Here is a 57,149-nt window from a genome sequence, read left to right on the forward strand (position 1 = left end):
TGGAATTGGTAGACACGCTAGCTTCAGGTGCTAGTGCCTTCACGGGCGTGGGAGTTCGAGTCTCCCCATCTGCACCATCCCCCCTTTAAGTTTTCTTTACAGCTTACTCAGCTTACTCACTAGTCAGTTTTTACCCAGAAAAGCCCCAACAGGGTCTGTCAGGGCTGTCGCTTCTATTGTTGATCAATACCGGGTTAACCGGAGATCAGCAGGTACACCTGCATCAGCGCGGGCAATATTGCCACTATCAGTCCTCCCAGCACCATCGCGATTGAGGGCACCAGTCCAATTACTTCATAATCCTGATCTTCGTGTGCATGGCTCATCGTCGTATCCTCGTCAGCTTATGCGTTGGCAGTTCTGAACACTGCCTCTGATCAGTACAAGGCAAGCACAATGCCATACCGTCAAAACGTCTTTGAAACAAATGGTTACGCGGTTTGCAGCCGACCTGAACAGGTATTCGGGCCAAGTGTGACTGACGTGAATGTCATACGATGGTGTAGGTTTGCGTCAAAAATGACAGCAGGGCTGAAATAAAAAAGGTGGCCGCAGCCACCTTGGTATTTCGCGCAGGGCCGTCTCAGCGGCGTACGATAAAATCGGTGTCGATCAATTCAGCATCACCTTCAATGACCTTGGCATAGGTGGTTTTGGCACCGACCCGCACTACTTTCACGACAGCGATCTTCTCTTCAAGTCGACCCAGTGACTCACGGGTGTAGGGGTCAAACATCTCCTCGCCCAGAAAATAGACATCCAGCCGGTCGCCTTTCTTCAGCGTCTTGCCGCCCTGGTTCAGTACGACCGTTTTGCCTTTCACGGCTACCACGCGCATTGGATAGATGTTGGCCAGTGCTTTCTGAGCCAGCTGTTCGGCCAGAGCCGAAGTGATACCGGATTGTGAAGAGCCATATTTTTTCAGCATCTGACGGATATCCCCGTCACCGAGTTTCAGGTTGATTGAGTCGGACCACTTGACCTGCCGTGTTGCGGCCAGAATGATCTTATAATCAAGCTGCGCGCTGCCGCTGTAACTGACAAGGGTTTCTCCGGTCAGCTGAAGGGTTTTCACATGGCGCGTGCTGCGCATACTGCGGATATTGCCGACCACAATGTAGTCTGCCCCCATTACATTGCCGGTCTTGGCTTTTTCGGCCAGTGCCGCATCATCGCTGAGCCATAATGCTTTTTCGGCCTGAAATTCGGCACCAAACTCACGGTCCAACACATTCATGCGGCGTGACTGGGTAAACTGGTCGAGTATGCGGTTGCGCAGTTCCGACTCTACCCGTTCGGCGGGGGTGACATCGCCCAGCAATGAAAAGCTGCGCTTATCGCTGTGAAACGGCATGACCGCCAATGTTCGGCGGCTGTCTGCAGGCAAGCCGGGCTTTTCATACTTCAACACGTGCACGCTCACATCGGCGCGATAGCTGCCATCCGATTCCTGATCAACGGAGTGTACGTCGTAACGTGAGACCAGCCCCTTGGTTTTCAGGCTGAGGTCACCGCGCTGGGCAACTTCAAAGGAGGTTGCAAAGCTGTCGCCCTCGTCGGTGCTGACACTGGTTCGCCCGGAAAGCGTTCGCATGACCTCGCGGCTGTCGATACTGACCCCGGTTGCCTGCCTCAGACCTTGCACCAGTGCATCGCTGATCGCCTGATTACGGTTGTTGCCGTAGCCCACCGCATCCACGACCTGTTCAGTAGCGTAACTGAAGCAGGTCCAGGTCAGGGCGGTCAGCGCCAGTAGAGTTTTCAGTACTGATCGCATGATTCCATCCTCAGAAGTCGTCAGCGGACATCAGGTCTCGGCTCTGACGGGTTTCGGCGGTTCCGGTGGAGGCTTTGCGGGTCTGAGCCTGCTCGTTTCGCTTGGGCTTGAAGTTGCGCATATCACGAGCGTTCTGTTCCGAAACCGGGTGCCAGACATACACTACGCCGTTGATTTCATTACCGTGCTGGGGGTGCTTTGCAGTCCAGCGCAGCAACTGGCGTGTGCCTGGCAGGTCAGAGATACTGCCACGGGCCGAGATCTCGTTATTGATCGCCTTGACCATCTCGGTGCGTGTCTCCTCCGACTCCATGACGCCATCCTGTTCTGCGCGTACGACACCGTCCGTGACATTCATGCTGCTCTTGCGGGTGGTGGATTCTGCGTTACCCACGGCGTTCAGCAGGTAGGCGAAGTTGGCGTAGGCATCGGCCTTGGCATGCATGAAGGCACCCTTGCGTGCATTCATTTGGCGATTGAAATCCGATCCGTTGTACCCGGTGCCTGCCTGACCAAAAGACACCAGCACCGGGTATCCATTCTTGTCATACATCTTGCGAATGCCGAACTCGTGGATCAGAGCTGACTTATTGCTGCTGAAACGCTCGCGGAGGGATGGGCCGCCGGCTTTTCTGGGGTTGGGAGCGAGGTCGCCCTTGCTCTGTTTCATGTCATACACAAACTGACGCATTTTGTCGGATGCTACGACAACGACAGCGATGGCATGCCGCCCCTGAGCGTCGTTGGCTTCAAAGGTTTTGACTGGCATCAGGCCCGTCAGGCTGGCGCGTGCACGAGTCGACACCTGCTCACTGATGGAGTTCTCAAACAGGCGCGCCCTTTTTTCAGGCGGGGCAGCGTTGAACTCATCGGGGTTGATGCCAAGCTCGTTGAGCTGCTCATCCAGCTTGCCACCGGCCAGAGCGATTGCCTTGTTGAGTACCTCCTCCAGCTTGCTGGAGCTCTGCAGCTCCTCCGGTGAAAAGCTTGGCATCTGGCTTTTGTCGTCAAAGAACTTGCTCAGTGTTTCAGCGCGGGTACTGATGCCCTCAAACTCGATAAACTGAGCCTGGGCGTTCATCAGTGCTTCCTTGTAAGCCATCAGGCGGTGATCGGCCCAGTCGTTTGCTTCCGGAGTGACTTTTACGAAGGCGATACCTTCAGCCATGAAAATATCACCGTTATCGGCGCGCTCTGCCAATGCCGCACCGGCACCATATTTCCAGGCATCGATCTGTTCTATCAGCTTCATGCCGGGGTCGACAGGTGCTGGTTCGGCGGCCTCTGCAACCGCTTCGTCGACAGGCGTTGCCTGAGATGTCTGTACTGAGGTTGAACTATCAGCGGCTGAAGCGCCTTGAGCATGTGCTTGCAGGGCCAGTCCACTGATCGCGAGTGCGAGTGCCGCCTGCTTAAACAGGTTGTTCATAGTCTGTATTCCTTTACCTTACCAGGAGGTTCCCTTGGCGCTGCCAAGCTTTCGGATCGGCGTTTCGCCTTCCCAAACGGCCAGCCCGTTGGCCAGATCCGTCAGGGTGAGCTGGAAGTAGTATTCGACCAGTTGCTTGTCGGAGTCGACCCGGTTGTTACGCTGGATAATCTTGCCGGACAGGCTCATGTTGGGGGCCGTCAGGCGCTGGCGTACCAGTGAAGAGCGATCGATCTTGCGTGACTGACTCAGCTCGGCGTAGGCCTGGGTCATTTTGTCTTCAGCACCATTGAGGCCGATGGCAGTCGTGGTGAGAACCTTGCCACTGCGGAGCAGGTCAACGCGGATCTTTTTCACCAACTGGTCGGTATCGATGCGTTGCATGGTGTCATTCAATACGGTGGAAACTACCATGACATGCTTTTTACCGTCATTGCGATCGACAGCGCCCGAGGCCAACATGGACTGAACTGCATCAGACGCAGCCTGGGCAAAGTCGCTGCCACTCAGGCCCATCGTTACGGGCTCATCAGCGGCACCCGGGGTCAGCAGCTGAGTTTTGGGGGTACAGCCGGCCGCGATGCCAAAGGCAGCAGTCAGGGCCAGTGCCTTGATCAGTGTCTTGGAGGTACTCATCCATCGATTCCTTGTGTTGTGCTTGCGGTGGGGGATTGAAGATCAAAAAGCTGAATCCGGTAGCTGACAGCATTCGGGCCGGGTGCAACGCGGTCCAGTGTGACGGGCTCGTTGGGACGCAGTACTTGTCGTTCCCAACGTGCGGCAAGCCCTTTGAGTTCGAAGCCCTGGGCGTCAAACCAGCTGAAGCGGTATCGCAGAATCTGCTCGGTCCGGCTGCGGTTATACAGGCGGACCCCTGCTCTCAGGAGGTCACTGGAAGCAACCCCTTGCTGAACACCTTCTATCTGCAGATAGCCTTGTGCTTTGGGGCCTATCAGGAGTTGTGGATAAAGTTCATCCTGCTGTGGCCGGGTTTGGCAGCCAAGCAGCGTCAGCACGGTGGCCATAGCCACGGCGGCGGTTTTGTACATGATGCGACTCCCTGCAAATATCAGGCATCAAACCCTGTTACCTGGTAAACCGGTGTACTGCCGGGGGTGGTGGCCCGTACGTGAATGACCGTAAAGCGGGTATCGGGCAAGGCAATCTTCAGTGGCGTATCCAGCCCGGGAGCCTTTAACTCGATACTGCCGCTCGCGGGCTTGCGCACACGGGCGACCTGTACTTCCTTGGGCAGGCTACTCCAGCTGCGCATATCCGCACGCGTGGTAGCTGCCTGATACACACCCGCCAGCAGGCTTCCGGCCAGTCCCATTTCCTTCTTCGCCTGGTACTGGATAAAAGCCTTGGTCAGTGTGCTGGCGATGGCTTCGGTCACCTTCAGCGGAAACTCTTTTTTGAATTCGGTTTGAATAACCCTGTCCATGCTGGCCAGCAGCTGGGTTTTGCCGAGCGCTTTTCCGTTTGCCCGCAGCTCAAGGTGGGGATAGGCACGATTGCGGCTTTTCAGTTTGGGCAGTGCGATCTGTGAGTATTCAACCTGATCATTCAGTAGAAAGAGGGGCAGCGGAATCAGGGTTTCTTCCACGGCAGGTGCTTCGCCGTTTTCGAAAATGACCCATACGGCAGGGTTGAGCTTGTGTTTTCGCCAGGAACCGGTGCGCAGCTTGTTGATCACCATGTGGTCTGTTGCTACTGCCTTGTTACTGGGCACCATCCCTTTCACACGGCGCAAGGATTCACGTGCCTTGCCATAATCACTGCTATCTACACTGGCCAGCATGAAATAGAGCCCGTGCAGATAGTCGGTATAGGGGTTTACAAAATCCGGGTATGCGCGCCACTGGTCGAGCTCCGGGTAGGCTTCTTCAATCACCTCGCGTGAGGCCTGCTCGCTCTTGTTGAATTGCAGCTGGGAGGTCTGGGCCTTTTCTGCTTCGGCCTGGCTGCGTGTTTCGGCCAGTTTTTCTTTCTGAGCTTCGATCCGAGCCTTAAAGGTTTCTTCAGCACGCCGCTGGCGGTCCGCTGCACGGTTGAACTCGATGCGGGCATTCTGCATATCCTGCAGAAAGATGTTGTTCAGCGCCTTGTAGGTGTTAACCATGACACCGTCATACACGGTGGGGCTGTAACGGTTGAGGTTGTTGTTGACCAGAGCCGCTGTCACTTTTTCCAGCCCTTTGCGTCCCAGGTTTTCGGTATCTTCCTGCTTCATCATGCTTTCGGCATGATCAAACACGCGTGTACTGAGGTCCAACTCACCGGCCGCGCTTAACGCGGAACCAGCCTGAAGTGACCAGAGCAGGTCCTCGCTGCTGCCGTCCGGTTTGATATCACCGGCCTTTAGGGCAAAGTCGGCGGCTGCCTGATAGTTACCCTGCGCGATGTGCTGGTTAAAGTTATTCAGATTTTGCTGATTGGACAGTGTTTGGCAGCCGGCAAGCAGCCCAAGGCCAAACACCAGTGACAGTGTTTGGACACCGGTGCGGAGGTTTCTCATTGTGACTCCTTGTTTCCCTGAAACCTTTTTTGCGCGTTCATGCGCTTTGGTGGTCAATCTAGCAGCAAGTTGTGAGACTTGGAATAGATAAAGAGTCGCAGCTTTGCCACAGATCACAACCACTGACGGTGTGGATAGTTAGAACGGGAAAAGATATGCACAGCTTGTTCCTGCCGGTAGGACCAGACCGCTCGTCAGGATTAAATCGCCATGGATGGTGAAAAGTTGTGAATAATCTGAATATCCACGCCCAGTGGATAGAGAATGATCAAGTATTGAAAGGCCGATAATCACGGCGCTTACGGCAAGGTATTACGAAGTTTTCCCAAGGTTGCGCACATACCTGTGCCATGATGTTGGGGATTGTTTCAACAGGGCTTTATGCACAGCCTTTATGATCTTTATAGAGCGTCTGAAAAAGTATTCACAGAGGGTCGCGTTGCCCCCTGTGGGCAAGCTGAAGTCAGGCCCGGGCCTGGTCGGGCGTCAGGTAATCGAGCGCCTCACCTGCCGGCATGGGGCGGGCATAGAAGTAGCCCTGCACTCGGTCACATTGATTCTGAGCCAGGAAGTTGATCTGTGCTTCGGTTTCGGTGCCTTCCGCCAGCACTTCCAGCCCCAGGCTTTTGGCCAGTGCAATGACCGCCTTCACAATGGAGGCGTCTTCCTGGTCACCCGGGAGGTCGCGTACGAAGGACTGATCGATCTTCAGTTTGGTGATGGGCAGGCGTTTCAGATAGGAGAGTGACGAGTAGCCTGTGCCGAAGTCGTCCAGCGCAATGCGAATGCCTGCTTCATGCAGCTTCGATAATACCTGTATGGCCTGCTCGGGCTTGGACATGAGCTGGGTTTCGGTCACTTCCACTTCCAGCCACTGATGCCTGAAACCGGTATCCGCAATCATGTGATCCAGGACCTGCAGCAGGTGGGGGTTCTGAAAATGCCGCACGTTCAGGTTGACGGACAGAATACCGGGCTGCAGGCCCTGCTTGCGCCAATGGACAAAGTGCTTCATGGCCTTGCGCATGATCTGCAGGTCGAGCGTTTCGATCAGACCGCTGTTCTCGGCCAGCGGGATAAAGCGCCCCGGCGAGATGAGTCCGTCTTCCGGGGTTATCCAGCGCGCGAGGGCCTCGAAACCCTCGATCTCTCCAGTACTGGTGTTGATCTGGGGCTGGAAAAAGGGCTCAAGCTCATCGGCCTGCAAGGCCTGACGTAACCGAGACTCAAGTGTCAGCCGTTCATGTGCATTCTGTGTCAGGCTGCTGTTGAACAGTCTGAAGCCGTTTCGGCCTTCGTGCTTGGCCTGGTTCATCGCCGCATCCGCCTGCATCAGCAGGTCGGCAGCGGTCGTGCCGTAATCGGGGTAGAGGCTGATCCCGATGCTGCTGTTGATATACAGCGGGTGGCCATCAATCTCCAGTGGGCGACTGATCGACTGCAGCACGCGACGGGCCAGGAAGCTGGCTTCGTCAGGATCTTTAAGACCTTCGAGGATGATGGTGAACTCATCGCCCCCCAGTCGTGCCAGAGTGTCATCGGTGCGGATCAGTTGCGACAGGCGTGCCGTAATGCTGGTCAGCACACGGTCGCCCGTATTGTGCCCCAGCGAGTCATTAATGTTCTTGAAATGGTCCAGGTCGATCACCAGCAGGGCCAGTTTGTAATCATGCCGCTGAGCACGGGCGATGCCGCTTTCAAGGCGATCATTAAAGAGCGTGCGGTTGGCCAGGCCCGTGAGAGCGTCATGGTGGGCCATATGGTTAACGGTGTCTTTTTGCAGTTGCAGGTCACGCTGAGACAGCCGTATGGAGGTGATCATGCTGTTCATGCTGTGGGCCAGCTTGCGCAGCTCGCTCGGCCCTCGCTCCGGCACGGCATCTGTCGGAATACCCATACGGTCAGTTCGGTCAATGGCCTGCATGATGTGTTCCAGCGGATTGATCACGAACCGTCGTGTCAGTATCAGCAGCAATACAGCCATCAGCACACAGATCATCAGAGTGCTGAGCAGAGAGCGCCGAATAGTGTCCTGAAGTTCGGCCTGCAGCCGTTCATCCGAGGTATAGAGGCGGATGCTGCCGATGGTTTCGCCCTGAGTGCTGATGATATCGGCCTCGTGCACATCCATACAGTTGCCAAGATGCGAGCGGCTCTCCGGATTCTCGGCATCATACTCGTCGATGTTGCCGGACGGGGTGCGGATGTAGCCGGTGGTATAGGATCTGCCGAGGATCGTCCCCAGATTGAAGTCGTCTACCAACAGGGCGCAGTGCTTGTGCAGGGTGATTTCGTTAGCCAGTATTTTTTCATACTCGTTAACGGCGTAGGACTCCATCAGGCCCTGGATGTTGTTGTTGAGGGATTTCAAACCGCGTTCTGCATCCTGGCTGATGTCGCGTTGAATACCCTCTTTGGCTTCGTAAAAAAGGTAGGTGGCACTGAGAGACACGGTGACAACAATCGCGGGCAGTACCAGACTGATCAGAACGATATAAAGTGAAGGTGCCGACCGCTTCATGGCATAACCTCTTGTCCCAGAACATTACGTTGAATCAGCGGCAGGCTCTGTTCCAGGTTCTGGTTGGAAATGACCAGCACGGGCAGACGACTTTCCTTGGGTACAGGCTTGCCCTGAAGGTGCTGAATCAGGTTCTGGGCCGCTTTTTCGCCCATCAGGAAGGGCTGCTGCATGGCAGAACTGATCAGCTTGCCATTGGCTATCAGGTCTATGAATTCGGGTTCGGCATCAAACGCGACCAGTAGAATCTGGTCCTGCAGACCGGCATCGCGGATCGCATCCAGTGCAGCCTGGTATTCATCGGAGGTTTGTAGCCAAAGCGCACGCAGGTTGGGCTCCGCATCAAAGAGCTCGCGGCAAAAGGTGTAGGTTTCGGTATAGGAAAAGTCGACCAGCTGGCGCATGCCTCCGGCCTGTATACCGGCTTTCTCAAGTGCCTGAACAAAGCCGGCTGTGCGGGCCCGACCGTTCTGTCGGCTTTGCGGGATGGCAACGATACCGACTTGTCCGTCTTCCCAGTTGCGCGCCTTGAGCGCCTGAGCCAGCACTTTGCCCAGTGCGTGAGCGCCCTGGAAATTGTCCGATGCGATAAAGCTGACATATCGGTCGGAGTCAGCGCCGATATCCGATACCACAACGGGCAGATCGGCTGCTGAGGCCAGCTTGATCAGAGTGGCGCCAGCGGAGGAGGTGGTCGGTGAGATCACCAGGCCATCCGTTTCCTGCTGAATGATCCTGGACAGCTGCTCCAGCTCCTGGCGGGCGCTGTTATTGGCACTGTATACCTGGACTGCGTAGCCATGCATGGAGGCCTGGTGCTTGATGCCTCGGGCCATGATGTCCCAGAAAGGGATGGCGCTGTCGGGGTTGATATAGGCGATTGTGCCTTTGATGTCGGGGGGCTCAGGTGATTCGGCCAGTAAAAGACGCGGCCAACCCAGGCAGGCAAGCAGGATGAATATCGGCAACAGCCGACTGGCGTGTGCAAGGCGTTTGATCACAAGCGCCCTCCCTGGTTGGTCGTTTGGTCAGGGGAAGCCCCTGAAACCGTTTTTTCTGCAAGGATATCTCAAATTAAGCGGATACTGAAATACGGGCAACGGGCCCGTTCGTTCGTGGATCAGGCCGTTTCAAAGACAACGTGAACACTGGTTCCCCGATCGAAATACTCCAGACTGGTACACAGGGACGAAACCAGTGTGATGCCCCGACCCATCAGCCGCGACTCGTCATCTCCCTGCGCCTGCCTTTGCATGACTTCGTTCACGTTAAATCCCGGTCCGCTGTCGATAATGCGAATGTCCAGTCGGCGGCGCCCTTGAGACATGCGCGTGAGCTGCAGGCTGACCTGAATGCTGCCCGTGTTGAGGTTGCTCAGGCGTTTTTCCCGCTGCTGAAAATATTCCATGAAGCCTTCGGCTGAATGTTTCAGGCTGGATTTCAGTCCCAGTACACCATGATCAAGCGCGTTCACGTACAGCTCTGTCAAAATGGTGAAGACGGGATCCCAGCAGCTGTCACGGCCCTCGGTCTCCAGTAGGTGGCTCATCGCCTGAGCAACAGGGTTGTTATTAGCCAGATCCGGCCCCTTCAGCTCCAGGCTCCAGCGCCAGGCGCCGGACAGGACCTCGGCATTGGAGGGGGCTTGGGGGCTGAAAGTTGCGGGTGAACTCGTTTCCGCCGGCCCGGCATGAAACTCGATCATGGAGATATCGTCGGACTGGGTTCGTCCCTGCGTGAACTGCTCAAGCGAATGTTTCAGGCATTCGATCAGTCCGGTTTCAGGGGTGTTGCAAAAGCAGTCCAGCAGACGCTGGTCGCCAAACAGCTCTTCACCTTCTCCACGGGCTTCGATGACCCCGTCACTGTACATCAGCAGTCGGTCACCCTCAGACAGCGTGGTATTGAAGGCCGTCAGTCCCAGGCTATTGAGAATCCCCAGTGGAGGGTTTTCAGAAGGAATCGGCTCGATACGTCCATCCCGACGCTGCAGCAGCACGTCGGGTAGACCCAGATTCCAGATAGTGGCGATCCGGCCATCGGCTGAGACCGATACCATGGCCAGTGCCAGAAACATGTTGACCGGCAGCAGCCTGCGCAGCTTCAGGTTGATCTGCTCCAGAATCTGCCGGGAGTCATAGCCCTTGTTGACCATGGCGCGGAAGGTCTCGGACAGCGGCAGTGCGCCCACTGCCGTGGTCAGGCCGTGGCCGGTAAAGTCACCCAAAAGAAAGAACAGCTCGCCATCCAGACGGCGGGCACTGAGCACCACATCGCCGCTGAAGGTCGCGGCGGGCTGTTTGTACAAATGAAGGCGGTGATCCTTTACATTGGCCTGCTCGACGGCACGACTGAACAGCTGCTCGGCCAACTGTTCTTCCTGCTCTCTGGCGGCCATCAGCTGCATTGTCTTGTGGTGCATGCGGGCGAAGCGCAACATGGAGTTGATCTTGCCCTTCATCAGCGAAAGAGAGAACGGGCGGCGGATAAATGAGTCCCAGCCGACTCCGAGGCTCTCTTCGATCAGATTGTCTTCACTGGATGACGTGGCCAGAATCACGGGAATGAAGTGCTCACCTGCGGCGGCTTTCACACGCCGTGTCAGCTCGATGCCATCCATGTCCTGCATACAGAGATCCGTAATCACCAGGCCCGGGCGGTGGGTCAGAAAGAGCTCCAGCGCTTCCTCGCCGCCGCTGGCTGTAATGGGTGACAGACCCATCTGCTGGGCCAGACGTGCCAGCAGTGTGCGGTTGGCATCGAAGTCATCCACAATCAGCACATGCGACAATGAATAGGTTTCCCGGTGTGTCTCCGTGGCTAACATGGTTACTTCTCGACCGGCAGCAGCTTATGGAAATTGGCGATGGTCAGGATCTTGTCGACCGCAGCGGAAGGGGATACCAGCACCACCCGGCTGCCCTGTTTATCCGCGTGCTCCTTGAGCAGCAGAATCATGCCCAGAGCCGAGCTGTCCATGTAGCTGGTACGGCTCATATCGAGGCGATAGGTGTGGCCGCCCGTCTCCAGGTCGCGATAGCTGTCGCGAAACGGCTGGTGCAGTGAGAAGTCGAACTGGCCTTCCAGCATGAGGGTGACGGTTTTGCGTTCGGTGTCGATTTTGCGCGTGATGCCCATGTGCAGTGTCCTGTATCAGAATAACTCGATATCCCCTTCATCCATGCTGCTCTGGGAGACGGCACGGCGGGAATCGTTGTCACGAGAACGTTGTTGCAGCCCACGACAGGCTGCGCTGAATGCCTGCAACGCTTCAGGTTCAAGTGTGCGGGAGTGGCTCAATTGGCGGGCCTGATCGGCCAGTTCCGTCAGGGCACCGGTGTTATGCTGCAACGATTGCAGTACCTGAGTACACATATCCTCGAACTGCAGCGAACGGACGGCATCCTCGATGGCACTGGCCAGGGTCTGACCGATATCCGACATTTCATTCATGCCGTCATTCAACTGCAGGTTGACCTCCGCCATTCGTTGCATCATCGATGTCATGCGTTCCTTGGTGCCGATCGTGCCGCTCATGTCGTTGGACGCCATGCCGGAAACAGAGCTGCGCAGCTTGTCGATTGTGGTCTTGGCGCCCTGAATATGACTGCGGATCTGTTGGTTAAGCTCGGATGAGTTGCGTGAAAGATTACGTACTTCATCGGCGACAACCGCGAACCCGCGCCCGGCCTCGCCCGCGCGGGCAGCTTCGATGCTGGCGTTCAGAGCAAGCAAATTGGTTTGTTCGGCGATCCCCTCAACACTCTCGATCAGGGTGAAAATGCCTTCCAGCTGCTCCATCATGTCATCGATACGGTGCACGATCTCCAGGCTGTTGCGGCTGACATCCACCATCACGGAAACAAACTGGTCCAGCGTACGCTCGGCATCCTGCATAAAGGCCTGTACCGAGTGATGCTCCCCGTGCTCGTCTGTTTCAGAATCCTGTGAACGAGACAGTACATCTCCGACCAGCGTGACCTGTCGCGTTGACAGGTCGTTCAGGTTCATGAAGCTGCCGCTGAGGGTCTGTACGGCATCCTGAATCAGGGTTTCCAGTCGGCTGCGCTCCGTTTCCAGCTGCGTGGCTTCCTGGCGCAGGGTTTGTTCGATATCGGCAATCATGCCCTGCAGCTCTTCCTGCTGTGCAGAGCCCGCAGGCGCTTCCTCGCTGGATTCGGCTGGTGGTCGCCAGAACAGTAACGACACCGCCACGGCGGCCATCAATCCCAGTGAAGACCAGCGAACCCAGTCACTCCAGTTCATCCATTCCGCCAGGGCAGTGACCAGCAACAGCAGAAGCAGAAGACTGGCCTTGAGGTGTATCGGTTTCATTGAGCGCTCCCGAGGTAGCAGTGTTCAAGCAGTGCTGATGCAATGCGGTTCAGTGGTAAGACCCTGTCGGCGCCGCCGCGTTTGACGACGGCGCCGGGCATGCCCCAGACAAGGCTGCTGGCCTGGTCCTGAGCAATCGTCAGCAGGCCTCTGTCGTGGCACCCTGTCATGGCCTGGGCGCCGTCTTCACCCATTCCGGTCAACATGACCAGCGCACTGCGCCGGGTATCCAGCTCTGCCAGGGCATTGAACATGACCTCGACCGAGGGTTTGTGACGGTTCACGGGCGCTCCGTCATCCACCTGGGCGCGAAACTCTCCCGCCATCCTGATTGGCAGCAGGTGACGCCCGCCGGGGGTGATGTAGACATGGCCTGGCAGCAGAGGCTCGCCCTGCTGGGCTTCCTTGACCTGCAACTGGCAACAGCCGTCCAGCCGTTTGGCAAAACGGGCGCTGAATCCGGCCGGAATATGCTGGGTAACGATAATGGGCGGCAGCTTGGCCGGCAGTACCTGCAGCAGGTCACGCAGCGCTTCGGTGCCGCCGGTGGATGCCCCGATTGCGATCAGGTTCTGGCTGAAATCGAAAGCGGGGTTGCCGGCCGGGACCCGCGGTGTGACGCTCGTAGACGCCGGTCGCTGTCGAGCCCGCGTGGCCAGTTGGCGGGTCAGGCCAGCGGCCGTGACCACTTTCTGCCGTAACACCTGGGTAAAGTGTTCCAGCGTGCGGTCAGAGCTCTCGCTGCCGGGTTTGGCAATGAAATCAACGGCACCGGCTTCAAGTGCATCCAGTGTGACCTCTGCACCCTCGTGTGTGAGTGACGACAGCATGACCACCGGCAGGGGGTGGAGTCGCATCAGGTTGCGCAGGAAGGTGACGCCATCCATGCGCGGCATCTCCACGTCCAGTGTCAGGACGTCAGGCCTGAGAGACTTGATCAGCTCGCGGGCCTCGTAGGGGTCTGCTGCCGTGCCCACGACCTCAATGCCCGCCTGTCGGTCAAGCAGCTCGGTGACCACTTCGCGTACCACCAGTGAGTCGTCCACGATCAGTACGCGTATCGGGCGTGTATCCAGCATCGTCATCAAAACAGCTCCACATCCTGGTGAGCCGACTGCTCGCGTGTTTGCGCGCGATAGGCCTTCTCTTCACTGATTACACTGGCAACCTTGTCCATCCGCTTGATCAGCATGCGTCCCTGGTCGGGAAGGTAGATCAGGCGCCGGGCCTGTTCCCCGCCCACATCCTCCGCGAAGATCCGAAAGCCTTCCTGGGCCAGGTAGTCGTGTATGAACTGAACGTTGAGGTCTCCCACGCGATAGCCGCTGTTGAACATGTTGGCACCGCCGGCCAGCTTGATCTCGAGCGTGTCGCGCCGGCAGCCGAGCTTCAGCAGGCTGTTGATCAGCTGCTCCATGGCAAAGGCTCCATAGCTGGCGCTGCTGAGACGTTCACTGTTTTCGCCCTCTTCCGGCAGCATGAAGTGATTGATGCCGCCAATACCCAGCTCCGGGTCCCGGATGCAGGCCGAGATGCAGGACCCCAGCACGGTCGTAATGGCCATGCTGGGCGGTGCCACATAGAACTCGCCGGGCTTCACCTTGACCATGAAGCGCTGCCACCGCTCCTGCCAGACCGGCACGAAGTGCTCAAAGCCGACAAAGGGGCGAGGGGCATGGACAGTTATCATCAGACCACCTTCCGGTAGATGGTGTTGCCACTCAGGCGCAGCCGGTGTGTCAGCCGGTAGGGGGATTCAGAGTGCCCAACGATCAGAATACCCTGCTCATCCAGCACGTCAGCAAACCGCTCCAGCAGGATGGCCTGTGACGTGTTGTTGAAATAGATCATCACGTTACGGCAGAAAATCAGGTCCACAGGTCCCTTCACCGGCAGAGGTTCCATCAGGTTGATCTGACGAAACTGAACCAGTGCCTGAACACCGGGCTTGATCCTCACCCGACCGGTATTATGACCGGTCCCGCGCAGAAAGTGCCGACTGAGCTGCGCCTTATCCAGCTTGGAAATGCGCTCCAGGCTGTATACACCGGCTTGGGCTGTTTGCAGCACACGTGAGTCGATATCTGACGCCAGAATACGGATATCCCACTCTGGCAGCTCCGGACCCAGAGCGTCTATCAGGGTCATGGCGATGGAGTAGGGTTCCTCTCCCATCGAGCAGCCGGCCGACCAGATCCGTAACCGACGCTGGCCCCGGGCACGGCACTGATTCAGGTACTCACCGCCGAGGAAATCAAAGTGGTGCTGCTCGCGGAAGAACGCGGTCAGGTTGGTGGTCATGGCGTTGATAAATTCGCCAAACTCTACGGGATCACTCTCCACACGCCGTGCGTAGGCTTCAAAGTCCTTCAGCGAGAGGGCGCGCAAACGCCCGACCAGCCGGTTATACACCATGTCCTTCTTGTGCTCGGCCAGCTCGATTCCGGCATGCTGGTGCAGTGCGCGTCTGACCCACTCGAAATCCTTGCGGGTGTAGGGAAACTCGCGGCTGCGTCCCTGGCCGGCCAGAGCCGCGGCCAGGGAGTCGGATGAAGGATCGGAGGCGGTATGCACGCGGTTGCCCTCTAGAACTCTTCCCAGTCGTCCTGGCTGCTGCCTGCCGTCATGACACCCAGCTTGCGCTGCTGGGCTTCAGGTGCCTGCGTCTGTGCTGCCAGATCACGAATGCGGCTGACGGGGGCATGGTCTGATGCCTCGGTCTGGGCCTGAGCGGTGCTGTTGACGCGGAAGGCGTTCACCAGACGCTGCAGTTGGCTGGCCTGCTCCTCCATGGAGGCTGAGGCCGCCGCCACTTCTTCCACCAGTGCCGCATTCTGCTGAGTGCCCGCATCCATGCTGGACACGGCCGTGTTGACCTGGTCGATACCCTGCGCCTGCTCGATGCCGGCTTTGGCGATCTGGCCAATGATGTCGGAGACCTGATTGATGGAATCCATAATCCGTTTCAGGGCTTCGCCGGACTCATCAACGTAGCGGGCCCCTTCATCCACCTTGCTGACACTGTCACTGATCAGCTCCTTGATCTCCTTGGCTGCACCGGCGCTGCGTTGTGCCAGATTGCGCACTTCTGAGGCCACGACCGCGAAGCCACGTCCCTGCTCCCCGGCACGTGCCGCTTCCACGGCCGCATTCAGGGCCAGCAGGTTGGTCTGGAAGGCAATTTCGTCGATGACGCCGATAATCTCGGAGATCTTGTTGGAGCTGGTGCTGATCGCGCCCATGGACGCCACCACTCTGGTGGAGATATCCCCCCCCTGTTCGGCCAGCGTACGGGCTTCTTCTGCCAAACGGCTGGCCTGCTGGGCGTTATCGGCGTTCTGTTTCACCGTGCTGGTCATCTGTTCCATGCTGGCCGCGGTTTCTTCCAGGCTGGCAGCCTGAGACTCTGTCCGCTCGCTCAGCGTGGTGTTGCCGGTGGCGATTTCGGAGGCACCCACGGCAATGCTGGAGCCCGCACGACGGATTTCGGTGACCATGTTCTCCAGCCGGCCCAGAGAGCGGGTCAGGGAGTTGTTCAGCTCGGCAAATTCGCCCTTGTAATCACCCTGCATCTGCTGGGTCAGGTCGCCCTCGGACAGGGCCGAAAGCACGCGCTTGATGTCGCGAAGGGGTTCAACCACCGTATCCAGCAGCGCATTCACACCATTGGCAACGGTGCGGGTGAAACCGGCATAGCCTTCGGTATCCAGACGCTTGTCCAGCTGGCCTTCCGTTGCGTTGTGAATCAGCTGTTCGATCTCGTGCTCGGCACGCAGCTGCTCGGTAATATCCTGCCACTCGACGACGGTGCCCAGACGGTTGTTGTTGTCATCCACCACCGGGTTGGCAACCAGGTCAAAGCTGCGGCCACCCACGCGGATACGGCTCTTGAAGCTGTCTTCAAGGGAGGCCAGCAGGCGGCGCTGGTGCTCGGGGTTTTTGTGGAACACATCGATGTTGGCACCCATCAGCTGCTCCGCATTGAACTCCGGCAGCTCCTGACGCAGGTCGTCCTGAGCGTTGCGCATCATGTCCAGTACCGAGTCGTTCAGGTAGATGATCTCACCCTCGTTGGATGCCACCATGACGTTGGAGGAGACGTTATCCAGCGCCACCTTGATGCGCTGGGCACGGCGCTGGCGCAGGCGTGCATCATTCACGTCAAACCCGAGCTTGATCGCCAGGCTTTTGGTCATGCGCAGCAGTTCACCGCCCTCGCCCGGCAGGTCAAAGGGAATGTCCTGGTAGTAATCGCCTTCGGCCACTCGGCGCATGCGATCAATGGACTCCTGCATTGGCTTCAGTGCCAGCTCTTTCAGCGTCCTGCTGTTGCCCAACATCAGCATCAGCATGCCCAGTGCGGGCCCCAGGGCCACCAGAGCCGGATTCACCGGTGCAAACCAGAGGGCCAGCGCCACCAGTGTCGCGGCGACTATGGCCAGCGTGGTGGTGCGGGTCATGGCGGCTTCGAGGTTGCGCTCCGGGATAGAGCTGACTGGCGGCAGGCTGCGCTCGTTCTTGTTGAGCTTGCGGTAGAGTGCCTCGGCTGCATCGATTTCGTCCTGTTCCGGGCGCACGCGCACGGACATGTACTCCACTACCTCGCCGTCACGGTAGATCGGGGTGACGTTGGCACGTACCCAGTAGTAGTCACCGTTCTTGCAGCGGTTCTTCACCAGACGTGACCAGGGGCGGCCGGCGTCCAGGTGATCCCAGAGATCCTTGAAGGCCGCCGGCGGCATGTCGGGATGCCGCACGATGTTGTGATTGGCGCCCAGCAATTCCTGGCGGCTGAAGCCACTGACTTCGACAAAGGCAGGGTTGGTGTAGGTAATAATGCCCTTGAGGTCGGTGATGGTGACCAACTCCTGACCATCCCTGAGTTTGACTTCGTTGTCTGTCACCGGCAGGTTCTTTTTCATGGTCGTCTACTCTTTGTCGTTTATTCGTCTTCAGGCGTCAGCTGTTCCAGAGCCAGTTCATCCGCACTCAGCAGATGGTCCAGATCCAGCATGACGATCATGCGTTCGTTCAGTGTTGCCAGCCCGGCGATGAAGTCCGGTCGAATCGAGGTCTCCAGCCGTGGTGCGGGACGGATCTCCTCCGGCTGGATGTGGTAGGTCTCGGCAACGGCATCCACCACCAGCCCGATAATGCGCTCTTCATCCTCCTGCAACGCCTTGACGACCACGACAACGGTTGTGGGGCCGTAGGGGCGTGGCTCAAAGCCGAACCGCTCACGCAGGTCGATCACCGGGACGATGGCGCCGCGCAGATTGAGAACGCCCTTGATGTACTCGGGGCTGGCCGGCAGCCGGGTCACCGGTGTCCAGCCACGCACTTCCTGCACACGCAGGATATCCACCGCGTACTCTTCATCGTCCAGCATAAAGCTCAGGTACTGCTCACCGCTGAGCAGCTGCTCGCCAGTGTTCTGTTCGTATGCCATCTCAGGCCTGTACCTCGTGTTGTTCATTTCTCTGTCGCGCAATCAGGGCGGCATCAGGGTCGACATTGCGGTTGATCAGCCCGGCGATATCCAGAATCAGGGCAACGCTGCCGTCACCCAGGATGGTGGCTCCGGAGAGGCCCGGTACGCGGCGGTAATTCTTCTCCAGACTCTTGATAACGGTCTGTTGCTGGCCCATGAGCTCATCGACGACCAGACCTGCCTTCTGCCCACCGCTCTCGACTACGACCACAATGCCGCCGGGCTCAAGCACCTGCTCCGAGGTGAGTCCGAAGCTGCTGGCCAGCTTGATCAGGGGCAGGTATTCATCCCGGAAGTGCAGCAGACAGCGGTTGCCTGCCAGTGATACCAGCATTTCAGGCGTGGTCTGCAGGGTTTCCACAATGCTGATCAACGGAATCACATACGGATCCTGGTTGAGGCGGACCAGCTGGCCATCCATGATCGCCAGTGTCAGGGGCAGACGGATGGTGAAACAGGAGCCGGTGCCGGGGCTGGACAGGACGTCGATATGGCCCCCCAGTGATTCGATATTGCGCCTGACCACATCCATGCCGACGCCACGGCCGGACAGGTCGCTGACCTGCTCGGCGGTGGAGAAGCCCGGCATGAAGATCAGCTCGTCAATGGCCTGATCCGTTAATTGGGCGGCAGGCTCGACCAGGCCGCGCTCCATCGCCTTGGCCAGAATGCGTTCCCGGTTCAAGCCGCGACCGTCATCACGAATCTCGATCAGGATATTGCCGCCCTGCTGGCAGGCGCTGAGCCAGATATTGCCACTGGCGGACTTGCCGGCAGCTTCACGCTCTTCAGGTGGTTCCAGCCCATGATCAAGACCGTTGCGGACCAGATGTACCAGTGGGTCGCCGATCTTCTCCAGTACGGTCTTGTCCAACTCGGTATGAGCCCCTTCAAGGTGCAGTTCAACCTGCTTGCCCAGCTGTTGGCTGACATCGTGTACCAGGCGTGGAAAGCGGTTGAATACCGAGCTGATGGGCAGCATGCGGATGCGCATCACGTCTTCCTGCAGTTCGCGGGTGTTGCGCTCCAGCTGCAGCAGTCCTTCCTGCAGTGCTTCGACAGCAGGGTGTTCAAGCTCGGCCAGTGCCTGGCTGACTTCCAGCAGCATGGCCTGAGTGATGACCAGTTCGCCCACGCGGTCGACCAGTGAGTCCACCTTACCGGTGTCCACACGGATGGAGGACTCGCGTACGGCCGAACGTGCCCGGTTTTGCGGCCCTTCCGGCTGAGCCGGTCCGGTGTCCGTGGTGGCAGGCTTCGATTCGGGGTCGGGGGCGGGTATGGCTTCGGAAGTGGCGGCTTCATCACTGTTATCGCCGGCAGCAGATGCCGTCCCCTGACGTTCAATGGTCAACACCACGTCATCCTCAACCCACTCGAACACTTCGCGGATGGCGGCTTCGTCACAGTCGCTGTGCAGCTCAATGGTCCAGTTCAGGTAGAGCGCTTCCGGGTCCAGCGCTGACCAGTCCGGCAGGCTGGCCGCATCGGCCTGCGTACTCACGGGCCCAAGTTCAGCCAGCGCTTGTAACAAAAACAGAGGGTCATTACCGGTCATCAGCAGATCAGGCCCCGGCTCCAGCCGGATGGTCCAGATGCCGCCGGTGCTGTCTTCGGCCGCGGGTACATCGGTATCGTTCACGGCTGGCGCAGGGGACTGTGCAGGGGAGGCATGGGCCAGATGAAGCTGCTCGGCCAGGGCATCGGCTTCCGGTGGTGTGCTCTGGTCGCCGGCGGCCGCGCGCTCCAGCAGGTCGCGAATGATATCTGCCGATTTGAGCAGCAGTTGGTTGCGCTCGGGTGTCACCTCGACACTGCCGTTGCGCATGGCATCCAGCAGGGTTTCGGCCTCATGCGTAAATTCGGCCACTGCCGTAAAACCGAAGGTGCCGGCCCCGCCCTTGATCGAGTGGGCGGCGCGGAACACTTCATCGATGGTTTCGTCGTCACCCGGTGTCAGCGTCAGTAACGCGGTTTCCATCACCTGGAGGCCTTCGTAGCTCTCCTCAAGGAACACCGGAATGAACTGGGCCAGATCGACACTCATCGCTTGCTCCAGCAGGGGTTAGCGAATGACACGCTTGATCGTACTGAGCAGGGTATCAGGGTTGAAGGGTTTGACCAGCCAGCCGGTGGCGCCCGCAGCCTTGCCCCGCTGCTTCATCTCGGGTGAGCTTTCGGTGGTCAGCATCAGAATGGGGGTGAACTTGAACGCCGGCTTCTTGCGCAGTTCACTGCACAGGGTCACGCCATCCATCTGGGGCATGTTTACGTCGGTCAGAACAAGGTTGAACGAGCCGCTGGCGGCCTTGTTGAGCGCCTCCTGGCCATTGGAGGCTTCGGTGACCTGGTGGCCTTCCTTTTTCAGCGTAAAGGCAACCATGCTGCGCAGGGAGGCGGAGTCGTCGACAACAAGAATGTGGGCCATATCAGTACCTCATGCGGGGGCGAGCTTTAAATGCTCGGTCACACCCAGGCTTTGTGCATATTCATTGAGCTCAGCGGAGACGCTGGCCCAGCGTACAGCGCTTCCCTGCTTGTCGGCTTCGATGACCAGCGCGAGCAACAGCTGTAACCCGGCGGTATCGATATCCCGCAGCTGACTTCCTTCCAGTGGAGGCAGCGGTCCGTTGGCGAGCTGTTCAGAGAAGCGAGCTTTCCATTCGGCGATGTTCTGGATAACGAGTGCTTCAGGCAACTCGAAACGGGTATCGGTCATAAAGTGCCCTCAGGTCATATAATGCATATAAGCACTTTGTGACATTAATGACAATTAAAACTTTTAGGTAACATGCTCTGGAGCAGGGTCTGCTTCAGGCGCTACACCCCCTGTGTTATCAGGGTTATACCCTAGAAAACCACAAAGAATGTCAGTTTGCATCTGTTAATTGGCCCTGTTCGACAATTGGCGCACGACTATAACGGCCTGGATCAAACATCGGTTTGACCTGGCACAAGAAAGCAGGCCAAAAGCGCGGCACCGCAAGGGTTTCGCAAACGCCGCGTCGCGAGGTGTTTGAGCAAAGTACAGAGAGGTTGCCGGCTCGGATGAGCCGGGCAGGGTCAGAGGGAGGTCGAAGCTGTGGATCTGAGCAGGTCCAGCAGGCTGCGTTTACCGCCGGGGTTCTTGGTGGTGACCTGCTCGCCGGCGCGGGCGAAGAAGTAGTCCACCAGCCGTGACAGCCAGAACCGCAGGGCCGCCGCACGCTGCATCGGTAGCAGCCACCGCTGCTCCTCGCCTGAGAGCGGGCGCACCGCCTGATAGGCGTCCAGCAGTGCCGCCGCCCTGTCTGTATCGTAACGGTCGGTGTCTTCGTCGTAGCACCAGGCGTTGAGGGTGACCGCCAGATCATACAAATAGGGGGCCGTGCAGGCGTGATAGAAATCAATCAGTCCGGACAGGCTGTCGCCGTCAAACAGGGCGTTGTCGGGAAACAGGTCGGCATGGATCGGTCCCTGCGGCAGGCTGGTCCAGGGCAGCGTTCCCGCGTCCAGCAACGCTTCCTGCAGGCGGTGTCGGTCGGCATCGCTCAGGTAGGCCATGACACGGGCACCCTGTTCGCTGCACCACTGGTGGATATGGCAATAGGCATCCTGCGGCAGCTCGGACGTTGCCCGGTGTGCCTGTGCCAGAGTGTTGCCAATGGCGGTACATTGGGTGCGGTTCGGCTGTGCCAGCGGCCGGCCCTGCAGACGGTGCATGAGCACACTGGGGCGACCATTGAGTGAACTGGACAGGGCGCCCGAGCGGCAGCGAATCGGCTCTGCGACCGCGACACCGGATGCGGCCAGCCGGGATACCAGGCTCAGCACGAACGCCACCCGCTCGGCATCGGCGGACTCGACCAGCGTCAGTACATATTCGCCCCGGGTCGTGGTGACGAAGTAATTGGTGTTTTCGACACCAGCTTCGATGCCCTCAAAGTTGAGCAGCGTGCCGATGTCGTACTGTTGCAGATAGGTCTCAAGCTGAGACTGCTTTACGACCGTGTAGATGGACATGGTGGATCTCGTATGAAAACGCCTGTGCCTCAGCCGTTCGCGGCCTGAGGCATGGATGCCTGTTCTCCGGAGTGCTGACTCATCCACTGCCAGAGGCGCTGCGCACAGTGCTCTCTTACCAGCAGGTCATACTCACTCTGGTCACAGGGCTGAAGGATCAGAACCCCCTCCTGTTGCAGGCGGCTGAAGCTTTCGTCAGCGGCCACGTCATCCTGTGCCTGCAGCATCTGGATAGCGGCGGCATCGAAGCGGGCCTGCAGGAGGTCGCCACGGGTATCCAGCGAGAGGGTGTCGCCAAATGTTTCGCTCAGGGCCTCGGCCAGCGGCTGTTGGCTGCCGGGCGGCGGCAGAACCAGCCAGCGGTTCTGGCCCAGCCAGAGAATGGCCAGGGAGCCGACACAGGAGATGCGACTGACGGTCAGGGGCTGGGCAACGCCCATGACTTCGCCCACGGCGATCAGCAACGACAGGTTGTCCGGGTCGATGTCCAGGTTCAGTTCACCAATAAAGGGACGCTCGCGCATCATCACGGAGTTGATGCCGGCGGCACCGCTCTGGATCGCCAGATTGATGTGCTTCAGCCGGTTGGGGGCGGTTGGGTTCGGATTCATCAGGCACCTCCTCCGAAGTGGCCAACGGCTTCGCCACTGGCCTGCATGTCGGCGTGATAGGACGAGCGCACCATGGGGCCGCTCGCGACGTTGCTGAACCCCAGCTCAAGGCCAAGGGTTTCGTATTCCCGAAATTCTTCCGGGGTCACATAACGTTCAACAGCCAGATGGTGTTTGCTGGGCTGCAGGTACTGACCGATGGTGAGCATCTCCACGCCGTTGGCGCGCAGGTCTTGCATGACGGTGATGATTTCCTCACGGGTCTCACCCAGACCCACCATCAGGCCAGACTTGGTGACCACTTCAGGGTGAAGCCGCTTGAACTGGTACAACAGGTTCAATGACCAGTGGTAATCGGCTCCCGGGCGCACCTGAGGGTAGAGGCGCGGGACGGTTTCCAGATTGTGGTTCAGTACATCCGGCAACTGGGTGCCCAGTGCCGCAAGGGCAGCGTCCAGCTTGTTGCGGAAGTCAGGCACCAGAATTTCCAGCGTCAGATCGTCGTTCAGAGCCCGGGCTTCACGCACCACTTCGGCAAAGTGGCCGGCGCCACCGTCCCGCAGGTCGTCCCGGTCCACTGAGGTAATGACCGCATAACGCAGGTTCAGAGTGCGGATGGATTCGGCCACATGGCGCGGCTCATCCGGGTCCAGCGCCATGGGGCGACCATGGGCCACGTCACAGAAGGGACAACGGCGGGTGCAGATGGCCCCCATGATCATGAAGGTGGCCGTGCGCTTGCTGAAGCATTCCGCCAGATTAGGGCAGGAGGCCTCTTCACAGACGGTATGCAGCTTGAGCTCACGCAGCTGTTTCTTCACTTTCTGGATGTTGCCGTTGCTGCGCGGGTCGATACGAATCCACTCGGGCTTGCGCAAACGGGCCCGGTTGGGGTCCGGTCGATGGCGCAATTTGGCCATCTTGGATGCGCCCTTGAGTTCGGTTAAAGGAATCTTCTCCATTAGGTACCTCCCGAGTGGATTCTTATTATGCGTTTGCCGGGTGTATCAGCCGCGGTAGTAGCGCTGTTCGATAAACGGCATGCGGGAGACGGTCATGGGCAGCTTCTTGCCACGCACGTCGGCATAGACCTGGGTATCGAGCGCGCTGAAGGCGGTGGCGACATAGCCCATGGCAACCGGCTTGCCAACGGTGGGGCCGAACGTACCGCTGGTGACTTCGCCGATCTTGTTGCCGTCGGCATCAAACAGCTCGGTGCCTTCACGGACCGGTGCACGGCCTTCACCCAGCAGGCCAACGCGCTTGCGGGTCCAGTCCTTGTTGGCGATCTGGCTCAGGATCAGATCGGCACCCGGGAAACCGCCGGCACGTTCGCCGTCGGCGCGACGGCACTTGGAGATGGCCCAGATCAGGCTGCCTTCCAGCGGAGTCGTGCTGTTGTCGATGTCATGGCCATACAGGCAGAGGCCGGATTCCAGACGCAGGGAGTCGCGTGCGCCCAGACCAATGGCCTCGATTTCCGGCTGTTCAAGGAACAGGCGGCACAGGCGGTCGGCTTCAGCGGACGGGATAGAGATCTCAAAACCGTCTTCACCGGTATAGCCGGAGCGTGATACCAGACACTCAACGCCATCGATCACGATGGCACGGGAGTCCATGAACACCATCTCTGCTACTTCAGGAGCCAGGCGGGACACTGCGGTAGCCGCTGCAGGGCCCTGAATCGCAACCAGTGCACGGTCGTCCATCACTTCCAGTGCGACATCATCGCCCAGGTGGGCCTGCAGGTGCGCAATGTCCTGTTCCTTGCAGGCGGCATTCACGACCACATAGATCCAGTCGCCGTAGTTGGTGACCATCAGGTCGTCCATGATGCCGCCATTGTCGTTGGTGAACAGGGCATAACGCTGTTTGCCGACGGGCAGGTCGATAATATCGACCGGCACCAGCTTCTCCAGCGCCGCCGCAGCGTTGGGGCCGCTCAGTTTCACCTGACCCATGTGTGATACGTCAAACAGACCGGCCTGCTCACGGGTGTGCAGGTGCTCCTTCTTGACGCCCATCGGGTACTGAACGGGCATTTCGTAGCCGGCGAAGGGCACCATGCGGGCACCCAGCTCTACGTGCAGGTCGAACAAGGGCGTGTGCTTCAGCGTATCCTGGGTATCGGCCATGTGAACCTCTCAATGTCATGATGGGCAGGCAACAATGAAGCGGCTCCGGGGTGCACGTCGCACCTCACTCTGAGTGCCCACTGCTGCTGCGCTGTTTCTCTGTAAGCGGACGATCATTCCAAAACGATCATCTAGTTTCCAATAGGAAACAAGCTAGACGAACGAGAAACTTCATGCAAGCGATTTTTTCTCAGAGGAAGACCGGGCTGAGTGAACAGGGGTGTTGCTGGCAGGGAGAGGGCAACGGGCGTATCAGGCCGTTACCCAAAGTACTTCGGCATCTTCTTCACTGGTGGAAACCAGTGCATGCCCCATTTCACAGTCATAGTAGGCGGAGTCGCCTGCAAACAGCTCGATGGGCTCGTAGAATTCGGTGTAAAACAGCAGTGAGCCTTTCAGGACATAGAGAAATTCTTCGCCATCATGGCGCACCCATTCGGGATACTCGTCAAAGGCACGGGCATGGACTACGGTTTTGAAGGGCACCATGCGCTTGTTGGTCAACTGGGTTGCCAGCAACTCGTGCTCGTAGGTCGGGGTGGGATGCGGAGTCCCTTCGCCACTGCGGGTAATGTCGCGACGACCGCTGGCGCCGTTACTCTGTTTTGGCTGCGTAAAGAGTTGAGGAATATCGATGCCCAGCCCCTTCACCAGCTTGGAAACCGCCGAGAAGGTGGGCGAGATCTGCTCGTTTTCGATCTTGGACAGGGTGGATCGCGCCAGGCCGGTACGTTTGCTGGCTTCCTCCAGTGTCAGGTTCTGACCCAGCCGAATTTCGCGCACGCGCTTGCCCAGCTGCAAAGGCTCGACAGCTGCTTCCGCATTGCCCTGTGAACGGGACACTTCCAGCTTTTCTTCGCGAATGAAATAGGGCTCGTCAGGCATTGGATCCACTCCTTGATGCATAGCCGCCCGCATGGAGCGGCCAGTTGATGAAATGTTACACAAGCCCACAGGGCATTGAAAGAAAGTCGGTGCACTAAGAAGGTACTATGAGTGCAAATGTTTCCAATAGGAAATTTTTGTTGCCAACGGTAAAGGCTATTGCTAGTCTGACATTCGCACAGGCTATCGGCTACTTTTTAACCAGAGTCGGGTCGATTCATTTGTTCTGAGCCCGCGTGCAGCAGGGGATGCCTCCACAGCGGTAGATAACAATAAGAGGTGAAGGCGCATGCTACTGAGTATTTTTGATCTGTTTAAAGTGGGGATAGGGCCTTCGAGTTCCCATACGGTCGGCCCCATGGTGGCGGCCAACCGCTTTCTGGACGAGCTGCGCGAACAGCAGCTGCTGAAGGGTGTCAGCCGGGTCAAGGTCGACCTCTATGGCTCACTGGCCATGACCGGCAAGGGGCACGCGACCGATGTGGCGGTTATTCTCGGGTTGCTGGGCGAGTCCCCCGAACATGTGGACCCGGATCGTGTAGAAGCGTATCTGCAGACGATCGAGCAGGATGGCGCCCTGTTGCTGGGCGGCGAGCAGTCAGTTCCGTTCCAGCGCGAGCGTGATCTGCCCTTTCATTTCGGCGAATCACTGCCCTGCCATCCCAACGGTGTCCGGTTCAGTGCCTTTGACGCAGCCGGCATCATTGCGCTGGAGCGCGTCTATTACTCCATCGGTGGCGGCTTCGTGCTCAGCGAGGCGGAAGCCGAGGCCGGTGTGGATGCGGCCGATGTCTCCCGCGAAATCCCCTATGTATTTGGCAGCAGTGCAGAGCTGCTGAACCTGTGTGAACGGGATGGCCTTTCGATTGGCGACGTGGTGCTGACCAACGAACGTGCCCGCATGGGCGATGAAAACGCGGTGAATGAGGCGGTACTGAAAATCTGGCGGGTGATGGATGCCTGCATCCGCCGAGGCTGTCAGCAGACCGGTGAACTGCCGGGTGGACTGAATGTGCGCCGCCGTGCCAACGAGCTCTACCGGGAACTGACCGAGCATCCGGAGAATGCACTGAAAGATCAGCTCACCGTGATTGACTGGGTCAACCTCTATGCCATTGCGGTGAACGAAGAAAATGCGGCGGGCGGACGTGTGGTCACGGCGCCCACCAACGGTGCGGCCGGCGTGATTCCTGCCGTACTGGCCTATTACGACCGCTTTATACCCAACTCCAACGAGGCGGGCATCATTCAGTTCATGGCCACGGCAGCGGCCATTGGCATGCTGTACAAGACCAACGCCTCGATCTCCGCAGCCGAGGTGGGCTGTCAGGGCGAGATCGGCGTGGCCTGCTCCATGGCAGCCGGTGCGCTCTGTGCGGTGCTGGGGGGCAGTAATGAGCAGGTCGAGAATGCCGCTGAAATCGGCATGGAGCATAACCTGGGCCTGACCTGTGACCCGATTGGCGGACTGGTGCAGGTGCCCTGTATTGAGCGCAACACCATGGGTGCCGTGAAAGCGATCAACGCGGCGCGGCTGGCGCTCAGGGGCGATGGCCAGCACCACGTGTCGCTGGATTCCGTGATCGAGACCATGCGCCAGACCGGGCTCGATATGCAGGACAAGTACAAGGAAACCTCGACCGGTGGCCTTGCGGTGAATGTGGTGGCCTGCTGATGCAGGTCGGTATCCGTCCTTGCGTCGTAACGCAAGCAAACCCTCTTTGACAATAAGAAACTGAGACCGAGACCATGAGCATGAGTGATCTGTACAGAAACGATAGTGTCAGTGAAGCGTTCTTTACCCGTGAACTGGCCGATGCCGATACCGCCGTTCAGGCGGCCATCACGCGTGAATTTCACCGTCAGGAAGATGGCATCGAGCTGATTGCATCGGAAAATATTGTCTCCAAGGCGGTGATGCAGGCGCAGGGCACCGAGCTGACCAACAAATACGCCGAGGGCTACGTTGGTCGCCGTTACTATGGCGGCTGTGAGTACGTGGATGAAGTAGAAGCACTGGCGATCGAGCGTGCCAAGGCCCTGTTCGACTGTGCCTACGTTAACGTACAGCCCCATTCGGGTGCCCAGGCCAACGGTGCCGTCTTCATGGCTCTGCTGCAGCCGGGCGACACCATCATGGGCATGTCGCTGGATGCCGGCGGCCACCTGACCCACGGCGCCCGCCCGGCCCAGTCCGGCAAATGGTTCAACGCGGTCCAGTACGGCGTGGACCCGAATACCCAGCGCATCGATTACGATGCCGTCGAAGCTCAGGCGGTTGAGTCAAAGCCCAGGCTGATCATCGCCGGCGGCTCCGCGATTCCCCGTGAGCTGGACTTCAAGCGCTTCCGTGAGATCGCTGACAAGGTTGGCGCCTACCTGATGGTCGACATGGCGCATATCGCCGGTCTGATCGCCGCTGGTGTACACCCCAGCCCCCTGCCACATGCGCACGTGGTTACCACCACAACCCACAAGACCCTGCGTGGTCCGCGTGGTGGCATGGTGCTGTCGAACGATCTGGATCTGGGCAAGAAGATCAACTCGGCTGTCTTCCCCGGCCTGCAGGGCGGCCCCCTGATGCACGTGATCGCCGCCAAGGCCGTTGCCTTCGGCGAAGCGCTCAAGCCGGAGTTCAAAACCTACATCAATCAGGTGGTCACCAATGCCCGTGCACTGGCGGCAACGCTGGTGGAACGTGGCTGTGACATCGTAACCGGTGGCACCGACACCCACCTGATGCTGGTCGACCTGCGTCCCAAGGGACTCAAAGGCAACGTCACCGAAGAATCACTGGAGCGTGCCGGCATCACCTGCAACAAGAACGGCATCCCCTTCGATCCGGAAAAACCCATGGTGACCTCGGGTATTCGCCTGGGTACCCCTGCCGGCACCAGCCGCGGGTTCGGAGAAGAGGAGTTCCGCCTGATCGGTAACCTGATCGGTGACGTGCTGGACGGCCTGGCCGAAAACCCGGAAGACAACAGCGCCGTGGAAGCGCGTGTCCGTGCAGAGGTGAAAGCCCTGTGCGACCGCTTCCCGCTGTACCGCTGATACCGGATAGAACAACCACTGAGTGACATCGGGCCAGCCACCTTCTCTGGCCTGATGCCCTAAAGCATGATGAGTCTGAGGAACACAGAATGAGCAACGTACCAACAAATCTGCACTATGCCGCTTCTCACGAGTGGGTACAGGACAATGGCGACGGCACCGTGACCGTTGGCATTACCGACCATGCACAGGAGCTGCTGGGCGACGTGGTATTTGTTGAGCTGCCGGAAATCGGCCGCGAGATCGAGCAGGGAGAAGAGTTCTCTCTGGTGGAGTCGGTCAAGGCGGCGTCCGATATCTATGCACCGGTTTCCGGTGAGGTGGTTGAAGTCAATGAAGCTCTGGAAGATGCGCCGGAAAGCGTGAACGAAGCTCCCTTCGCCGATGGCTGGATTGCCAAGGTCAAGCTGGCGGAAGGCGCGGACCTGAGCCATCTGCTGGATGCTGCGGCGTATGAAGCCAAGGTTGCCGAAGAGGGCTGATCGCCTTGACCGATCGGGCCGGTCTACTGGATTCCCCGATCAGCTCTTTACGCAAGTGCGGGGTGGTTGTCTTGACCACCCCGCTCCCTATTTTCCGGCTACCGGTGCCAATCTCCGATAGCCGGCGAAGATGAACCAGGATTGACCCGAGGGTGGTCGATCTTCAAGCAACAGGTTGAGCACAATGGCAGTTGAAATGCGCACACTGGCCGAGCTGGAACAGCCCAGCGAATTTACGCGCCGTCATGTCGGACCGGATGCCGCTGAACAGCAAGCGATGTTGGAATCACTGGGGCTGGAGAGCCTTCAGGAACTGATCAAACAGACCGTACCGGATGCCATCCGTCTGGATGATGCGCTGGATATGGACCTGGGTGTTACCGAAGTGGCAGCACTGGCCGAGCTGAAGGCTCTGGCGAGCCGCAACAAGGTCAACAAGTCCTACATCGGCATGGGGTATCACAACACCCTGGTACCGAATGTGATCCTGCGCAACGTGCTGGAAAATCCGGGCTGGTACACCGCCTACACGCCCTATCAGCCCGAGATTGCACAGGGCCGACTGGAAGCGCTGCTGAACTACCAGCAGATGGTGATGGACCTGACCGGCATGGACCTGGCCAACGCTTCCCTGCTGGATGAAGCCACCGCTGCGGCCGAAGCCATGACGCTGTGCAAGCGTGCCAACCGCAAGAAAAGCCGCACCTTCTTCGTGGCGGATGACGTTCACCCCCAGACCCTCGACGTGGTGAAAACCCGCGCCGAATACTTCGGTTACGACATCGTCGTTGATACGGCCGAAAAGCTGGGCGAATACGATGCCTTTGGTGTGCTGCTTCAGTACCCGGGCACCTGTGGTGACATCACCGACATCGCCACGCTGATCGAAGCGGCCAAGTCACAGAAAGCGATGGTTGCCGTGGCGGCCGATATTCTGTCACTGGTACTGCTGAAATCACCGGGTGAACTGGGCGCCGATATCGTGCTGGGCTCTTCTCAGCGCTTCGGTGTGCCGATGGGCTTTGGTGGCCCGCATGCGGCCTTCTTCGCCGCCTCCGAAAAGCTCAAACGCTCGGTACCGGGCCGTATCATTGGCGTGTCGGTCGATGTGAAAGGCAACCAGGCACTGCGCATGGCGATGCAGACCCGTGAACAGCACATCCGCCGTGAAAAGGCGACCTCCAACATCTGTACCGCGCAGGCGCTGCTGGCCAACATGTCCAGTTTCTACGCCGTGTACCATGGCCCTGAAGGCCTCAAGCGCATTGCCGAGCGCGTGCATCGCCTGACCGCCATTCTGGCGCTGGGTCTGAACGAGAAGGGTGTGACAACCAACGCATCCTACTTCGATACCCTCACCTTCAAGGCCGATGCCGAGGTGTACACACGCGCACTGGAGAACGGTTGCAACTTCCGCCAGCTGGATGACGGTCGTCTGGGCGTCAGCCTGGATGAAACCACCACCGCCGCTGATGTGGCGCAGCTGTTTGACGTTATCCTGGGCGCGGATCACGGTCTGGACGTGGCGGCCATTGACGCGCGCATCACCGGCGGTGAAGCGACCGGCATTCGCGCTGATCAGCGCCGTGAAGACGCCATCCTGACGCACCCGACCTTCAATAGCTACCAGTCCGAAACCGAGATGCTGCGCTACATGAAGGCGTTGGAGAACAAGGACTACTCGCTGGCGCATGGCATGATCCCGCTGGGCTCCTGCACCATGAAGCTGAACGCGACGGCCGAGATGATCCCGGTGACCTGGCCGGAATTCGCCAACATGCATCCTTTTGCTCCGGCGGATCAGGTCAGCGGCTACCATGCCATGCTGGCACAGCTGGAAGAGCAGCTGGTGGAAATCACCGGCTACGACAAGGTGTCGTTGCAGCCCAACTCGGGTGCTTCCGGTGAGTACGCCGGCCTGCTGGCGATCCGCAAGTATCACGAGTCCATTGGCGAGGGACACCGCAATGTCTGCCTGATCCCCTCCTCGGCTCACGGTACCAACCCGGCGTCAGCCGCCATGATGGACATGAAGGTCGTTGTGACCGCCTGTGACGAACAGGGTAACGTGGACATCACCGATCTGGCCGAAAAAGCCGAACAGCATGCGGACGAGCTGTCCTGTCTGATGATCACCTACCCGTCCACCCACGGGGTGTACGAGGAAGACATCATCGAGATCTGCCAGATCATTCACAAGTTCGGTGGTCAGGTGTATATGGATGGTGCCAACATGAACGCACAGGTAGGCATCGCCAAGCCCGGCCTGATCGGTTCTGACGTGTCACACCTGAACCTGCACAAGACCTTCGCCATTCCGCATGGCGGTGGTGGCCCGGGTATGGGGCCGATCGGCGTTAAGAGCCACCTGGCGCCCTTCCTGTCCAGCCACAAGGTCAGCCCCGTTGAGGGTGTGAATCCGGAGAACGGAGCAGTTGCGGCTGCGCCTTTCGGCTCCGCTTCCATTCTGCCGATCACCTGGATGTACAACCGCATGCTGGGCAAAGACGGCCTCAAGCGTTCCACCGAGGTGGCGATTCTGAACGCGAACTACCTGACCGAGCGTCTGTCCGAGCACTTCCCGGTGCTCTACCGCGGTCGCAACAACAAGGTAGCGCACGAGTGCATCGTCGATATCCGTCCGCTCAAGGATGCAACCGGCGTGACTGAAGAAGACATTGCCAAGCGTCTGATGGACTACGGTTTCCACGCGCCGACCATGTCCTTCCCGGTTGCCGGTACGTTGATGGTCGAGCCGACCGAGTCCGAGTCCAAGGCCGAGCTGGATCGCTTCGTGGAAGCGATGGCGAAGATCAAGGGCGAGATCGAGCGAGTACAGAACGGTGAGTGGACACTGGAGCAGAGCCCGCTGCGTCACGCGCCACACACACAGGCGGATCTGACCGACCCGGAGTGGAATCGCGCCTACTCCCGCGAGGAAGCGGTGTTCCCGACGGCACATACCCGTGCCAGCAAGTTCTGGCCCACCACCAACCGTATCGACAACGTATACGGGGACCGGAACTTCATCTGCTCCTGCCCGAGCATCGAGTCCTATCAGGAAGACTGATCGACGGCCGGTCTCTCACAAGGGAGGCCGGCGTTGATGGCAACCTGAGGTACTGAACCAAAACCCTGCCATCTGAGCAGGGTTTTTCGTTTTCAGGGGGAGGAAAAAACCGCTTTTGGAAAGGCGCTCCGAGGCTGTTTTCAGGAACCCCGGAAACAAAAAAGCCCCGCTTTTGCGAGGCTCTTTTGAGGAATTTTGGTGCCCAGAGGCGGAATCGAACCACCGACACGGGGATTTTCAATCCCCTGCTCTACCGACTGAGCTATCTGGGCAACGGGGGCGTATTAAACCGGAAACCCCCTGAACGGTCAAGCATTAATTGGAATTTATTTTTCCGGCGGCACGTAGCCTTCAGCCTTGTCGTAATCTTCGCCGGACAGGAACTTCTCCATCTCCTGCTGCAGGTACTTGCGGCTGTCCGGATCCATCAGGTTCAGGTGCTTTTCGTTGATCAGCATGGTCTGATGATCGGTCCATTCCTGCCAGGCTTTCTTGGACACGTTGTCGTAAATGTTCTGGCCCAGTTCGCCGGGATAGGGCGGGCGGTCCAGTCCTTCCAGTTCCTGTTTGTACTTGCGGCAGAAAACAGTGCGTGTCATGTCGATCTCCGGTGTCAGCTGGCATAGCGTTCAAGCAGTCGCTTGACCGGGGCTGCCAGACCAATATTTGCAGGTTGGTCCACGTTATACCAGAGTGATGGCGCCCCTTCCATGACAGAGTTTGTAGGGTCTTTCGGGGTGACTCTGGCTGGCGTGATGTCCAGATGGTAGTGGCTGAAGGTGTGTCTTAACGGCTCCAGCACCTCGGTGGCGGACTCGTCCAGCGTCAGTCCGAGCGTGGCCGTTGCGTCGCGCAGGTCTGCTACTTCCGGCAGGCTCCACAAGCCGCCCCAGATGCCACTGGGCGGGCGCTGCTGCAGCAGGACTTCCCCCTGCTCGTTTTGAATCAACAGCATCAACGTCTGTTTCACCGGCAGCACCTTTTTGGGCCGGGGTGAGGGCAGGCGGTCGGTCAGGTTCAGGGCGCGCGCCTCACAGGCTGCCTGCAGCGGGCAGAGCAGGCAGCTCGGCTTGCTGCGGGTGCAGAGCGTTGCGCCCAGGTCCATCATCGCCTGGGTGTAGTCGCCCACCCGCTGGTGCGGGGTGTTGCGCTCGGCCAGTGCCCAGAGCTCCTTCATGACAGCCGGTGCCCCGGGCCAGCCTTCCACGGCATAAAAGCGGGCCAGCACCCGTTTCACGTTGCCATCGAGGATGGCGGCGCGCTGACCGGTGGCAATGGAGATAATGGCCCCCGCGGTGGAGCGGCCGATGCCCGGCAGGGCTTCCATCGCTTCCAGGGTTTGCGGGAACTGTCCGTCCAGCTCTTCGCTGACGATGCGGGCCGTTTTGTGCAGGTTGCGGGCGCGGGCGTAGTAGCCCAGCCCGGTCCAGAGGTGCAGTACCTCGTCCTGCTCGGCTTCCGCCAGGTCATGCACGGTGGGGAAGCGTTCGACAAAGCGCTGGAAGTAGGGGATCACCGTTTTCACCTGGGTCTGCTGCAGCATGATCTCGGAGATCCAGGTGAAGTAGGCGGTCTTTTCGGCCTGCCAGGGCAGGTCATGGCGGCCGTGCCGGTCAAACCACTCCAGCACGGCGGTGTGGAACTGCTCGGGTGTCATTGACCGAACAGCCCCTTAAGTACCTTGCCGGCACCTTCGTCACCCAGTTTTTCCTTCAGCTTGTCGCCCAGTTTTTCGCTGACCTTCTCTTCCACCTTGCGCTTGGCTTCGGCCTTGATGATGTCAGAAATAAAGCTGGTATCCAGACGGCACAGCTTGGCCGGCTCGTCGTAGAAGCTGCCCTTGCAGTTGACGGGCACTTCAACGCCTTCCAGTCGGTTGTTGACCGAGCAGCTCTGGTTGAACAGATCGTCTTCCAGCGTGGCGCCGATGCGATAATCCAGCGTCTGTTGCGGCAGGTTGACGCTGCCGCGACCGGCGACGCTCATGGCATCGAGCTTGGCGCTGAGGTCCTGATTGCTGACCACGCCGTTACGCATGTTGAAGTTGGCGCTCAGGTCGGCGAAGGGGGTGGTCTTGTCTACCTGCTCCGCATTGATCCAGAGGGCTGACAGGTTGTTGATGCCCTGACACATGGACTGGGCCGCATCGATGCCCTTGATCAGACCCTCTGCCATCTGCAGGTTGGCCGTACCGTTGAGCGAGTTGACCCAGGCGTGGATCGACTGGCCGCTCATGCTCAGGTCCGCCTTGGCGCTGAACTTGCCGGCCAGGGTGTCGTTGTCAGCCAGTGTTTTCAGTACCTTGCCCACTTCCACGTTGGTGACCTGCTTGCTGAGGCTCAGGTTCAGCGGTGCCTTGCGGGCGTCGATGCGTGCGGTGGCATTTACCTTGCCGTCGAACGCCTGAGTGGTAAAACGGGTCAGCTGGATCAGGCCGCCGCTGGCGGTCAGGCTCAGGCCCGGCTGGCCCATCTGGATACCGCTGACAGTCAGGCTGTCCAGATCCAGATCGGCGCTGAGGTTAAGTGCGCGCAGCGGCTCCAGCGGAATGATCTCATCCTTGGGCCAGCCTTTTTGAGCACTTTGCTTGTCTGCAGAAGCAGCGCCGTTGCCGCCATTGGAGCTGCCTTCAGCGGCAGGCGGCAGGTAGCGGTCGGCGTCCAGCGCACCGCCTTTCAACTTGATGGCCAGGGCCTGAGATGCCAGCACCACGGAGGCTTCGCCGTTGAAGCGGGTGTCATCCAGCTGCAAGCTCAGGGGCTTGAGCTGCAGCGTGCCGGCGGGGCCGCCCAGTGTGGTGTTGAAGGCGATGGCGGTCAGCGCATCGCTGTCGGCGGTGGCCGGTGCTGTCTGGCCCAGACTGGTCAGCAACTGCTTCAGGTTGAAGGTGTTGCTGCTCAGCTGGCCGCTGAGTTCGGGCTGGGCAAAGTTGCGCAGGCCCAGCTCGCCCTTGATGCTGAGCGGGTCGGCGTTGAGCGTCAGGTCCGTCAGGCTGACCTGCTGTTCGTTCAGCTGGGCATCCACATCGGCCCCCAGCTCGAAGGTGAGCGGCGCGGGCAGGGCGGCCCCCTCGATCAGTTCAAGGCGGGTATTCAGCCCGTCCAGACGGTAGCGGTTGGCGCCAAGGTTGAGCGTAATGTCGGTACTCAGTTGTGCCTGGCTGCTGAGCTGGAGTTCATCGCCGATGAACTGGCGCAGGGCAAAGGCCAGCTCCAGCGGGAAGGCGCTTTCGGTGCTGATGCGACCGGAGGTCAGGTTCAGCTCGCTCAGCTCGACACGGCTGTTGTTGCTCTGGTCGGTAAAGGTGAGGGCGGCGTTGCGCACCTCAACGGCTTCGATATCGATGCCCAGTTCGGAGCTGCCGTCACGAGGTGTCGATTCGCCTGCAGTAGAATCGGCTGCACCCGCGTCTGCGGTTGCACTGGCCGGACTCCAGTTGTTGCTGCCGTCAGCCGCCTGCACCAGATCCAGCGTCAGGCCATCGACCAGTACACGGTTCATCTGTACCTGGCCGGTAAACAGGGCCGGGATGCTGAGTGACACTTCGGCCCGTTGCAGACGGCCAAGTTGAGGCTTTTCCGGGTAGCCGACGCCAACGGCGTTCAGCTCCAGTGCCAGCCAGGGATAGATGGACCAGCCGATATCACCCTCGATCTGCAACTCGATGCCGGCCTGTTCCAGTGCCGCAGTGCGGATGTCGTCCTTGTAGTCGTTGGGGTCGATCAGCGTTACAACGGCGGCCAGTGCGATACCGGCCAGCACGATCAGTCCCAGCAAAAGGGCGATGATCAGTTTGAGTGCTTTCATAAATGGTCCCTTTGATTCCCTGCACGTGACATATGTGGCTGAGTATAGCGGATCTGCAGACAGGATTGTGATGACGGCGGATGAACCTGCCGTTAAGGCCCGGTTGGATGTATAATGACCGTTTTCGTAAACCCCAGGCGGAGAGAGAGATGGCCGAGCGTAAAGCCCAGGTAACCCGCAACACGCTGGAAACCCAGATCACTGTTGCAGTCAACCTTGATGGCACCGGGCAGCTGGATGTGGATACCGGTGTACCTTTTCTGGATCACATGCTGGATCAAATTGCCCGACACGGCCTGATCGATCTGGAAATCAGCGCGATTGGTGACCTGCACATTGACGACCATCACACGGTGGAAGATATCGGCATTACGCTGGGTCAGGCGTTCAAACAGGCGGTGGGCGACAAGAAGGGCATCTACCGTTACGGCCACGCCTATGTGCCGCTGGATGAAGCCCTGTCCCGCGTGGTGATCGACTTCTCCGGTCGTCCCGGTCTGGAGATGGACGTGGAATTCACCCGTGGTCGTGTTGGCAACTTCGATGTGGACCTGTTCTCGGAGTTCTTCCACGGCTTCGTCAACCATGCCATGGTGACGCTGCATATCGACAACCTGAAGGGCAAGAACACCCATCACCAGGCGGAAACCATCTTCAAGGCGTTCGGTCGTGCCCTGCGCATGGCGTTGACCGTTGATGAACGGGCCGCTGACATCATGCCGTCCACCAAGGGGTGCCTCTAAGCCATGAGCAGTATCGCAGTCATCGACTACGGCATGGGCAACCTGCACTCGGTTGCCAAGGCGCTGGAGCATGTACAGCCCGGCGTGGAAGTGCGTGTGACCGCTGACCCTGAACAGGTACGCAGTGCCGACCGGGTGCTGCTGCCCGGGGTAGGGGCTATCCGCGACTGCATGGCCGAAATCCGCCGTTTGGGCGTGGATGCGGAAGTGCGTGAAGCGATCGCCTCCGGCAAGCCGTTTCTGGGCATTTGTGTGGGCTATCAGGCACTGATGGAGTTTTCCGAGGAAAACAACGGTGTCGATTGTCTGAGCGAATTCGAAGGGCGAGTGAACTTCTTCGGCGATGAGCTCAAGGATGCAGACGGCGAGCGCCTGAAGGTGCCGCATATGGGCTGGAACCAGGTCTACCAGACCCAGGACCATCCGCTGTGGGCCAATATCGAAGATGGCAGCCGCTTCTACTTCGTACACAGTTACTACGTGAAGGCGAAACAGCGCGAGCTGGTGGCCGCAACCTGCAACTACGGTGTCGATTTCGACGTGGCCATTGCCCGCGATAACGTCTTTGCCGTGCAGTTCCACCCGGAGAAAAGCCAGAAGGTGGGTCTGCAGCTGTTGCAGAACTTCCTCAACTGGAACGGCCAGCCTTGAGTTCAAACATTTGCCCGACAATTTTAAAGACTGATTCCGGATTCAACCCTTATGCTGATTATTCCCGCGATTGACCTCAAAGATGGTGCCTGTGTCCGCCTGCGTCAGGGCCGCATGGATGACTCCACCGTATTTTCCGACAACCCGGTCGAAATGGCTGCCAAGTGGGTCGAGGCCGGTTGCCGCCGTCTGCACCTGGTTGACCTCAACGGCGCCTTTGCCGGTGAGCCGGTAAACGGCGAGATCGTTAAAAAGATTGCCGAAGCCTACCCGGATCTGCCGATTCAGATCGGTGGTGGCATCCGCTCTGCCGAAATCATCCAGGCTTACCTGGATGCAGGTGTTGAGTACGTCATCATCGGCACCAAGGCAGTGAAAGAGCCCGACTTCGTTACTGAAATGTGCAAACGCTTCCCGGGCCACATCATTGTGGGTCTGGATGCTCAGGACGGTTACGTCGCAATTGACGGCTGGGCCGAAGTCACCGACGTGAAAGCAGTGGATCTGGCCAAGCGCTTCAAGAACGATGGCGTCAGCGCCATTGTCTACACCGATATCAGCCGTGACGGCATGATGCAGGGCGTGAATGTGGACGCTACGGTCGAGCTGGCCCGTGAAGCAGGTATCCCGGTGATCGCCTCTGGCGGCGTGACCAACATCGACGATATCAAGGCACTGGCGGAAGTGGCCGATCAGGGCATTCTGGGTGCCATCACCGGCCGTGCCATCTATGAGGGTACGCTGGACGTAGCCGAAGCTCAGACCCTGAGCGACGAGCTGACCGCCAAGTAAGAGGACCGGATATGGCACTGGCAAAACGCATTATTCCCTGCCTCGACGTGGAAAACGGCCGTGTGGTGAAAGGGGTGAAATTCCTCGACATCCGTGATGCCGGCGATCCGGTGGAAGTGGCCAAGCGCTACGACGAGCAGGGTGCCGACGAGATCACCTTCCTCGACATCACCGCGACTCACGAAGGTCGTGACACCATGGTGCATACCGTGGAAAAAATGGCGTCGCAGGTGTTCATCCCGCTGACCGTGGGCGGTGGTATTCGCACCTGTGAGGATATCCGTACCATGCTCAACGCCGGTGCCGACAAGGTATCGATCAACAGTGCGGCGGTGAAGAACCCTGACTTCGTGCGCGAAGCGGCGGAAAGATTCGGCAGCCAATGTATTGTTGTGGCTATTGATGCCAAGAAGGTCAGCCAGCCGGGCGAACCGGACAAGTGGGAGATCTTCACCCACGGTGGCCGCAAGCCGACCGGGCTGGATGCGGTGGAATGGGCGAAGAAAATGGTTGAGCTGGGCGCCGGTGAAATCCTGCTGACCTCCATGGATCAGGACGGCGTCAAGAACGGCTATGATCTGGGCGTGACCCGCGCGATCAGCGAAGCCGTGCATGTGCCGGTCATTGCATCCGGTGGCGTGGGCAATCTGGACCATCTGGTGGAAGGCTGTATCGAAGGCAAGGCGGATGCGGTGCTGGCAGCGTCCATCTTCCACTTCAACGAGTACAGCATTCCTGAAGCCAAAGCCTACATGCGTGAGCGCGGTATCGAAGTCCGTCTTTGATACCCTGTGTTGAATGACTGAATGAAGCCGGGTTAGAACTCGTAGCTTAACCCGGCTTCATACTTCATCTTGTCCCGATCGGGACCGTTCAGGTCTCGCTCCACCTTGAACTCAAACTCGAACCCCGGCAGCGGTGCTTCATATTCCAGCTGCACCCGGCCGATCCAGCGCTCTTCGTCTTCCCACTCCCACTGGCCGGTGTCAGTGTCCCGTTCGGCCTTGTCTTCCAGTTGCCAGGTGGGCCCCAGCGTGACTTCCCAGCCATTCAGAGGCGGAATCCAGTTAACCCAGAGGCTGGCTTCATACTGCAGCTCCTGCTCGGCGGCTTCATCACGCTCACGGGCCGTGTCATACCACTGGCTGTAGCGTTCGTGGGTGACCTCCAGACGGGGCGAGAAAAACAGACTGCTGACGGGTGTCATGTACTCGGCATCCAGGCGCAAGCGGCTCTCATAGCCGTCACCACGGCCAGCCCGGGGTTTGGCATCTTCAGCCAGGCTGGTGGCCTTGTACGCCACATCGACAAAGCGGTCATGATAGCCGGAAAGTCGCCAGTGGTAGCCGCCCAGCAGGCGCCCCATGTCATAGGAAAAGCCAAGGCCCAGAATGGGGGAGCTCTGCCACTCGGTGCGACTCTTGTCTTTCTTCAGTGAGCCATCTTCCCGGAACTCGCGCTTGGTATCCCGCGTGCGGTCGTACTGCATGCCCAGGCGAAGCTCCCAGTCCAGCTGTTCGCTCCAGGCATCCGACAGCAGCAACAGAGTCTTGCTCTCGTAGCCGGTCTTGTGCCGGTAGTCACGTTCATCAAAGCTCCCGTCATCCTCGTATTTGATTTCGTTGGAGACAGGATGGCGGGTATGCTCCAGATCGGTCTTGACTTCAAAGTCGAGGCCGAACGCCAGAGCAGGGAACAGGCAGGGAGCGAGCAGGGGCAGGCGGCGTATCATCTTAATGCTCCAAAAGCTTTTTGAGTGCTTCCAGCGGCATGGGGCGGTGCAGGCCAAAGCCCTGTCCAAAGCGAGCGCCCAGTCGGCGAATACATTCGCGTTGAGTCTCGGTTTCTATGCCTTCAGCCACCACATGCAGGTTCATTGATTCGGCCAGTGTGAGGATGGTGGCGATCAACGAGTTGCTGCCATCCGGATCCAGCTCGCGGATAAAGCTGCGGTCGATTTTCAGTCCGTTGATGGGCAGCTGGTGCAGGTAGCTGAGCGAGGAGTAGCCGGTGCCGAAGTCATCAATCCAGATATTCATCCCCGCTTCCTTCCACTGCTTGAGCGTCTGTCGGCAGTCGTCCAGATGTCGGATCATGCTGGTTTCGGTCAGCTCGATACTAAGGCCGTGTCGGGGCAGGTTTTCGGTGCGGCTCAGCTCGGTCAGGAAGTCACGGGTGCTCTCCTGATGCAGGGCTGCGCCCGAGACGTTGATCGAAACTACAAAGCTTGGCTGCAGGGCCTGAAGCTCCTTGAGGTCATGCACGGCCTGGCGTGCGACCCACTCGGTGACGGGCTCGATCAGGTCGGAGTCTTCAATGATGGGAATGAACAGCCCGGGCGGGATCATGCCGCGTTCGGGGTCATGCCAGCGCAGCAGGGCTTCAGCGCCACGGGGGGTGCCGTCATTCAGGTCCAGTACCGGCTGATACTCAAGGCGGAAGTGCCCCTGCTCGAGGGCGGTGCGCACGCCCTGAATCACTTCAATACGCTCCTGCAGCTGCTGATTCATCTGCATGGAGAAGAAACTGTACTGGTTGCGGCCGCTCTGCTTGGCGGCATACATGGCGATATCGGCATTCTTCAGGATTTCGCTGCTGTTGCTGCCATCATCCGGGTAGACGGTCAGGCCGATACTGCTGGAAATATTGAAATAGCGCCCGTCAATCAGGAAGGGTTCATCCAGCGTGTTGGCAATGCGCGTGGCCAGATCAGAGAGCTGGTCGGCGCTTTGCAGGTTCGGGTACAGCGTGACGAACTCGTCACCGCCCAGCCGGGCCAGCAGCACGTCCTCACCCTCGGGGTCGTACAGCTCCATTTCCATCAGCAGGTGGCGCAGGCGGGCCGCCGCTTCAAACAGCAGCAGGTCGCCCATATCGTGGCCTGCGGTGTCGTTCACTTCCTTGAAGTGGTCAAGGTCAATAAACAGGACGCCCAGTCGCTGCTGATGCTGGCGCGAGTACTCCAGCAAACGCTCGAGCGACTGCTGGAACCAGTGCCGGTTGGGCAGCTGGGTCAGGTTGTCCAGATAGGCAAGCTGAGTGGTCTGGTGGTGGCTTTGTTCCAGGCGGACGCGCATCTGATCCAGGGCACGGCCAAGCTGGTTGAGTTCACCGGTCTTCGCCACTTCAAAGCTGATGTTGCGGTCCCCTTCTCCGTACCGAATGCTTTTTTCGGCCAGCGATTGCAGGGGGGCAAACTGATGTCGGCAAAAAAGGTACATCAGCCAGATGGTGCTCGACAGGAGGAGCAGCGCCAGCAACAGCAATTCCTTGAAGGTGGTGCCCGATGTGGCCTCGGCCTGTGCTTTCATCTGTTGGCCATGCTCATCCAGCGCCTGGAGCGCGTCGGAAAAATCCACGCCAAGCGCCAGATAGCCGGCGCGCCGTCCGGCTGCAGTTACGGGTTCCAGCAGGTGCAGAGTGCTGCCTTCCCACTGCAGGCGCAAACCCTCGCCGGGTGATATCGGACTGAGCTGACTCAGGGGAACGCCGAACTCGGGCACAGTGCTGCTGCCGTCATGGACCAGCTGGCCCTCGCGTCCAAACAGGTAGGCATACTGCAAACTGCGATGTTGATGCACCAGCGAAAGCTGCTTTTCGATCTCGCTCAGATCCAGCTGGTAGAGCGGGATATCCAGCTGTGAGCTGAGCGTGCGTGACAGCAACTGGGCGTCCTGCTGCAGCTGAGCCCGCAATGCCAGGCCCAGCTGTTCTTTGCCCATTTCGATCGTGTCAGCCGTGAAACGGTCCAGACTCAGGTGCAGCGTGAGCAGCAGGCTGCCGACGAGAACACTGGCCAGCAGGGTAAAACCCAATGTGACGCGGTGTGCCAGTGATGCCAGAATGCGATTGATCATGGCAGCCACTCCAGGTCCAGCTCCAGCAGCAGTGTTCGCTGCTCCGGCGTGATTGGCGTCAGGCGCTCGGTTTCCTCGTAGCGTGACAGCAGGCTGGCGTGCTGCTCGGGGTCAAGGCTCAGGAGTGCATTGCGCAATGCGTCCTGATCGTCGGCCGGGAGGGCCGGTGTCACAAGCTCATAGGCTCTGGGGTAGGGTTTTGAGCGGTACAGAATCTTCATGTTGCGCTTGGGGGCATCGGGCAGACGCCCCGGGTAGGTCCAATCACCATCGTTGAGGCTGCCTGCGCTGGTGATGCCCTTTTCCACCCAGAGCAGGTTGTTGCGCTCGTTACGGCTGAACAGGTAGCCAATACGCTCAGGATCAACCGGGTCACCGGGATGCTCAAGGGCCTGCAGCTCCAGCCCTGCCTGACGCAGGGCGATGGCGGGCAGATAATAGCTGCTGAACGAATCGAGGTGTTCGAAGGCGATACGCCGGCCCTTCAGGTCGGACAGGGTATCGATGCCGCTGTCACGGCGAACGAAGATAAGGCTGTGGTACTCGGACTGTCCCCGTTTCCACTTCAGTGCTACCGGACTGGCCAGGCCAGCTTGTACCAGGCGTGCGGAAGTGAGCGCGGTTTCACTGATCCAGTGTACCTGTCCGTCTTGAATCGCCGCTTTTAAAGCGGTCAGATCCGGAAACAGTTTGACCTCGGCCCGGTCGTATCCCAGATGTTTTATCTGGCGCTGCATGTGTTCAGCCATTGGGCGCAGTTGTCGGAAGTCCTTTTTGGGACGGTCACTGATCTGCGCCAGCACAAGTGTTTTGGCTGTTGCCGGGGCTGACAACAGCAATGACAGAAGCAGGCAGAGTATGCGGGGGGCTTGGATCTTCAGCGGTGCCCGGGCGATCATCGGCAGGAACGAGTCATTATTGTTAAAAGTTAAGTGATCCTACGTGACACAGGCGGTTTATGCCACAGTTTAGGCGCGTCTATTGATCTAGTCCGGGCGTACGCGCAGGAAGCGAGCAAAACGGGGCTTGCCGTGTGTGGTCAGTCCACTGTAACGGAAGGTAATTGTACTGCCTTCGGGCGGTGGACTGGCCCGTTCCGCATCGGTAAAACCGGTCCCGATTTTAAACCGGGAACCATCCTCGAGCTGAACCAGCAGTGAGCCCATCATACCGCTATATTTCCCCTTGCCCGGCAGGTGCGCCACCACCTGTGCATCGGCATCCTGATAGGGTTTGAGCTTACGAATATCCGAGGAGCGCTGCAGCTGATAAAGTGCCTGACTACGGTGCAGCATCAGGCCCTCGCCGCCCCTGTCCACCACATCGCGCAGCAGCACCTCCATGCGGTCTGTATTCAGCCCCTGATGCTGCTTGATGACCTGCAGGTTGGGGGCAGAGGCTTCCTTGACGAGGGCCGCCAACTGATCCGAGCGTTGTGCAAAGGTGCCCGGCCATTGAGGCAGATCGAACAGCATGAACTGGACGGCCTGCCAGTCCTGTTCGGGGGCCTGGTGCTGCTGAATAAGCCCGGCGAGGCGGGAAAACTGGCCATAGCCGATCCACAGCTCACCTTCCAGATGCTGGCGGGGCCAGTTACGGGTGAGTGCATCAGGAATATTGATGGGGTAGCCGCTGCGGGTCATCAGGCGCTGTCCGTCCCAGTAGGCACGAACGCCGTCATATTTCTCACTGATCAACCAGTGTTCCAGCTGCGTTGGCAGGCTCAGCTCGTCACCGATCTCCATGCCGTGCATCAGAGGCAGCTCGGTTGCCTGCAGTGGAAGGGTGATCAGTCCGCTGAGAAGCAGCGAGGCGGGTGTTTTGAACATGATGTCATCCTTGAATTTTCACACCGGTCGGTCCGTGACCGGCAGATAATAAAAAGGGCTGCAACTGCAGCCCCTTTCTGAATGCTGGATCAGTTGGCCAGCATGTGATCAATGGCCGCCTGAATCTCGTCGTCCGAGCAGTCGGCACAGGTGCCGCGCGGCGGCATGGCGTTGAAACCGTTGATTGCGTGAGACAGCAGGGTTTCCATGCCTTTCTCGTCCAGGCGCAGCTGCATTTCGTTGGTGCCGAACTTGGGCGCACCCAGTACACCGCTGGCGTGGCAGGCGGCACACTTGCCGGTATAGATCTCTTCACCGGAGCGAGCGCCACCGGCAGCAGCGGCCGGTGCGGCTGCAGCAGCACCGCCACAGCTGTCGTCGCCCTGTACGCAGACAGAGCCAACCGGCTTGATACGCTCAATGATGGCTTCTTCATCAGTAGCCGCCTGAACGGACGCCGTCAGCGCCATGCCCAGACCGAATGCACAGAGTGCGGATGCAGCTTTGGCAGCAAATTTTTTCACAGTCACGACCTCATCACTTGGAAAGTTGTCGGAGCAGTGATGCCTGGCTGACGGCCTTGAGAAGCCTATGGCTGGGACCTGATGCAGACATGACTGCGCTCACAAAAACTGATCGCCGATTATACCGGCAAAAAAGCCCATACGGAAATTGCGTTAAGACAGTTACCGCCCTTTTATAGCCCAAATTACCACCAAAGGATCAGTTTGCGTGGATCCGGGCCGGGGAAGAATTCACTTGGCAAACGGATGCATGATCCGTACTATATGTGGCCGCAAACACTTCCATTGTGCGCCTGTAGCTCAGCTGGATAGAGTAGCAGGTTCCGATCCTGTTGGTCGGGGGTTCGAATCCCTCCAGGCGCGCCATTTTTCTCCTTCCCTTGGTTCCATCTGTTCTAATTCCCGGCAATCTGTCCTTTTTTGTAGGCTCTTCCTGTCAAATAACCGCAACATGCAGCGGATATTCTTTCGGTTTTTCAAACAAGAATCGAGGAGAATCCGATGCGAGTACTCAAGATGGCCGTTATGGGGGGGCTGGTAGCCGCCATGACTGCGTGCACATCCGGTGTAAAACAGGAGCAGCAGGCGGCTCAGGCTGATCTGAACAATGAAGATCTGTATGAAGTGCACCATGATGGTCGCGTACACGTGTTTGATGATCTGGCGACCTACAAGTCCTTCCTCGAAGTGGGTGAAACCTCTTTCCGTCAGACCTTTATCGGCGCTGGTCCCAAGGGTGAGACGCTGGTGTTCGGCGTGACCGGTGCCGACAAGAAGAAATCCTATGACAAGGTGGCGGGTTACAACCTGTACCACGGCAACCTGCAGCCGGCGGACAACTTCTATGGCGAACTGCGCATGGAAGGCCGTATCTATATCTTCGACCGTCTTGCCGACATGGAAGCCGTGCGCACTACCGGCGAAGCGCCGCTGCGTTTTACCCAGATCGGCGCCGGCCCTGAAGGTGAAACGCTGGTCTACGTGCTGCGCGATGACAACAAGAAGCAGAAGCCGGTTGCGCTGATGCAGGCGTTCAAGCAGCACAACATGTAAAAACAGTCTGCCCGGCGGTGCCGGGCAGGGTGTGATCAGCCGGAGGGGCCGCTCAGGAAGGTGGTCTCTTTGGCGTACTGCTGCTCACCATCGTGGAACAGGAAGGTTAGCGCCTGGCGGTAGTCACCGAGGCCGCTGGCGCAGACCCGGTAGGGCAGACGCTGTGCGTTGCTGGCTCCCAGTTCCACAGAGCGGGGACCATGCAGTGTGAACCTTTCCTCACCACTGACCGACACTTCAATTTTCGGGCGATTGTCCAGTACGGTTTCCAGTTTGATGTAGTAGCGGTTGCAGACCGTTTCTTCATCCAGACGTGTAAACAGGGACTGACGGTCACGCTGCACGTCGATCATGAGCGTTTGAGTGCTCCCGAACCCCAGCCATACAGCGCCACCTGCCATGAGCATGATTGCACCGTAGCCCAGCAGTCGTGGGCGCCAGTGAGGACTTCTCTGCCCCGCAAGTGCCGCTTCAGATGCAAAGCGAATCAGGCCGCGCGGACGCTCGAGCTTGTCCATCACCTGATCACAGGCGTCGATGCAGGCGCCGCAGTCGATACAGGCCGCCTGTAATCCGTTGCGAATGTCGATGCCAGTCGGGCAGACCTGCACACAGATACCGCAATCGACACAGTCACCCGCTCCCTCTGCCTTGCCTCGCGGCTCGCCCCGCTGGCTGTCGTAGCTGACGGTTCGCGTATGGCGGTCGAACATGACGCCCTGAAAACGGGAGTAGGGGCAGGCATGCAGACAGATTTTTTCCCGTACCAGGCCCGCATTCAGGTAGGTCAGCAGGGTCATGGTGAGCAGCCAGCCGGCCAGTGTCAGCGACAGATTGCCACTGGTGAAATCTGCAAGCATTTCCCGGATCGGCACAAAGTAGCCGGTAAAGGTCAGTGCGGTGGCAAAGGCAACGCTGAGCCAGAGCAGGTGCTTGGCCAGCCGACGGCCAAGGTGTGTGGCCTGCCAGCGGGACTGGTCGATGCGAGCACGCTGCCGTGGCCGTCCTTCGGTCCACTGTTCGATACGCAGAAAGATCCAGGTCCAGATGCTCTGTGGGCAGGCAAAGCCGCACCAGACGCGGCCCCAGCCCACAGCCATGAAGAACAGCAGACAGGCGCCAGCGACCATCAGCCCGGCCAGCAAAGGCAGGGATTGCCAGGAGAGTGCATGCCCGAACAGGATCAGGCGGTGCTGCTCAAATGAAAACAGCAGCCAGGGCTGCTGGTCATACTCGACCCATACCAGCCCGAAGAACAGCAGTATTAGGGGCCAGCTCAGCAGGCGGCGCAGGTTCTGGAACCGCCCTTCCGTGAGGCGAACGTGAATCTTGCCTTCCCGCATGGGCGTGGGGGTGTGTTGCTGAACAATGGGTATTTTTTGCATCACCATCTCCTGCGCAAAATGTTGGACGCAGGGTACGTGGCGGGCTTAAATAGTCACAGGTATAAAAAAATGAATTTTAATAGGCACAGATAATCCGTGATGTACCGACCGGACGCGCTTAACCGTCGCTCAGGGTATCGTTATCAGCAACTGGAACAGTGGCTGTGGGAAGGCATACAGACACAGCGCTGGCGCCCGGGTGAGCGTTTGCCGTCCATTCGAGCCCTGTGTGAGTCCACCGGCTGCTCGCGTGCAACGGTTCAGCATGCGTTGCACCGGCTTGAGGCGCGTGGCGTGCTGGAGGCGCGCCCCCGTTCGGGATACTTCGTGTGCCTGCTGTCCGGCAGCGAGCCGCCGGTGCATACCGAGCCGGAACTGGACACCCCTCGACCGGCCACCACCAGTGATCTGTTTCGGGACCTGATGCAGCGCTCGGCCGCCTTTGATCTGCTGCCGGAGGCAAGCTCCGAGCCGCTGTCTCCGGGTTTGGTCGGGCTTGGGCGCTCGATCGCCCGCGCCTTAAGGCGTTCCACCACCCAGCTGCATGACCACTATGATGCGCCGGCCGGAGATCTGGGGCTCAGAACCGAGCTGGCGCGCCTCTACGCCCGTCGAGGCTGGCCCGCACGCGCTGAAGCTTTTTGCATCACCCAGGGCTGTCAGCATGCGCTGTCCCTGGCACTGCAGGCCTGCTGTGAGCCTGGTGATCTGGTCGCGGTGGAGTCGCCGGGGTTCTATGGCACGCTGCAATTACTGGAGCAGTTGGGGCTCAAGGTGATTGAGGTACCCTCGCACAGCCGTTATGGGCTGGATGTGGAGCAGCTGGCGCACACGCTGGCACGTTGGCCGGTCAAGGCCTGTGTGTTTTCGGCCGCCTTTTCTACACCGGCCGGTGGCTGTCTGCCGGACCAGGCCCGGCAGCGGTTGTTGGCACTGGCCGGTGCGCATGATCTCGCCCTGATTGAGGATGACATCTACGCGGAGACCGCTTTCGTTCAGCCGCCGGACCCTCTGAAGGCGCTGGATACGGAAGACCGGGTGATTCTCTGCAGTTCCTTTTCCAAGGCACTATCGCGTGACCTGCGCCTTGGCTGGATCGCCGGCGGGCGCTGGCATGACCGCATTGTGCAGCTCAAGCTGGTGACTCAGCTGGCCAGTAGCCGCTTTGTGCAGCAGGGGGTTGCGCACTTCATCGCAGATGGCGGGCTGGCAACGCACCTGCGGCGTCAACGTCAGCAGCTGCGGCAGCAACGGGATCAGCTGATTCAGCAATTGCGTGACTGGCCGGTGCCGGTCCGGATGAGCATGCCCGAGGGTGGACTGGCGCTGTGGGTGGAGCTGGAGAGCGGGCAGGATTGTCTGGCGTTGTACCAGAAGGCACTGGCAGAGGGCATCGTCGTCACGCCCGGGCCGCTGTTCTCGACCAGCAATGGCTTCCGGCACTGTTTGCGCATCAGCTTTGCGCACCCCTGGAATGAGGCGCGCAGGGCTGCGTTACGTGATCTGTCAGGGCTCTGTTGTGGTGGTTGATCCGGGCAGCGGAAGCCAGTAGTCATCCGGTATCTGCCTGATTGAGGGTAACTGCCAGGGCATTGCTAATCGGAGCACGCGGTAGTCGCCATGGTTGATCAGGTCGAGTGCGCGGCGCAATTCGGGACGTGAGTAAAACAGGTTGTTGAACAGCCCGTTCTGCCACAGGCGCTCCAGCCCTTTCTGTAGCCGTCGTGCCAGGGCTTCGTTGTCCCGATGAACAAAAAAGTAGATCGGGCTACGGTAGCTCAGCAGCAGGCCCTTGTGGATCTCCAGCCCCTCGCCAAGTGGACCTTCCTGCTCGGCCCATACTTCTGCCACGCTGCGCGGAAAATAGTCGCTGCGCTGGTATCTAAGCATCTGAAACAGGCTTTCGTAGTGACTGGATGTTATTACCGGCAAGCCGTTATGTCGCAGGATCCGGGTGTCCGGCCAGCCATCTCCCTGCACGGCCGTTAGTTGGCTCAGATCCTGAATACTGGTGACCTTGCCGAGCGCTTCTGCGCCCTGGGGCGTCGTCAACGCAACACGCACACCCAGCAGGCCTCGCATCAGGGGAAATGGGACGGCACGGCCCAGTGTCTCGCGCCTCAGACTGGTCATGCCCCAAAACACGTCCAGACCCTGTCCGGCACTGAGCAGCTCAAAGGCGCGTTGCTGGGACACGCCGCGTTCGGAGCGAATGAGCTGATAATCGCCATAGTCTTGCCGGGTGGCACTCAATGCCATATCCAGTAGCACCAGAAAGTATTCATAGCGGCTGTCGTTAGCACTTACGCCGAGCTGGTAGCGGACCTGTGTTTGCGCACTGGCATCGATCTGCCAGATGAGCAGGACGCTCAGCACGCATGCCTTGAGCCGGCGGAAGGTCATCAGAGGCTCTCCTTCAACAGTGCCGTGAACGCTTCAACCGGCAGGGGGCGGCTGTACAGGTAGCCTTGCAGCAGATCACACCGCAGTGCTTTCAGCTGCTCCGCGATCTCGTTTGTCTCGACACCCTCGGCAACCACCTGCAGTCCCAATGAATGGGCCAGCTCTGTCATGGTCCGGGTCAGTGTCAACAGCCGAGGATCATCGGGAATGTTGCGAATGAAGGACTGATCGATCTTGAGGAGCTCAAAGGGGTAGCGGGTCAGGTAGTTCAGGGAGGCGTAGCCGCTGCCGAAATCATCGATGGCAAGCTTGATACCCTGCTGTTGCAAACGATTCAGCTTGCCCAGCACCTGCTCACTGGATTGCAGCATCAACTGCTCGGTGACTTCCAGTTTCAGAGCCTGAGGGGGCAGGCCGGACAGCCGTAATGCATTCTCCACAACGGCCTCAAAATCTGCATCGATCAACTGCAGCGGTGAGATGTTCACGCTCACCTGAAGCTCGGGATCGAGCTGTCGCCAGGCGGACAGTTGAATACAGGCGGTTTGCAGGATCAGCTCACCCAGCTCGATGATCTGGCCACTGTCTTCAGCGGCACCGATGAACTCGGGAGGCGGAATAAAGCCCAGTACAGGGTTATGCCAACGAGCCAGAGCTTCACAGCTGACAATGCGGCCCGTGCTGCCATCGACCAGAGGCTGGTAGTACAACTGCAACTCGTTGAGCGCCTGCCCACTGGCCAGCAGACTAATGAGTGTCAGTTTGCGTGAGGCCATACCATCAAGTGTGGAGTCAAAGCAGGTAAAGCGTGAACGGGGGCGTTTTTCCTCGGCCTGATGTAGCGCGGAAAGGGAGTGCTGATAGAGTGTACTGGCGTCTTCGCCGTCTTCCGGGTAAATGGCGACACCCGCAAAAAAGCCGCAGTCGATACGCTGCTGTTTCAGTTTGAGCGGGTGTGCCAGTCGCGCGCGCAACTGCTCCATCAACGAAGCCAGATAATCATTGCCGGACTGATGCAGTATCAGGCTGCAGATGAACTGATCATCGGCGCTGCGGGCCAGCAGTGCGTCTTCAGGAGCTGTGGTGTCCAGCAGCTCGGCTACACGCATGATGAGCTGGTCAGCATAATGAGTACCAAAAGACTCGCGGAGAGGGCGGAAGGCACTCAGAGAGACGCTGATCAATACCGCTCTGAGGTTTTGTTCACGGGCACTTTCCAGCAAGGATTGAACCTGGAGCAGGCCGAGGCTGGCGTTCGGCAAGCCTGTAAGGGTGTCATGCTCCTGAAGGTGCTGGGCTTCGTCTCGGGCATGTTTGAGTTCGCTGATATCGCTGGCTGAAAGCATGATTAATTCTTCTGCATCATCGCGATAGATAATACAGCGTACGCTGATCCAGCGAGGCGTTTCATCTCCGACCCAAAAAATCTCCTGCTGCCAAAAGCCTTTGGTACGTAACAAATCCAGCCATACAGGAAAGGCATGTTCCGGGTGAAGCTGGTAAATAAGCTCAATCAGAAAGCGTCGCTGACCAAAGTACTGTTCGTATGCGCTGTTGCTGTATACCCGTATGCCATTTTCCGCTTTAAAAACGGCAACGGCAGCTGGACTGCTGTCAGCCGCCAGGAAAATGCGACGCATCTTAACCTGCATCTTGCGCACGCGTTTGATGCCACGCTTTAGGCGCAGACGCATGGATTCCAGCGAGCGCAGCATGGTATTCAGCTCATCGCGATAGTGCTTTCCCGGCCCGCTCAAAAAGGAAGTGTCCAGGTTGTCGGGTTTCAGTGCCGCTGCGGTGCGTTGCATGTGCCTTAGATGTCGGAACAGCAGTTGTTGCAGTATCGTCAGCACTAACCCGGCAAGAAAAAGTGTCTGCAGCGTTTCGATAGCAAGTGTTTGCCAGGCCAATTGTGTCAGGTTGTTGTAGATGGATTGGCGATCAATCCATACCTCCAGAGTGCCCAGCTCAATCGGCTCATTGTTGAACTCTAGAATAAGAGGGTACTGTTTCCGCTGTACTCTGTTGCCTTCCGGGATATTGCCTGAGCGGAAAACCGCCTGCTGAGCCGTGATGAGCCTGGCTTCATCGATAAAGGGAAGTTGGCTGATACTGTTAATACTTTGTTGAATCAGCGGTTCGTCCAGCCGCCAAAGCGCCTGACGGAGGTCGTCCAGAAACACGACTTCGGCATCAGCCAGGCGCTGGTTCAGGTTGACCATGTCTGTTTGGTAACGGCTGTACAGCTGAATACTTGCAACGACCAGTGCGAATAGCCCGCTGTACAGGGTGACAGCCACCAATACGCGAATAGCCAGACCGTGGCGTTTTAATAAAGCGGTGAAACTATCCATGCAACCTGCTCTTGTAACTACATTACCTTATTGCAATGTAGGTCAGCATGGTGGCGTGTGTACAGCACGGGGGTCTAGCGATCCCCACCTATCATGCGGCCAATACCGCCGAGTACGGAGCCTTCGCCCTGGTCCTTGCCGCCGTTGCTGGGCGCGTGGGCCAGAATGCGATCAGCCATGCGAGAGAACGGCAAGCTTTGCAGCCAGACGGTACCGGTGCCCTGCAGCGTGGCGTGGAACAGGCCTTCTCCACCGAACACCATCGACTTCAACCCGCCAGCGCGCTGGATATCGTAGTCGATCCCCTCGGTAAAGCCGACCAGGCAGCCGGTATCCACTCGCAGGGTCTCACCCTTGAGCTCTTTTTTGACCACCGTGCCGCCGGCCTGAATGAACGCCATGCCATCTCCTTCCAGTTTCTGCAGGATGAAGCCTTCGCCGCCGAAGAAGCCGGCACCGATACGGCGGTTGAAGGTGATGCTGACACGGGTGCCCAATGCCGCACACAGGAAGGCATCCTTCTGGCAGATGATACGCTCGCCCAGCTCGGCCATGTTCAGCGGCACGATATTGCCCGGATAGGGCGCCGCAAAGGCGACCCGGCGCTTTTCCAGCCCGTGGTTGGTGAAGTGGGTGGTGAAGATGGACTCACCGGTGAAGACGCGCTTGCCGGCAGAGAACAGCTTGCCCATCAGTCCTTCGTCCGGGTCGGAGCCGTCGCCCATACGGGTTTCAAATTGGATCTCCTCCTCCATGTAGGTCATGGCGCCCGCTTCCGCGATGACGGTCTCATTGGGGTCCAGTTCAACCTCGACCAGTTGCATCTCGGAGCCGATCAGTTCGTAGTCCAGTTCGTGGCAGCGCATCGTCTTGTCTCTGTTCAGTCTTTTAGTCGTTATCATGCCCCTGCCGGTCTGGCTTGCCAAGACTCTGTTCGACCCGAAACAGAGCCGATATACTGAAACAATTGTTCTGTTTTTTCCGACCAGGTAGGCGAGGAGACATCAGTGGCATCGACCGGTGCAAAAATGATGGCTGAGGAGCCCAAGCTCGAAGTTTTAATGGCACGGCAGCCCATCTATACAAAAAGTCAGGATGTTGTGGCCTTTGAGCTTCTGTTCCGTGACTCCGAAGGGCGTTTCGTGGAAGGTCTCAAGGATGAAGACGCGACACTGGGCGTGTTGATGGGAACCTATTCCAGTATTTTCAAAAAGGGATCGATCAAGTCGGTACCCTGCTTTTTGAAAGTAACGGACAGTTTCCTGCTCAATAACGACGTGCCTGAACTGCCGCGCGAAAGCTTTGTGCTTGAACTGCTGGGTCACTCGGATATCTCGCCGGAGCTGATCGGTCGCGTGAAGGGGCTGGCCCGTGAGGGGTATCGTCTGGCGCTGGCTGACTACGACCCGCGCGACCCCAAGTTCGAGCCGCTGCTGAACGTGGTGCATATTCTCAAACTGGATATTCAGCTGCTGGGACTGGATAACATCCCGCCGCTGTTGCAGAAGCTGCGTCCTTACCAGCTGGAGCTGTTGGCAGACAAGGTGGAAACCCAGGATGAGTTTCGTCGCTGTCTGGAAATGGGCTTCGGGCTCTATATGGGGTATTTCCTCAACAAGCCGGAGCCGGTCAAGGGCAAGAAGATCAGTGGCAACAAGGTGGTGCTGCTGCAGCTGCTGGCGGAGCTTCAGCGCCCGGCCGCAACGGCCGAGTCGATCGAGCAGGTTGCCCTGAATGACCCGGCGCTGACCTACCGTATTCTGCGCGTGGTGAATTCGGCGGCCTTTAATCTGCAGCGCGAAATCAGCTCGCTCTCCCACGCGATTGCCCTGCTTGGGGTCGAGCAGATCAAGCGCTGGGTGATGCTGTTCCTGACCAGCAGTGACAGCAACAAGCCGGATGAACTGACGCGCAACATGCTGGTGCGAGGACGTTTCTGCGAGCTGCTGGCCGAGATGATGGGGCGTGATGAACCGATCAATCACTTCATCGTCGGGCTGCTGTCTCAGCTCGATGTGCTGCTGGACATGAGCATGGATGATCTGATGGCACAGGTGCCGCTGCAGCAGGAGATGAAGGATGCACTGCTGAGTCGGGAGCACTCCTATGGGGAGATGCTGCAGCAGATCGAATTTTATGAACGGGGCAACTTCGACCAGCTCAGCAGCGCTCTGGACCGTCCTTTCTACGAGGTGGCGTATCGTCACAGCCTGAACTGGGCACAACAGATTATGCAGGCGATGCAGAACGGCTGATGCTGCCGCCGGAGCTGTTACCGCTGGATGCGGCCTGGCTGGTGCTGACCGCAGGTGTTACCTCGTTGATGACGGCTACGCTGGGCATCGGCGGCGGTGTGCTGCTGCTGGTGATCATGGCGCAGCTGGTCCCCATCGCTGCGCTTATACCGGTGCATGGTCTGGTCCAGCTTGGCTCCAATGCCAACCGGGCCATCATGACGCGCCAGCACATCGACTGGCCGTTGAGCCGCCGCTTTCTGATCGGTGCAGCAGTGGGCGCTGCGCTGGCATCACTGCTGGTGATACAACTGCCGCTGGAGTTGATTCAGCTGGCGGTGGGGAGCTTCATCCTGTGGATGATCTGGGGGCCCAAACCGGCAGCGCAAAGCCTGTCACCCCTTAAAACGCTGCTGGCCGGTGGCGTGACCACCTTCTTTTCCATGTTTGTTGGAGCAACCGGGCCTCTGGTTGCGGCTTTTGTGCACCGCCACAGCCACGACAAGATGCAGACCGTAGCGACCTTTGCCACCACCATGACCGGTCAGCACCTGCTCAAGGGGGTGGTGTTTTCCGTTGTGGGGTTCTCGTTCGCCGACTGGCTGCCGTTGATTGCGGCGATGATTCTCAGCGGCATGCTGGGCACCTGGATCGGCCTGAACCTGCTGCACCGGGTTTCGTCCGTCTGGTTCAACCGGCTGTTCAGGCTGGTCGTCACGCTGCTGGCGCTGCGGCTGCTGTGGCAGGCGGGCGAGACATTGCTGCCCCGCCTGCTGCAGTGAAACTCAGAGCGGCTGCAGGTTGGCGAACCCGACCACCAGCCACTTGCTGCCGACCTCTTCGAAATTGACCTGCACCCGTGCCTTGGGGCCGCTGCCTTCAAAGTTGGTGACCATGCCGGCACCAAACTTCGGATGCATCACGGCCTGTCCCAGACGCAAGTCGGTGCTGGGCACTTCGGCGCTGGAGAGGGAAGAGTTGCCACCAAACAGGCTGCTGCCGCCGTCGTTTTGGGCGCCATAGGGGCGGCGTACACTGGCGTTCAGACGAACCTCTTCCACCAGTTCGGCGGGGATTTCGTTGACGAAGCGGGACACCCGATTGAAGGTTTCCTTGCCATGCAGGCGGCGGGATTCGGCATAGGTCAGGTGCAGCTTCTGCATGGCACGGGTCAGGCCCACGTAGCACAGACGGCGCTCCTCCTCGAGGCGGCCCGGTTCTTCCACTGACATGCTGTGCGGGAACAGGCCTTCCTCCATCCCGGCCAGGAATACCAGCGGGAACTCCAGCCCCTTGGCCGAGTGCAGTGTCATCAGCTGGACGCTGTCCGTGTGGATATCGGCCTGTGCCTCGCCGGCATCCAGTGCGGCCTGATCGAGAAATGCGGCCAGCGGGGAGTTGAAGCCTTCCTCGTTGTCCTCTTCCCACTGCCCCATGAACTGGCGGGTAGCGTTGACCAGCTCTTCCAGGTTCTCGATGCGCGACTGGGCTTTCTCGCCCTTCTCTTTTTCGTGGTGCTGGATCAGCCCCGAATGTTCGATCACGTGCTCGGTCTGCTCGTGCAGCTCCACCTCGCGGGTATCGGCATCCAGTCGGTTGATCAGGTCGATAAAGGTCTGCAGCGCATTGTTGGCACGGGCCGGCAGGGTACGCAGCTCGGTAATTTCGTTGGCGGCACGCCACATGGAAACGTTCTCGCTGCGGGCATGCTCGCGAATGGCTTCTATGGTGCGGGTGCCGATGCCACGGGTGGGCACGTTGATGATCCGTTCCATCGCCGTGTCATCATCGCGGTTGGCCAGCAGGCGGAGGTAGGCCAGCGCGTTCTTGATCTCCAGGCGGTCGTAGAAGCGCTGACCACCATAGATGCGGTAGGGCATGCCGGCACGGATCAGCATTTCCTCCAGTACACGAGACTGGGCGTTGGAACGGTACAGAATGGCAGACTCGTCCCGGCGGTTGCCGTCATCGACCCACTTCTGGATCTGGTCGACGATAAAGCGGGCTTCGTCCTGCTCGTTGAAGGCGCTGTAGAGGGAGATCGGCTCGCCGTCCCCCAGTTCGGTCCAGAGCTGTTTGCCCAGACGGCCGAAGTTGTTCTGAATCACCGCGTTGGCGGCCTGCAGAATGGTGCCGGTGGAACGGTAGTTCTGCTCCAGACGGATGGTTTCGGTGCCGGGGAAGTGCTCTTCCAGATGCTGAATATTCTCGATGCGAGCCCCGCGCCAGCCGTAGATCGACTGGTCGTCATCGCCCACCGCCATCAGTTTGTCCTCACCCTCACACAGGAGACGCAGCCAGGCGTACTGAATGGCGTTGGTGTCCTGGAACTCGTCTACCAGCACGTAGCGGAAGCGTTCGCGGTAATGCTTCAACAGCTGAGGGGCGCGGTCGCGCAGCAGCTCCAGCGCACGCAGCAGCAGTTCGCCGAAGTCGATCATGCCGCCCCGCTCGCAGGCATCTTCGTAGGCTTCGTACACCCGAATCATCATGGTCTGGTAGGGGTCGCCGGTGCGCTCGATATGGGCGCTGCGCAGGCCTTCGTCTTTCTGTGCGTTGATGAACCACTGGAACTGGCGTGCCGGCCAGCGGCTGTCGTCCAGGTTCATCTCCTTGCACAACCGCTTCAGCAGGCGCAGCTGGTCGTCGCTGTCCATGATCTGAAAGTTGTCGCGCAGCCCGGCATCACGCCAGTGGGCGCGCAGCAGTCGGTGCGCCAGACCGTGGAAGGTGCCGACCCACATCCCGTGCGTGTTGATCCCCAGCAGGTGCTCGATACGCCCGCGCATCTCACGTGCGGCCTTGTTGGTAAAGGTGACCGCCATGATGGAATAGGGCGACAGGCCTTCGGTCTCGATCAGCCAGGCGATGCGGTGAACCAGTACGCGGGTCTTGCCGGAGCCGGCACCTGCCAGTACCAGCAGGTTTTTCAGATCAGCGGTAACTGCCTGCCGCTGGGCGTCGTTGAGCGAGTCGATGATATGTGTAACGTCCATGAGCCCTGCCGAATTGGAACCTGAGTTGAAACGTGAATCGCGAGCGGGAAAGCGGCCAGTATACCAGCCCGGGCCACCGAGTCTGAACCTCGGCCGCCCGGACAGGGGCTTACGTCAGCTGGTGCCGGTCAGATTGGCGGGCTGTTCGATGCGCTGCAGCAGAATGCGCCGGAACTCGTCCGGGTCTTTCAGGCGCATCTCGGCACCCTGA

General features: G+C 59.0%; 50 protein-coding genes and 2 tRNA genes (1 of these 52 running past the window's edge). 13 read left to right on the forward strand and 39 right to left on the reverse strand.

Annotated elements, in window-relative coordinates; translation table 11 throughout:
• Positions 1-194: 194 nt before the first annotated feature.
• The 24 genes from H9C73_RS16260 to H9C73_RS11890 all read right to left on the reverse strand — a co-directional run bounded on the left by H9C73_RS16260 (position 195) and on the right by H9C73_RS11890 (position 25,704).
• Positions 195-326 (reverse strand): hypothetical protein, encoded by a 132-nt coding sequence (locus tag H9C73_RS16260; protein WP_268927233.1) that lies wholly within the window; start codon positions 324-326, stop codon positions 195-197.
• A gap of 257 nt (positions 327-583) precedes the next feature.
• Complete coding sequence (locus H9C73_RS11780; RefSeq protein ID WP_209288026.1) at positions 584-1,777, reverse strand: hypothetical protein; 1,194 nt, start codon at positions 1,775-1,777, stop codon at positions 584-586.
• A 10-nt stretch (positions 1,778-1,787) separates the two neighbouring features.
• Complete coding sequence (locus H9C73_RS11785; RefSeq protein ID WP_209288027.1) at positions 1,788-3,206, reverse strand: DUF6844 domain-containing protein; 1,419 nt, start codon at positions 3,204-3,206, stop codon at positions 1,788-1,790.
• An 18-nt stretch (positions 3,207-3,224) separates the two neighbouring features.
• Complete coding sequence (lpoB, locus tag H9C73_RS11790; protein WP_209288028.1) at positions 3,225-3,842, reverse strand: penicillin-binding protein activator LpoB; 618 nt, start codon at positions 3,840-3,842, stop codon at positions 3,225-3,227.
• On the reverse strand, positions 3,839-4,255 hold the full coding sequence (locus tag H9C73_RS11795; protein ID WP_209288029.1) for a DUF1425 domain-containing protein: 417 nt from the start codon (positions 4,253-4,255) through the stop codon (positions 3,839-3,841). The genes lpoB and H9C73_RS11795 overlap by 4 nt, the downstream gene beginning before the upstream one ends.
• Before the next feature lie 20 nt (positions 4,256-4,275).
• The gene (locus H9C73_RS11800; protein WP_209288030.1) at positions 4,276-5,724 is read right to left on the reverse strand and encodes a COG3014 family protein; all 1,449 of its coding nucleotides are present in this window, start codon (positions 5,722-5,724) and stop codon (positions 4,276-4,278) included.
• 463 nt (positions 5,725-6,187) lie between these two features.
• Positions 6,188-8,245 (reverse strand): putative bifunctional diguanylate cyclase/phosphodiesterase, encoded by a 2,058-nt coding sequence (locus H9C73_RS11805; protein WP_209288031.1) that lies wholly within the window; start codon positions 8,243-8,245, stop codon positions 6,188-6,190.
• The gene (locus tag H9C73_RS11810) at positions 8,242-9,246 is read right to left on the reverse strand and encodes a substrate-binding domain-containing protein (protein WP_328797975.1); all 1,005 of its coding nucleotides are present in this window, start codon (positions 9,244-9,246) and stop codon (positions 8,242-8,244) included. The genes H9C73_RS11805 and H9C73_RS11810 overlap by 4 nt, the downstream gene beginning before the upstream one ends.
• Positions 9,247-9,365: 119 nt before the next feature.
• On the reverse strand, positions 9,366-11,072 hold the full coding sequence (locus H9C73_RS11815; protein WP_209288032.1) for an ATP-binding SpoIIE family protein phosphatase: 1,707 nt from the start codon (positions 11,070-11,072) through the stop codon (positions 9,366-9,368).
• A gap of 2 nt (positions 11,073-11,074) precedes the next feature.
• Positions 11,075-11,383, reverse strand: a complete 309-nt coding sequence (locus H9C73_RS11820; RefSeq protein ID WP_209288033.1) for an STAS domain-containing protein — start codon at positions 11,381-11,383, stop codon at positions 11,075-11,077.
• Between the two features lie 15 nt (positions 11,384-11,398).
• Complete coding sequence (locus H9C73_RS11825) at positions 11,399-12,580, reverse strand: methyl-accepting chemotaxis protein (RefSeq protein ID WP_209288034.1); 1,182 nt, start codon at positions 12,578-12,580, stop codon at positions 11,399-11,401.
• Positions 12,577-13,665, reverse strand: a complete 1,089-nt coding sequence (locus tag H9C73_RS11830) for a protein-glutamate methylesterase/protein-glutamine glutaminase (protein WP_209288035.1) — start codon at positions 13,663-13,665, stop codon at positions 12,577-12,579. The genes H9C73_RS11825 and H9C73_RS11830 overlap by 4 nt, the downstream gene beginning before the upstream one ends.
• Complete coding sequence (locus tag H9C73_RS11835; RefSeq protein WP_209288036.1) at positions 13,665-14,270, reverse strand: chemotaxis protein CheD; 606 nt, start codon at positions 14,268-14,270, stop codon at positions 13,665-13,667. The genes H9C73_RS11830 and H9C73_RS11835 overlap by 1 nt, the downstream gene beginning before the upstream one ends.
• The gene (locus tag H9C73_RS11840; RefSeq protein ID WP_209288037.1) at positions 14,270-15,154 is read right to left on the reverse strand and encodes a CheR family methyltransferase; all 885 of its coding nucleotides are present in this window, start codon (positions 15,152-15,154) and stop codon (positions 14,270-14,272) included. Before H9C73_RS11840 ends, H9C73_RS11835 begins: the two co-directional genes overlap by 1 nt.
• Before the next feature lie 11 nt (positions 15,155-15,165).
• A complete protein-coding gene (locus H9C73_RS16365; protein ID WP_209288038.1) occupies positions 15,166-17,502 on the reverse strand; it encodes a methyl-accepting chemotaxis protein in 2,337 nt (778 codons plus the stop codon).
• A gap of 20 nt (positions 17,503-17,522) precedes the next feature.
• Complete coding sequence (locus tag H9C73_RS11850) at positions 17,523-18,029, reverse strand: chemotaxis protein CheW (RefSeq protein WP_209288039.1); 507 nt, start codon at positions 18,027-18,029, stop codon at positions 17,523-17,525.
• Position 18,030: 1 nt separating this feature from the next.
• The gene (locus H9C73_RS11855) at positions 18,031-20,118 is read right to left on the reverse strand and encodes a chemotaxis protein CheA (protein ID WP_209288040.1); all 2,088 of its coding nucleotides are present in this window, start codon (positions 20,116-20,118) and stop codon (positions 18,031-18,033) included.
• 18 nt (positions 20,119-20,136) lie between these two features.
• Positions 20,137-20,499: a response regulator gene (locus H9C73_RS11860; protein ID WP_209288041.1), complete on the reverse strand. Its 363-nt coding sequence runs from the start codon at positions 20,497-20,499 to the stop codon at positions 20,137-20,139.
• Between the two features lie 9 nt (positions 20,500-20,508).
• Positions 20,509-20,790: an STAS domain-containing protein gene (locus tag H9C73_RS11865; protein ID WP_209288042.1), complete on the reverse strand. Its 282-nt coding sequence runs from the start codon at positions 20,788-20,790 to the stop codon at positions 20,509-20,511.
• 344 nt (positions 20,791-21,134) lie between these two features.
• Positions 21,135-22,073, reverse strand: a complete 939-nt coding sequence (locus tag H9C73_RS11870; protein ID WP_209288043.1) for a homoserine kinase — start codon at positions 22,071-22,073, stop codon at positions 21,135-21,137.
• Between the two features lie 29 nt (positions 22,074-22,102).
• Positions 22,103-22,684, reverse strand: a complete 582-nt coding sequence (locus tag H9C73_RS11875) for an aminomethyltransferase family protein (RefSeq protein ID WP_209288044.1) — start codon at positions 22,682-22,684, stop codon at positions 22,103-22,105.
• On the reverse strand, positions 22,684-23,646 hold the full coding sequence (gene lipA, locus H9C73_RS11880; protein ID WP_209288045.1) for a lipoyl synthase: 963 nt from the start codon (positions 23,644-23,646) through the stop codon (positions 22,684-22,686). Before lipA ends, H9C73_RS11875 begins: the two co-directional genes overlap by 1 nt.
• A gap of 45 nt (positions 23,647-23,691) precedes the next feature.
• Complete coding sequence (gene gcvT / locus H9C73_RS11885; RefSeq protein WP_209288046.1) at positions 23,692-24,819, reverse strand: glycine cleavage system aminomethyltransferase GcvT; 1,128 nt, start codon at positions 24,817-24,819, stop codon at positions 23,692-23,694.
• Between the two features lie 252 nt (positions 24,820-25,071).
• Positions 25,072-25,704 (reverse strand): helix-turn-helix domain-containing protein, encoded by a 633-nt coding sequence (locus tag H9C73_RS11890; RefSeq protein ID WP_209288047.1) that lies wholly within the window; start codon positions 25,702-25,704, stop codon positions 25,072-25,074.
• Positions 25,705-25,993: 289 nt separating this feature from the next.
• Between H9C73_RS11890 and H9C73_RS11895 the strand changes: the two genes are divergently transcribed.
• The 4 genes from H9C73_RS11895 (at position 25,994) to gcvP (ending at position 32,310) form a co-directional block, all read left to right on the forward strand.
• Positions 25,994-27,379: an L-serine ammonia-lyase gene (locus H9C73_RS11895; RefSeq protein ID WP_209288048.1), complete on the forward strand. Its 1,386-nt coding sequence runs from the start codon at positions 25,994-25,996 to the stop codon at positions 27,377-27,379.
• A 74-nt stretch (positions 27,380-27,453) separates the two neighbouring features.
• Positions 27,454-28,758, forward strand: a complete 1,305-nt coding sequence (gene glyA / locus H9C73_RS11900; RefSeq protein ID WP_209288049.1) for a serine hydroxymethyltransferase — start codon at positions 27,454-27,456, stop codon at positions 28,756-28,758.
• 89 nt (positions 28,759-28,847) lie between these two features.
• Positions 28,848-29,240, forward strand: coding sequence for a glycine cleavage system protein GcvH (gcvH, locus tag H9C73_RS11905; protein ID WP_209288050.1), 393 nt, complete (start codon positions 28,848-28,850; stop codon positions 29,238-29,240).
• A gap of 184 nt (positions 29,241-29,424) precedes the next feature.
• Positions 29,425-32,310 (forward strand): aminomethyl-transferring glycine dehydrogenase, encoded by a 2,886-nt coding sequence (gcvP, locus tag H9C73_RS11910; RefSeq protein ID WP_209288051.1) that lies wholly within the window; start codon positions 29,425-29,427, stop codon positions 32,308-32,310.
• A gap of 196 nt (positions 32,311-32,506) precedes the next feature.
• On the opposite strand, the gene H9C73_RS11915 is transcribed toward gcvP, so the two are convergent.
• The 4 genes from H9C73_RS11915 to H9C73_RS11930 all read right to left on the reverse strand — a co-directional run bounded on the left by H9C73_RS11915 (position 32,507) and on the right by H9C73_RS11930 (position 36,117).
• Positions 32,507-32,582, reverse strand: a tRNA-Phe gene (locus tag H9C73_RS11915).
• 54 nt (positions 32,583-32,636) lie between these two features.
• Positions 32,637-32,909, reverse strand: coding sequence for an oxidative damage protection protein (locus H9C73_RS11920; RefSeq protein WP_209288052.1), 273 nt, complete (start codon positions 32,907-32,909; stop codon positions 32,637-32,639).
• A 14-nt stretch (positions 32,910-32,923) separates the two neighbouring features.
• Positions 32,924-33,967 (reverse strand): A/G-specific adenine glycosylase, encoded by a 1,044-nt coding sequence (gene mutY / locus H9C73_RS11925; RefSeq protein ID WP_209288053.1) that lies wholly within the window; start codon positions 33,965-33,967, stop codon positions 32,924-32,926.
• A complete protein-coding gene (locus tag H9C73_RS11930) occupies positions 33,964-36,117 on the reverse strand; it encodes an AsmA family protein (RefSeq protein ID WP_209288054.1) in 2,154 nt (717 codons plus the stop codon). Before H9C73_RS11930 ends, mutY begins: the two co-directional genes overlap by 4 nt.
• Positions 36,118-36,266: 149 nt before the next feature.
• Here H9C73_RS11930 and hisB point away from each other — a divergent pair, with 149 nt between their 5' ends.
• The 4 genes from hisB to hisF are packed head-to-tail and all read left to right on the forward strand — an operon-like array spanning position 36,267 to position 39,088.
• Positions 36,267-36,860, forward strand: coding sequence for an imidazoleglycerol-phosphate dehydratase HisB (gene hisB, locus H9C73_RS11935; protein ID WP_209288055.1), 594 nt, complete (start codon positions 36,267-36,269; stop codon positions 36,858-36,860).
• Positions 36,861-36,863: 3 nt separating this feature from the next.
• Entirely contained in the window at positions 36,864-37,511 is a 648-nt protein-coding gene (gene hisH, locus H9C73_RS11940) for an imidazole glycerol phosphate synthase subunit HisH (RefSeq protein WP_209288056.1), read from the forward strand.
• 51 nt (positions 37,512-37,562) lie between these two features.
• Positions 37,563-38,303, forward strand: coding sequence for a 1-(5-phosphoribosyl)-5-[(5-phosphoribosylamino)methylideneamino]imidazole-4-carboxamide isomerase (hisA, locus tag H9C73_RS11945; protein WP_209288057.1), 741 nt, complete (start codon positions 37,563-37,565; stop codon positions 38,301-38,303).
• Between the two features lie 11 nt (positions 38,304-38,314).
• Entirely contained in the window at positions 38,315-39,088 is a 774-nt protein-coding gene (gene hisF / locus H9C73_RS11950; protein WP_209288058.1) for an imidazole glycerol phosphate synthase subunit HisF, read from the forward strand.
• Between the two features lie 32 nt (positions 39,089-39,120).
• On the opposite strand, the gene H9C73_RS11955 is transcribed toward hisF, so the two are convergent.
• The 5 genes from H9C73_RS11955 to H9C73_RS11975 all read right to left on the reverse strand — a co-directional run bounded on the left by H9C73_RS11955 (position 39,121) and on the right by H9C73_RS11975 (position 44,513).
• A complete protein-coding gene (locus tag H9C73_RS11955; RefSeq protein ID WP_209288059.1) occupies positions 39,121-40,035 on the reverse strand; it encodes a hypothetical protein in 915 nt (304 codons plus the stop codon).
• A 1-nt stretch (position 40,036) separates the two neighbouring features.
• Positions 40,037-42,160 carry a putative bifunctional diguanylate cyclase/phosphodiesterase gene (locus H9C73_RS11960; RefSeq protein WP_209288060.1) on the reverse strand — a complete coding sequence of 708 codons (2,124 nt, stop codon included), beginning with the start codon at positions 42,158-42,160 and terminating at the stop codon, positions 40,037-40,039.
• Positions 42,157-43,059 carry a phosphate/phosphite/phosphonate ABC transporter substrate-binding protein gene (locus tag H9C73_RS11965; protein ID WP_209288061.1) on the reverse strand — a complete coding sequence of 301 codons (903 nt, stop codon included), beginning with the start codon at positions 43,057-43,059 and terminating at the stop codon, positions 42,157-42,159. Before H9C73_RS11965 ends, H9C73_RS11960 begins: the two co-directional genes overlap by 4 nt.
• A gap of 87 nt (positions 43,060-43,146) precedes the next feature.
• Positions 43,147-43,989 (reverse strand): DNA ligase, encoded by an 843-nt coding sequence (locus tag H9C73_RS11970; protein WP_209288062.1) that lies wholly within the window; start codon positions 43,987-43,989, stop codon positions 43,147-43,149.
• Positions 43,990-44,078: 89 nt separating this feature from the next.
• Positions 44,079-44,513 (reverse strand): c-type cytochrome, encoded by a 435-nt coding sequence (locus H9C73_RS11975; RefSeq protein ID WP_209288063.1) that lies wholly within the window; start codon positions 44,511-44,513, stop codon positions 44,079-44,081.
• 289 nt (positions 44,514-44,802) lie between these two features.
• Here H9C73_RS11975 and H9C73_RS11980 point away from each other — a divergent pair.
• Positions 44,803-44,879, forward strand: a tRNA-Arg gene (locus H9C73_RS11980).
• 135 nt (positions 44,880-45,014) lie between these two features.
• Positions 45,015-45,566 (forward strand): hypothetical protein, encoded by a 552-nt coding sequence (locus tag H9C73_RS11985; RefSeq protein WP_209288064.1) that lies wholly within the window; start codon positions 45,015-45,017, stop codon positions 45,564-45,566.
• Positions 45,567-45,601: 35 nt separating this feature from the next.
• On the opposite strand, the gene ccoG is transcribed toward H9C73_RS11985, so the two are convergent.
• Positions 45,602-46,951 (reverse strand): cytochrome c oxidase accessory protein CcoG, encoded by a 1,350-nt coding sequence (ccoG, locus tag H9C73_RS11990; RefSeq protein WP_209288065.1) that lies wholly within the window; start codon positions 46,949-46,951, stop codon positions 45,602-45,604.
• Between the two features lie 99 nt (positions 46,952-47,050).
• On the opposite strand from ccoG, the gene H9C73_RS11995 reads away from it, so the two are divergent.
• Positions 47,051-48,481, forward strand: coding sequence for an aminotransferase-like domain-containing protein (locus H9C73_RS11995; protein ID WP_209288066.1), 1,431 nt, complete (start codon positions 47,051-47,053; stop codon positions 48,479-48,481).
• Here the strand turns inward: H9C73_RS11995 and H9C73_RS12000 are convergent.
• The 3 genes from H9C73_RS12000 to H9C73_RS12010 all read right to left on the reverse strand — a co-directional run bounded on the left by H9C73_RS12000 (position 48,458) and on the right by H9C73_RS12010 (position 52,574).
• Entirely contained in the window at positions 48,458-49,354 is an 897-nt protein-coding gene (locus H9C73_RS12000; RefSeq protein WP_209288067.1) for a type 2 periplasmic-binding domain-containing protein, read from the reverse strand. The two genes, H9C73_RS11995 and H9C73_RS12000, sit on opposite strands and share 24 nt — an antisense overlap.
• Positions 49,354-51,708 carry a bifunctional diguanylate cyclase/phosphodiesterase gene (locus H9C73_RS12005; RefSeq protein ID WP_209288068.1) on the reverse strand — a complete coding sequence of 785 codons (2,355 nt, stop codon included), beginning with the start codon at positions 51,706-51,708 and terminating at the stop codon, positions 49,354-49,356. The genes H9C73_RS12000 and H9C73_RS12005 overlap by 1 nt, the downstream gene beginning before the upstream one ends.
• A 74-nt stretch (positions 51,709-51,782) precedes the next feature.
• Complete coding sequence (locus tag H9C73_RS12010; RefSeq protein ID WP_209288069.1) at positions 51,783-52,574, reverse strand: TIGR00266 family protein; 792 nt, start codon at positions 52,572-52,574, stop codon at positions 51,783-51,785.
• A 141-nt stretch (positions 52,575-52,715) separates the two neighbouring features.
• Here H9C73_RS12010 and H9C73_RS12015 point away from each other — a divergent pair, with 141 nt between their 5' ends.
• Together H9C73_RS12015 and H9C73_RS12020 are read left to right on the forward strand one after the other, a co-directional pair.
• Positions 52,716-53,963 carry an EAL and HDOD domain-containing protein gene (locus tag H9C73_RS12015; protein WP_328797976.1) on the forward strand — a complete coding sequence of 416 codons (1,248 nt, stop codon included), beginning with the start codon at positions 52,716-52,718 and terminating at the stop codon, positions 53,961-53,963.
• On the forward strand, positions 53,963-54,724 hold the full coding sequence (locus H9C73_RS12020) for a sulfite exporter TauE/SafE family protein (RefSeq protein ID WP_209288070.1): 762 nt from the start codon (positions 53,963-53,965) through the stop codon (positions 54,722-54,724). The genes H9C73_RS12015 and H9C73_RS12020 overlap by 1 nt, the downstream gene beginning before the upstream one ends.
• Before the next feature lie 3 nt (positions 54,725-54,727).
• On the opposite strand, the gene uvrD is transcribed toward H9C73_RS12020, so the two are convergent.
• Complete coding sequence (uvrD, locus tag H9C73_RS12025) at positions 54,728-56,938, reverse strand: DNA helicase II (protein WP_209288071.1); 2,211 nt, start codon at positions 56,936-56,938, stop codon at positions 54,728-54,730.
• A 114-nt stretch (positions 56,939-57,052) separates the two neighbouring features.
• Positions 57,053-57,149, reverse strand: partial view of a homoserine kinase gene (locus tag H9C73_RS12030; protein ID WP_209288072.1) — the 3' end only. The gene runs 887 nt beyond the window's last position; only the last 97 of its 984 coding nucleotides appear in the window; the start codon falls outside the window, past its right edge; it ends in the stop codon at positions 57,053-57,055.

Origin of the sequence: Marinobacterium alkalitolerans (assembly GCF_017776525.1) — a bacterium.
Classification (GTDB): Bacteria; Pseudomonadota; Gammaproteobacteria; order Pseudomonadales; family Balneatricaceae; genus Marinobacterium; species Marinobacterium alkalitolerans.

Excerpts from the sequence above, each read along its gene's own strand:
- H9C73_RS16260 (WP_268927233.1), bottom strand. The coding sequence starts at position 326 with ATGAGCCATGCACACGAAGATCAGGATTATGAAGTAATTGGACTGGTG.
- H9C73_RS11780 (WP_209288026.1), bottom strand. The coding sequence starts at position 1,777 with ATGCGATCAGTACTGAAAACTCTACTGGCGCTGACCGCCCTGACCTGG.
- H9C73_RS11785 (WP_209288027.1), bottom strand. The coding sequence starts at position 3,206 with ATGAACAACCTGTTTAAGCAGGCGGCACTCGCACTCGCGATCAGTGGA.
- lpoB (WP_209288028.1), bottom strand. The coding sequence starts at position 3,842 with ATGAGTACCTCCAAGACACTGATCAAGGCACTGGCCCTGACTGCTGCC.
- H9C73_RS11795 (WP_209288029.1), bottom strand. The coding sequence starts at position 4,255 with ATGTACAAAACCGCCGCCGTGGCTATGGCCACCGTGCTGACGCTGCTT.
- H9C73_RS11800 (WP_209288030.1), bottom strand. The coding sequence starts at position 5,724 with ATGAGAAACCTCCGCACCGGTGTCCAAACACTGTCACTGGTGTTTGGC.
- H9C73_RS11805 (WP_209288031.1), bottom strand. The coding sequence starts at position 8,245 with ATGAAGCGGTCGGCACCTTCACTTTATATCGTTCTGATCAGTCTGGTA.
- H9C73_RS11815 (WP_209288032.1), bottom strand. The coding sequence starts at position 11,072 with ATGTTAGCCACGGAGACACACCGGGAAACCTATTCATTGTCGCATGTG.
- H9C73_RS11820 (WP_209288033.1), bottom strand. The coding sequence starts at position 11,383 with ATGGGCATCACGCGCAAAATCGACACCGAACGCAAAACCGTCACCCTC.
- H9C73_RS11825 (WP_209288034.1), bottom strand. The coding sequence starts at position 12,580 with ATGAAACCGATACACCTCAAGGCCAGTCTTCTGCTTCTGCTGTTGCTG.
- H9C73_RS11830 (WP_209288035.1), bottom strand. The coding sequence starts at position 13,665 with ATGACGATGCTGGATACACGCCCGATACGCGTACTGATCGTGGACGAC.
- H9C73_RS11835 (WP_209288036.1), bottom strand. The coding sequence starts at position 14,270 with ATGATAACTGTCCATGCCCCTCGCCCCTTTGTCGGCTTTGAGCACTTC.
- H9C73_RS16365 (WP_209288038.1), bottom strand. The coding sequence starts at position 17,502 with ATGAAAAAGAACCTGCCGGTGACAGACAACGAAGTCAAACTCAGGGAT.
- H9C73_RS11850 (WP_209288039.1), bottom strand. The coding sequence starts at position 18,029 with ATGGCATACGAACAGAACACTGGCGAGCAGCTGCTCAGCGGTGAGCAG.
- H9C73_RS11855 (WP_209288040.1), bottom strand. The coding sequence starts at position 20,118 with ATGAGTGTCGATCTGGCCCAGTTCATTCCGGTGTTCCTTGAGGAGAGC.
- H9C73_RS11860 (WP_209288041.1), bottom strand. The coding sequence starts at position 20,499 with ATGGCCCACATTCTTGTTGTCGACGACTCCGCCTCCCTGCGCAGCATG.
- H9C73_RS11865 (WP_209288042.1), bottom strand. The coding sequence starts at position 20,790 with ATGACCGATACCCGTTTCGAGTTGCCTGAAGCACTCGTTATCCAGAAC.
- H9C73_RS11870 (WP_209288043.1), bottom strand. The coding sequence starts at position 22,073 with ATGTCCATCTACACGGTCGTAAAGCAGTCTCAGCTTGAGACCTATCTG.
- H9C73_RS11875 (WP_209288044.1), bottom strand. The coding sequence starts at position 22,684 with ATGAATCCGAACCCAACCGCCCCCAACCGGCTGAAGCACATCAATCTG.
- lipA (WP_209288045.1), bottom strand. The coding sequence starts at position 23,646 with ATGGAGAAGATTCCTTTAACCGAACTCAAGGGCGCATCCAAGATGGCC.
- gcvT (WP_209288046.1), bottom strand. The coding sequence starts at position 24,819 with ATGGCCGATACCCAGGATACGCTGAAGCACACGCCCTTGTTCGACCTG.
- H9C73_RS11890 (WP_209288047.1), bottom strand. The coding sequence starts at position 25,704 with ATGCCTGACGAGCCCTATTTCATTCGCGAAGAAAAGCTGGAAGTGTCC.
- H9C73_RS11895 (WP_209288048.1), top strand. The coding sequence starts at position 25,994 with ATGCTACTGAGTATTTTTGATCTGTTTAAAGTGGGGATAGGGCCTTCG.
- glyA (WP_209288049.1), top strand. The coding sequence starts at position 27,454 with ATGAGCATGAGTGATCTGTACAGAAACGATAGTGTCAGTGAAGCGTTC.
- gcvH (WP_209288050.1), top strand. The coding sequence starts at position 28,848 with ATGAGCAACGTACCAACAAATCTGCACTATGCCGCTTCTCACGAGTGG.
- gcvP (WP_209288051.1), top strand. The coding sequence starts at position 29,425 with ATGGCAGTTGAAATGCGCACACTGGCCGAGCTGGAACAGCCCAGCGAA.
- H9C73_RS11920 (WP_209288052.1), bottom strand. The coding sequence starts at position 32,909 with ATGACACGCACTGTTTTCTGCCGCAAGTACAAACAGGAACTGGAAGGA.
- mutY (WP_209288053.1), bottom strand. The coding sequence starts at position 33,967 with ATGACACCCGAGCAGTTCCACACCGCCGTGCTGGAGTGGTTTGACCGG.
- H9C73_RS11930 (WP_209288054.1), bottom strand. The coding sequence starts at position 36,117 with ATGAAAGCACTCAAACTGATCATCGCCCTTTTGCTGGGACTGATCGTG.
- hisB (WP_209288055.1), top strand. The coding sequence starts at position 36,267 with ATGGCCGAGCGTAAAGCCCAGGTAACCCGCAACACGCTGGAAACCCAG.
- hisH (WP_209288056.1), top strand. The coding sequence starts at position 36,864 with ATGAGCAGTATCGCAGTCATCGACTACGGCATGGGCAACCTGCACTCG.
- hisA (WP_209288057.1), top strand. The coding sequence starts at position 37,563 with ATGCTGATTATTCCCGCGATTGACCTCAAAGATGGTGCCTGTGTCCGC.
- hisF (WP_209288058.1), top strand. The coding sequence starts at position 38,315 with ATGGCACTGGCAAAACGCATTATTCCCTGCCTCGACGTGGAAAACGGC.
- H9C73_RS11955 (WP_209288059.1), bottom strand. The coding sequence starts at position 40,035 with ATGATACGCCGCCTGCCCCTGCTCGCTCCCTGCCTGTTCCCTGCTCTG.
- H9C73_RS11960 (WP_209288060.1), bottom strand. The coding sequence starts at position 42,160 with ATGATCAATCGCATTCTGGCATCACTGGCACACCGCGTCACATTGGGT.
- H9C73_RS11965 (WP_209288061.1), bottom strand. The coding sequence starts at position 43,059 with ATGATCGCCCGGGCACCGCTGAAGATCCAAGCCCCCCGCATACTCTGC.
- H9C73_RS11970 (WP_209288062.1), bottom strand. The coding sequence starts at position 43,989 with ATGTTCAAAACACCCGCCTCGCTGCTTCTCAGCGGACTGATCACCCTT.
- H9C73_RS11985 (WP_209288064.1), top strand. The coding sequence starts at position 45,015 with ATGCGAGTACTCAAGATGGCCGTTATGGGGGGGCTGGTAGCCGCCATG.
- ccoG (WP_209288065.1), bottom strand. The coding sequence starts at position 46,951 with ATGCAAAAAATACCCATTGTTCAGCAACACACCCCCACGCCCATGCGG.
- H9C73_RS11995 (WP_209288066.1), top strand. The coding sequence starts at position 47,051 with ATGTACCGACCGGACGCGCTTAACCGTCGCTCAGGGTATCGTTATCAG.
- H9C73_RS12000 (WP_209288067.1), bottom strand. The coding sequence starts at position 49,354 with ATGACCTTCCGCCGGCTCAAGGCATGCGTGCTGAGCGTCCTGCTCATC.
- H9C73_RS12005 (WP_209288068.1), bottom strand. The coding sequence starts at position 51,708 with ATGGATAGTTTCACCGCTTTATTAAAACGCCACGGTCTGGCTATTCGC.
- H9C73_RS12010 (WP_209288069.1), bottom strand. The coding sequence starts at position 52,574 with ATGCGCTGCCACGAACTGGACTACGAACTGATCGGCTCCGAGATGCAA.
- H9C73_RS12020 (WP_209288070.1), top strand. The coding sequence starts at position 53,963 with ATGCTGCCGCCGGAGCTGTTACCGCTGGATGCGGCCTGGCTGGTGCTG.
- uvrD (WP_209288071.1), bottom strand. The coding sequence starts at position 56,938 with ATGGACGTTACACATATCATCGACTCGCTCAACGACGCCCAGCGGCAG.